This is a genomic window from Silvibacterium sp. (assembly GCF_047605705.1).
Taxonomy (GTDB): domain Bacteria; phylum Acidobacteriota; class Terriglobia; order Terriglobales; family Acidobacteriaceae; genus Silvibacterium.
This window is the reverse complement of record NZ_JASGFD010000040.1, coordinates 1-50,279: the sequence shown is the minus strand read 5'-3', so window position 1 is coordinate 50,279 and position 50,279 is coordinate 1. Positions and strand designations below refer to the sequence as shown.

Here is a 50,279-nt window from a genome sequence, read left to right as displayed (position 1 = left end):
CACCGCGCGCAGCTGCTCCTGCGTGGCCAGCGCGCGATGCGCGGCGATGCGCTCGCGCACATGCGCCAGCGTGGCGCCCAGCCGCTCGGCCTCTACCGGCTTCGTCAGGTAGTCGAGCGCCTGCACCTCGAAAGCCCGCAGCGCGAACTGCGGATGCGCCGTGACGAAGACCGTCACCGGCGTGCGTGCCGTATCCATCTGTTCGGCCATGCGTTCGAGCACCTCGAAGCCGCCGCGCCCCGGCATCTCGATATCGAGAAACAGCACATCCACCGGGCCGCCCTGCAAGGCCGCCGCCACCTCGCGGCCATTGCGGCACTCCCCGGCAATCTCCACCTCTTCATGCGCCGCCAGCAGGAAGCGAAGGCGCTCGCGCGCCAGCGGTTCGTCGTCGGCGATCAGTGCGCGCAGCTTCATGCGGTGGCACGCTCGCAGGGAATCGTAATCGCAACCTCAAAGCCGCCCGTGGCCAGTGTTTGCGCGGTCATCGCGTGGCCCTCCGGATAGAAGTGTGCCAGCCGCGCCCGCGTGTTTCGCAGGCCGATGCCGTGCCCTCCGCTGCTCTGCAGTGCTCCCTTGGCCTCGCGGTTCGATCCGGAGTCGCGCACGCACAGGTGCAGCATGCCGCCCTCACGCCGCGCCGAGGCCTCGATGCGGCCTTCGTCCTCGCAGTGCGCAATGCAATGCCGGATCGAGTTCTCGACAATCGGCTGCAACAGGAAGCAGGGAATCAGGCAATCGAGCGCGCTCGGGTCCACCGTGATCTCCAGGCGAAGGCGGTCGGCGAAGCGCACCTGCTCGATCGAGAGATAACTGTCCACCAGCGCCAGCTCCTGCGCCAGCGTCACCTTCTCCGGCGACTCGCGCTGCAGCGTGCTCTTCAGGATCGCATTCAGATGCGTCAACATCTCCGCCGCAGGTTTCGACCGCTCCAGCTCCACTAGCGTCGTGATCGCATTCAGCGTGTTGAAGAGGAAGTGCGGTTCGAGCTGCATCTGCAGCGCCTGCAGGTGCGCCGCGGAGAGCTGCCGCTCCAGCTCCAGCGCGCGGATTGCCTCCTGTTGCGCACGCAACTGGTACTGCAGGATGCCGGTCATTGCGAAGACGAAGGCATAGAGCAGGATCTCGATGCCGAAGCGGTTGATGTTCATCAGGTAGTGCCACATGAACCGCCCACCCGCGCCGTGCGCGTAGTTAGGCCAGAACAGCCCCAGGCTCCACAGCGCCAGCAGATGTACACCGGCCAGCACTGAGCCTATGCCCATGTGCGCCGCGATCACCGGCCTGCGAAAGCTGGTCACGATCGGCGCCCGCTGGCTCAGCTTCCACATGGCGCTCGCAATCCCCGCCCACCACAGCCACAGCACCCCGCCATACAGCACGGACGGCCAGTAGGTAATCCCGTGGCACTCGCCCGCCGTGGCCAGCGCCAGCGCCGTCGCTACGCCGTAGAGCAGCACGTGGCCGCCCCATCGCACGCGCTTCTCCTGCCGGCCGGTGGGCAGCAGGGCGGGGGAGGAGGTGAGATACGGAAATGCGGCAGCGGGGATGGCGTCCATGCGAATCTGCTCCATCTGCGATTCGAGCCGGGAAATGGCGCCCGGCACCGTCGCTATGAGTATCCTCCTGTTTGCACACACCGGGCATCCCTTTGCAGTGAATCCGTTGATTCATGCAGGGAATCCGTTGCGGACTCACTGTTTCTCTTCGCAAGAAAGCAGGAGCGGGTGCCCCATGTCTCTGAGACGTGGGAAGCTTTCACTCGTTACGTGCAGCAGCATCGGGTGGCCCATACAAGCCCGAAGTTGGCTTGTGTGGGGAAGCATAGCCCTTCGTCATAGCGCTTTTTCGCAACGGAACGAACATGGGTGCCCCGTCCAAGCTCTGCTTGGGCGGGAGGTACGACCCCCACTGTGCTCTCTGTGTCCTCTGTGCTGGAAAGAGGTTCGTATCTCCCCCACTCAAGCCAAGTGAAGGCTTGCATGGGCCGCCGTCGCAAGCCTGCGAATCCGGCATGGTCGCGACCAAAGGGAGCGAAGGTCGAAGGCGGCGCGCCGGGACGGACAGTCCCGCCCCGCGCAGCAGTTCGCTGCAAATCCGGCGTCCTCGGCTGCATTCCGATGGAGCCGCCGCCCGCCGCCGCGGATGCTGAAGGTGAGGTGCCACGTGAGCCACCGCATCCGAACCCTGCCGCTAATCGTTGCCGCATCGCTCTGCCTGCTGACCATCTCCGGCTGCACCCGCGTCTCCGCCAAGACGGACGACGCCTCCACCACGGCCGATGTCCCGGTGCGCGCCACCCGCGCGGTCGTCGAGGACGTGCCGCTCGAGATCGCTGCCGTTGGCCATGTCGAGGCCATTCACTCCGTGGATGTGAAGTCGCGCGTCGCCGGTCCCATCGCCCGCGTCGCCTTTACTGAAGGACAGAGCGTAAGCCAGGGACAGCTGCTCTTCACCATCGATCGCGATGTTCTCGATCGGGAAGCCGCCGAGCAGCAGGCGCTCATCGAACGCGATGCCGCGCTCGACGAGCAGGCGAAGGCCATCCTCGCGCGCGATGCCGCATCGGAAAAGCAGAGCCAGTCGGAGGCCGACGTTGCCCTCAAGCTCGGCGATCTCGGCGTCATCTCCGGGCAGCGCGTGAGCCAGTTCACCACCGCGCGGGATACCGCGGGCGCATCCTTCGCATCGGATCAGGCCTCGCTCGCTGCCGCCGAAGGCACACTGCGTGCGGATCGCGCACGCCTCGCCGAGCTGGCCCTGCAGCAGAAGCTCACCAGCATCGTCGCGCCCATCTCCGGCCGCGCCGGCGCCGTGCAGCTCAAGGCCGGCAACCTTGTGCGCGACAACGACACCACGCTCGTCACCCTGCTGCAGATGGCGCCCATCTACGTCACCTTTGGGCTGCCGGAGCAGTCGCTTGCGCAGGTGCGGCAGCTCAATGCGCAGGCTCCGCTTGCCGTGCAGGCCGGGCCCGCGGGCGACGCGCCGCAACAGGGCCGCATCGCCTTCATCGACAACACAGTGGATATGACCACCGGCGCCATCCGCATGAAGGCGGTCTTTCCCAACGCCGACAGCGCGCTCTGGCCTGGTGAGTTCGTGCAGGTGCGCGTGCGCCTGCGGACCGATGCGGCGCGCGTCGTCATCCCCGATGCCTGCGTGCAGAACGGGCAGGACGGCAGCTATGCATGGGTCATTCATGAAAACCGCGCCACCATGACGCCGGTCACCGTGCAGCGCGTGTATGCGCCGCAGAATGCGCCGGGCCTCGCCGTCATCGCATCGGGCATCCGCGCCGGAGACCTCGTTGTCACCGAGGGCCAGTTGCGCATCACCGCAGGCGCCCGCGTCTCGCTGCTCGATGCGCCGCGATCCTGAGTCGGTTCCAACTTCCCCGCGCGAAGAGAGGAAACACAAGAGCATGCGCTTCACCGGATTCTTCATTCATCGCGCCACCACCACCGCGCTCATTGTTGCGGCCATCGCCGGCTTCGGCCTGCTCTCGTACTTCTTTCTTCCGGTCAGCAATCTGCCCGAGGTCGAATACCCGAGCATCTCAGTCTCCGCGGTGCTGCCCGGCGCGAACCCTGACGTGATGGCCTCCACCGTCGCCACGCCGCTCGAAAGCACCTTTGCGATGATTCCCGGCATCGCCAGCATGACCTCTTCCAGTACCACAGGGCAGACGAACATCCACCTGCAGTTCGAGCTCAGCCGCAACATCGACGCCGCCGCGCAGGACGTGCAGGCGGCCATCGCCCGCGCCAGCGGTGACCTGCCGCAGAACATGCCCGCGCCGCCCGCCTACTCCAAGGTCAACCAGAACGACGAGCCCATTCTCTGGCTCGAGACCAACTCGAAGACACTCTCGCTCGACGACTTCGCGCAGTATGCAAACGACGTGCTCGCCCGCCGCCTCTCCATGATCAACGGCGTCTCGCAGGTGCCGGTCTGGGGACCGGAGCGCGCCGCCATCCGCGTGCAGGCCGATCCCGCGCGCCTCGCGGCCTATGGCGTCGACCTCGAGCAGGTGCGCACCGCCATCAGCGCCAACAGCGCGAACCTTCCTTCAGGCACGCTCTATGGCGACGCGCGCGACTACTCACTCCAGGCCAACAGCCAGCTCAATAACGCGCAGCAGTTCGCGAACCTTGTCGTCGCCTGGCGCAATGGCGTGCCGCTGCGCCTCAGTCAGGTGGCCGACGTCATCAACAGCTCCAACAATGACCGCAGCCGCTTCTGGATCAACGGCCAGCGCACCGTCATTCTCGCCGTGCGCAAGCAGCCCGGTGCGAACACCATCGAAGTTGCGGACCGCGTGAAGGCGGCCGTCGAATCGCTGCGCGGCTCGCTGCCGCCCGGCGTCACCTTCGGCAAGGTAGCCGACGAGGCCGATGAGGTGCGCAACGCCATCGCCGAGGTGAACCGCACGCTGCTTATCACCATCGCGCTCGTCGTCATCGTGATCTTCGCCTTTCTCGGGACGGTCTCTTCCACGCTGGTCGCCGCCGCGACCATCCCTGTCTCCATCCTCGGCTCGTTCATCGCCATGCGCCTGCTTGGCTATTCGGTGAACATGTTCAGCATGATGGGCATCACCCTCTCGGTTGGCTTTATCGTCGACGACGCCATCGTCATGATCGAGAACATCGTGCGCCATCGCGAAATGGGCAAGAGCCGCGTGCAGGCCGCGCTCGACGGTGCGTCGGAGGTCGGCTTTACCATCGTTTCGATGACCGTCTCGCTGGTCGCCGTCTTCCTGCCTATCCTCTTCCTCAACGGCGTACTCGGCCGCCTGCTGCGCGAGTTCGCCGTTACCATCTCGGTGTCCATTCTGATCTCCGGCTTTACCGCGCTCACGCTCACGCCCATGCTCTGCAGCCGCTTCCTCGGCGCGCGCGGCCAGAGGCAGAACACGTTACAGCAGGGCATCGAACGAAGTTACGCGTGGCTTGAAGGAGCTTATCGCCGCTCGCTCGACGTCGTGATTCGTCACGCGCGCGTCACTATCGCGGCCAGCATCGCCATGAGCGTCCTCACCGTTGTGCTCTTCGTCTTCATCCCCAAGAGCTTCATGCCGCAGGTCGATGTGGGCGCATTCAGCGGCTACATCCTCGCATCGGAAGACAACTCCACCGCGCGCATGGTCGCCGACATGGAGCAGATCAACGGCATGATGGCGAAGCTTCCATGGGTGCAGAGCCATCTCTCCGGCACCGCCGCCCAGAACAACGGCTGGCTGCACATCAACCTCGTCGACGACCCGCACCGCGCCAACGTCCGCGCCATCATGGATCAGCTGCAGAAGCAGGTCGATCGCATCCCCGGCATTAAGGTCTACCTGCGCCAGGGTGAGTTCCTCAGCCTCGGCCAGAACGAGACGCGCTCGCAGTATTCCGCCGCGCTCGAAGGCCCGGACTCCGAGGAGCTCTATCGCTGGGCCCCGCGCCTCAAGGCCGCCCTCGACGGCATTCCGCAGCTCTCGAATGTCTCCAGCGATCTCGAGATGAGTGCGCCACGCGTCAACGTCGATATCCGCCGCGACCTCGCCACCTCGCTCGGCATCGATCCCGATCAGGTCGCAAACACGCTCTATGACGCCTACGGCAACCGCATCGCCAGCACCATCACCGTGGCCTCGCGCAAGTACGATGTGATCCTCGAGGTGGCGCGCAGCTATCAACGCGATCCCGCGCTGCTCGAAAGCCTCTACCTGCGCTCGAATACAACATCGGCCTCAGGCACCGGATCAGGCGCAGGCCAGCTGGTGCCGCTTGCCGCCGTTACCACGCACACGCAGACGGTCGCGCCCATCACCGTGCATCACGTGGGCCAGTTTCCCGCCGTCACCTTTGAATTCGATCTCAACCGCGGCGTCTCGCTCGACCAGGCCACCGCGCTCATCCGCGCCGCTGCTGTGCGTATCGGCATGCCGGCAACGCTGAGCTTCACCTTTCAGGGCACGGCCGCGCAGTTCCAGAGCTCACTCAAGGGCCTCGGTCTGCTGCTGCTCATCGCTGTGATGGTCATCTACCTGGTGCTCGGCATTCTCTACGAGAGCTTCATCCATCCCATCACCATCCTCTCGGGATTGCCGCCCGCGGCCATCGGCGCGCTGCTGGCGTTGCTCGCCTGCGGACAGGATCTCAATCTCTACTCGTTCCTCGGGATCATCCTGCTCATCGGCATCGTGAAGAAGAACGCCATCATGATCGTCGACTTCGCTCTCGACGCGCAGCGCCGCGATTCACTCGAGCCTGCGCAGGCCGTCTACCAGGGATGCCTGCAGCGCTTCCGCCCCATCATGATGACCACCATGGCCGCGCTGCTCGGCGCCGTGCCCATCGCGCTCGCCGGAGGCGTAGGCGGTGAGGCCCGCCGTCCGCTCGGCATCGCCGTCATCGGCGGACTGCTGCTCTCGCAACTGCTCACCCTCTACGTCACGCCGGTGATCTATCTCGCCTTCGCCCGCCTCGCGCAAAAGCCCGCAACCGCACCCCTGCAAGCGCTCCCCGCCGAGCCTGTTCTTTAGAAAAACTCTGTCATTCCGACCGAAGCGGCCAAAGGCCGCGCAGTGGAGGAACCTGCGGTTTGCCAGCGCAGCGAGAATTCGGGTGCCCCACCTCTCGATTTTGAGAGGTGGGAAGGCACGAACCTTAGAGGTGGCCCACACAAGCCCGTTGTTGGCTTGTGTGGGGAGGCACAACTCTGCACGAATTTCCGAATCGCGACGAGCCTCCTCCAAATGTTGGACAATGCTCCCATAGGAGATCGCATGACGATGCAGGATGAAGGCCGCCGCGCCTTCCTGAAGTCCACCATGGCCGCGGCAGTCGCGGCAGCCGTACCGTCTACCAGCGCGAAGGCGCAGAACTCTGCTGCAGCACCGGCACAAAAGCCCAACATCGTCGTCTATCACTCCGACCAGTTCCGCTGGGACTTTGTCGGTGCGAATGGCCTTAACGGCTCCACGCGCACGCCGAACATCGATGCGCTCGCCGCGCGCGGCAAAAACTTCACCCACACGGTTACAAATCAGCCGGTATGCGCGCCCTCGCGCTCGGTGCTGCTCACCAGCCGCTACGCTACCGAGACGGGCGTGTGGCACAACGGTCTAGGCCTCGATCAGACTCTGCCCACGCTCGCTACCGAGCTACGCAAGGCCGGCTACACCGCGAACTACATCGGCAAGTGGCATCTCGCGCCTGGCAACAAGCAGCCCGGCGGATCGCTCGGTCCTGTCACCGCCGAGCATCGCGGCGGCTTCCTCGATCTGTGGGAGGGCGCGAACTCCATCGAGAGCGTCACGCATCCGTACGAAGGCACCATCTGGGATCGCGACAATCAGCCCATCGAGTACAAGGACGAGTACCGCGTCGACTTCCTCACCGATCGCGCCGAACGCTTCCTGCGCCAGAAGCAGGAGAAGCCGTTCTTCCTTTTCATTTCGCAGCTCGAGCCGCACCAGCAGAACGACCAGGGTCAGCCCATCGCCCCGAAGGGCGCAGCCCAGCGCTTTCTCAATTGCACCGCGCCTGAAGATCTCCGCGCCTTCCCCGGCACATGGCAGGCGCAGCTGCCCGATTACTACGGCTGCATCGAGTCCATCGATAACTCGCTCGGACGCCTGCGCAAGGTGCTCGAAGAAGAGCATCTCTCCGACAACACCATCTTCGTCTTCCTCAGCGATCACGGCTGCCACTTCATGACGCGCAACCAGGAGTACAAGCGCAGCACACACAACAGCTCGCTGCGCGTGCCGCTCATCATCGACGGCCCCGGCTTCCACGGCACGCAGCAGATCCCCGAGCTCGTCGGCCTCATCGACGTCGCGCCCACGCTGCTCGAAGCCGCTGGCGTACCCGTGCCATCGACGTGGAAGGGCCACAGCCTGGTGCCGCTGCTCAGCGATCCCGAGGCACGCCAGAGCTGGCCCAACCAGCAATACATCCAGATCAGCGAATCGATGACCGGCCGCGCCATCCGCACGAAAGACTGGACCTATTGCGTCGCTGACTTATCGGGCGACACCACGCAGCCCGCGGCGTCGAGCTATCACGAGTACCAGATGTACGATCAGCGCGCCGATCCGCACGAGCTCGTGAACCTTGCAGGACGCAAGGAGTACCGCGCCAAGGCCGACGAGCTGCGTGACCAGCTCAAGAAGCTGAGCGTAGCCGCCGGAGAGCCCGAACCCGAAATCGTCGACGCGAAGCTGTATCCGTAATTGGAGAACGGTGGAGGATACATCTCACACCGTCTGTCATCCCGACCGAAACGAAGTGGAGGGACCCGCGTTTTCAGTACGGCGAGGATGCGGGTGCCCCACGTCTCGATTTTGAGACGTGGGAAGGCACAAACTTCGCAGTGAAGGAGAAATCATCCTGGGTGCCCCGTCCAGGCTCCGCCTGAGAGGGAGGGAAAGCTCTACGTATCCTCTGTGAATCGCATGCGCCTGAGCCCGCGCACGGAATTGCACAGATACACCGCCTCCGCCCGCAGCAGATCCTCGCGCCGCAGCACGCCTTCCACCACGCGGCCTTCTTCCTGCAGTTTTCGCCGATACACACCCGGCAGCACACCGCACGCAAGCGGCGGCGTGATCCAGCGCCCATCCATCACCGCAATCACGTTGTGGATCGCGCCCTCCGTGATCTCACCACGTTCGTTCTCGAAGAGCGCATCCGCGCACCCCGCGGCCATCGCAGCCTTCAGTGCATCGTCATAAAGTGCGCGCCGCGTCGTCTTGTGCCGCAGGAAGCGATCCTGCGAATGCGTTCGCTCCGGCCAGAACATCCCATGCACGGGACCAGCATCGGGCGCAGGCATAGCCGTTGCGCTCCACGTCGCAGAACCCTTGCTATCGAGCAGCAGACGCACCCGCCGCCGCTCTCCGTTCGCCTCGCGCCGAGCCTCTTCGAGCGCAGCCCGCGCTCGCGCCTCATCGAACGGCATCCGGAAGTACTCCGCCGACTCGGCCATTCGCTCCATGTGTTCGCGGAGCAGCGTATACGAGCCGTCCTCCAGTAACAGCGTCTCGATCAGCGAAAAATCCTGCTCCGCCTCGCGTGTCAGGAAAGCCAGCTTTGTCTGACATTCGGCGTACTCCATATCTGCAATCGAGTCGGTGACAATTCCCGATCCCACGCCCATCCGCGCCTCGCCATTGCGCACGCTCACGGTCCGGATCGCCACGTTGAACTCCGCCTCGCCATTCGGCGCGATATACCCGATCGCGCCCGTATACACGCCGCGCGGTTTGCCTTCGATCTCGCGCAGCCGCCGCATCGTCTGCACCTTCGGCGCGCCCACGATCGAGCCAGAAGGAAACAACGACGCGAAGATCTCCGCATAGCCCACGCCCTCGCGCAGCCTGCCCTCGATCGTGGACGTCATCTGCAGCACCGTCGGATACCGCTCAACCTCGAAGAGCTTTGTCACATGCACGGAGCCAATGCGGCACACGCGCCCGAGATCGTTGCGCAGCAGGTCCACGATCATCACGTTTTCTGCGCGGTTCTTTTCGTCCGCCGCCAGCCACGCCGCCTGCGCGCGCATCTCCGTCATGTCGAGGCCGGGACTGGCCGTGCCTTTCATCGGCTTCGTCACAATGCGCTCTCCCTCGCGCCGGAAGAAAAGCTCCGGCGAGAAGGACAGAATCTCCCACCCTTCATGCGGCCTGAGCCGGGCGGCATACTCTACCGGCTGCGCCCGCAGCAGCCGCGCGTAGGCGGCATCCGCAGGCTCATCCATTCGCCAGCATGCCTCCATCGTGAGATTCGCCTGGTACGTCTCTCCTGCTGCGATCAGCGTCTGCACCGCATCCACGCGCCGCGCATACTCCTCGGCATCGAGCGACAACGCCACATCTGTTCTAGGGAGCCCCACGTCTCGCCCTTGAGACGTGGGATGCGATGCAGCATCAACCTCCACACCCGCATAGCATCCCAGCCACAGCAGAGGCTCACCCTCTGGCGGCATCCACGGCGGATCCGCCAGCCTCGGCTCGAGCGCCATGCCTGCTTCATAGCCGACGAATCCGGCCACGTGCAGACCTTCGGCCAGCGCAGCATCGACTGCGGCCAGCGCCGCACGCACCTCCTCCGGCCGCCACGCTTCGATTACGCGCACCGGCGTGCGAAACACCAGCCTTCGTCCTGCCATTCCTCGCGTGGAAGCCCGCTCCAGCACGACCGTCCCCACATCCAAACCACACCGCCTGTCAGTACAAGGCTAAGGCACAGGACGCGCGCGGTCATCTGCAGCGTAAAAGATGAGGAGCCTGCAGGTGTGCAGGCTCCTTGCTTTTGCAGCTCAGGGAAGGATCAGAAGTAGAGCTTGCCCGCCAGCTGTACTTCGCGCGGATCGTGCGTCGAGGTGATCTGCCCAAAGGTGCTGTCCGAGATATTCGAGTCGAAGCCCGAAGGGTTGTTGTGGTTGAAGGCGTTGAAAAACTCGCCGCGGATCTGCAGGTTGTAGCGCTCGGCGAACTTCACATTCTTCATCGCGCCGATGTCCCAGTTCTGCTGGCCCGGTCCCATCACCGCGCCCACATGCGAGTTGCCGAACTGACCGGAGGCCGCGGTGAACCCGGTGGTGTCGAGCCATTCATTCTGCCCGGCCGCCAGGTTCAGCTTCTTGGTCAGGCGAACCGGCGCAACCTGCTCGGCGAGGATCTGCACCGATCCATCGCCCGAAGTGCCCATGCCCAGGCCGCCGGGATACGTGTTCGCCGCGGAGCCCGCCACGCATGCGCCCGTCGTGTCGTCCGTGGTGCAGGCAAAGGGATCGTTCGACTGCGTGATGGACGTGGACATGCCCGAACGCACCGTCGTGATGCCCGAGACCTCCCAGCCGCCAAGCACGTGGCCGAGCAGGCCATGCTGCGACTGGAAGAAGGGCAGATCGTAGACGTAGTTCACGACGAAGGTCTGCGGCTGGTTATACGTCGTCGGGCCATAGCTTCCGCGGATGTCATACGTGTTGTTCGCCGCCGTGTCGCGATCGGAGACCGAGTTGGCCAGCGTCTTCGACCACGTATAGGCAGCGGCGATCGTCAGCCCGTTGGCTACGCGGTGATTGATGGAGAGCTGCAGCGAGTTGTAGTTGCTGGTGAAGCCGGTGAGGCGGTTCTTGATGTACGAATAGCCCTGGAAAGGCCGCACATCGTTCACGTTTACATCCGGATCGGCTTCGCGCGCGGAGAGTGTCGGCTGGTTGCGGTCGATCTCACCGAGCAGGTGACGGCCCTCCGATCCAACGTAGGCAATCTCGAAGTTGGTGGAGCGGTCGATGGTCTGCTGTACCGAGAGGTTGAAGCTGCTGTAGGAGGGCACCTTGAGCGTGGGCGTGCCCGTTACCTCAATCGCCTGCGGTCCGAGCGGCACCGTCTCCGCCGTGCCCAGCGGGTTATCGAAGGAGGTGTTCTGAATGTTCGCCGCCTGGATTAGCGGTGGATTCGTGAACGCGTTCTGCTCCCACATGCCGTTCAGCGTGCGGTCATAGAAGAGCCCGTAGCCGCCGCGCACCACCGTGCGTCCGGCGCTATCCACCGTGTAGGCAAAGCCGAAGCGCGGCGCGAAGTTCAGGTTCGAGTTCGGATTCACCACCGAGCCGTACGGTGAGCAGCCGGTAAGCGGCGCAATGGCCTGCGCCTGCTGGCACGCCGTGCCGGTGGGGAAGAAGAGACCGTTGGTGTAAGTGGACGGCACCACCGATTGTCCTGCGACGAAATCGCCAAAGGCATCGAGCGTTGGAGCCTTGGCCGCATCGAAGAGCGCGGGTGAAAAGTTGCTGAGCGTGTTCGCGTAATCGGTTGGGCTGGGGAAGTAGCTGTAGCGAAGGCCAAGGTTCAGCGTCAGCCGCGGCGTCACCTTCCAGTCGTCCTGCGCGTAGGCTTCGATATTCTCGTAGCGCAGGTCGGGGATGATATCGCGGTTGCTCTGCTGGTACTGTGCCGCATTGCCCAGCAGGAAGTCGCCGAAGCTGTTGAAGGTGAAGGAAGCATCGCCGCTCGACGCATTCTCCGACTTCAGCATCCACTGGATCGTGGCGCCGGCGCGCAGCGTGTGATTGTGCAGCGTCCAGGTGAAGTTATCGAAGATATTCCGGTCGAGGTTGGTCTCGTGATACGGAGATGAACCTTCCGAGACGCCGGTGTAACCCGTGATATTGATGCTAGGCAGGCGGTTGTAAGGATCGGTATACGCAAAGTTATTCGTGAGTTGGCTGATGATGCTCTCATCCACCGCAGGCCCGGAAAGCGAAGACAAAATGTTGCCTTCCGAGTAAGCGAACTCGAACTCGTTCACCATCGTGGGAGAAATCACGTAGCTCAGGTTGCCTACCGCGTTGGTGCCCGGAACGTTGAGCGCGACATTGGTTACGCCGGGGAAGTTATTGCCCGCCCACAGGCCCGTCGGCAGGTTCGATGGGATCGTGTCCTTCATGTAGCGTGCGTAAAACTTCAGCTTCGAGGTGATGTCGTAATCGAAGCGGACGATATCCTGGCGGAAGTTATCGAGAGCCGAGTAGCTCGAGATATAGTTGCCGCCGCTCGCGTCGGTCGAAGCGCTGTTGGCTGTGAATTTGCTGAGGATATTGTTGATATATACGTTGGCATTCGTGCTGAAGCACGAAGGGCTGATCTGCGTGGTGTCCGCGGTCGCGTTATAAGTCGTACAGCCCGCGGGAGCCTTGCTGACCGTGCCTGCCACGAGGCCGCCGAGCATCTCCGAAGACGCAGCCGGAACGTCGATCGTCGTCGGCGACGAGACCTTGCGCCACTCTTCTGACCAGAAGAAGTATGTCTTGTCCTTGTGCGTGTTGTAGAGCTTCGGAATGTAGAGTGGTCCGCCCAGCGTAAAGCCGAAGTCGTTATAGCGTTCCACCGCGCGTGGCTGGTCTGCGGCATTGCCAAGATACGTGTTGGCATTGAAGAAATCGTTGCGGGCGAACTCGTACATGTCGCCGTGGAATTCGTTCGTGCCCGCCTTGGTCGCGACCATCACCTGCGCGCCGGCGCTGCGGCCGAACGAGGCGTCATACTGGCTGCGCTCGAGCGTGAACTCCTGGATCGCATCCACGCTGGGAATATTCAGCAGCGTGCCGTTCGATCCGCTGTCGTTGATGTCCGCGCCGTCCACCGTCCAGTTGTTGCTGCCGCCGCGCACACCGTTCACGGAGAGATCGGTGGTGCTGTTCAGGCCGTAGCCGGGCTCGTCGCCCAGGCTGCTCACCACGCCGGGCTGCAGCGCCACCAGCTGCTGAAAGTTGCGATTGTTCAGCTCCAGCTCGCGTACCTGTGTGCCGGTAATCGTCGTCGACTGCGCCGCTGTCTCGGTCTGCAGCGCGATGGGATTCTCTTCCACCGTCACCGTCTCGGTCGCCGCGCCCGGCTCGAGCCTCGCGCTCACATTCAGCTTCTGCGCCACGTTGAGCGTCACGTCCTTCGCCGTGTAGGCCTTGAAGCCCGGCGCGGTCACTGTGACGAGATAGATCGAAGGAGGAAGATTCGTCGCGGTGTAGTTGCCGCTGCCGTCTGTCTTCACCGTGCGTTCGTCGGTGTTGGTATCCACGCGATGGATGACCACCTGCGCGCCGCCGACCACGGCTCCGGAGGAATCGGATACGGTGCCGCTGATGGTCGCCTGTACTTCCTGGGAAAATCCTGGTGCTGCAAACAGGACACTGGCCACGAGAATCGAACAAAGACTGCAGAACTTTTTAAGCATGAAAGCCTCAATGTCGAGCGAGTCGATGGATCTGTGTTGGGGGAATGTCGGACCGGATCGCACAGCGATCGTGGATCGGGGGCGAAGGCAAACGACGCCTCCGGGATCGACGCGTGGGTGAGGGTGTGTATGGGGTCTGTGGGTTTTTGTGTGAATATTCGCAAAAAATAATTCCGCCCATCATAGGTGCGGAGGGCAGCCTTTACAAGCTCTTCTGCCGATCTGGAATCTCAGTAAAAACCAACGCTTGTTGCTTGCATAAGCAGGCTTTATGCGAATCCGCCGGACGCACAGAGTATCCTGAAAATGAAATTGGGTGAGTTCGATGGATATCGACGATCTGAGGATCGTTACCGCGGTCGCAAAGCACGGCAGCATGAATCGCGCGGCCGCGCAGCTGAACATGGTCCAGTCCAGTGTCACGGCGCGCATTCGTCTTCTAGAAGAGGAGCTAGGCGTCCCGCTCTTCGTTCGGCACAGCCGCGGCGTACGGCTCAGTGATGCGGGCGAGCGTCTGCTCTCTTTCTCTGACCGCATTCACACGTTGTTCGACGAAGCCGTCGCAGCTGTAAAGGAAGACGGTGTGCCGAAGGGCGCACTGCGGATCGGCTCCACTGAGCCCACGGTGTCGTTGCGCTTGCCTCCGGTCCTCGCCGAGTATGCGCGAAAGTATCCCGCCGTCGCGCTGACGATCACCTTGGGAAACACCTCGGAGCTGATCGAGCAGGTCATCGATCAAACGCTGGATGGCGCGTTCGTCGCAGGCCCGGTGCAACGGCCCGGGCTGATCGAAGAGCCGGTGTACCGCGAGGACGTGGTTCTCGTGAGCCAGGCATCCACGCGCAGCATCGACGTCCTCAGAAACTCAGGCGACGTCAGGGCACTTGTCCTCGATCAGGGCTGCTCCTATCGCGATTTGCTCACCGAAATACTCGAGACATACGGCATTAAAAATCAGGTGTTGCCCTTAGCCTCCTTCGACGCGATCCGCAGTTGCGTGGAGTCAGGTGTGGGTGTAACGTTGCTGCCAAAAGAACTCCTTGCGGGAGCGTGGAAGAGTGCATCCGTGGCGATCCATGAGCTTGCGGGGCGGACGGGCCAGGTGGAGACAGTCTTTATCCGCAGAGCCGAGAGCACGCACTTCAGTGCCCTCAACGCGTTCGCAGTGCTGAGCCGCGCCTCCTCGAATTTCACCAGGTAAGGCGGAGCTATCGACGTTCCCGATAGCAGCTCTCGAAAAATGTCGTGACGCGCCTCCGGCTCCTTCGGACATCTACTGTCCAGCACGAACGCTGCATGGGATTCGGTGGATCGGAAGAACTCCAAACCACCCATGAATCGCAGCCCTGTTCGCGCTCTCGAAGAACTCACAGGAGTGGATCATGGCACACAAAGGAACCGTAATCGTAACTGGCGGATCGCAGGGCATCGGAGCTGCTGTCGTCAATGCTTTTCTCAAGCGCAACTATGCTGTCGTCGCGACGGCCCGCAAGGTAAGTCAGGCTTCCTTCGCGCCGTCTGAGAATCTCGTCCTGGTGGACGGAGATATCGGCAAGGCCGCGACCGCGAAGGCCGTGACCGAGGCAGCCATCACACGCTTCGGCTCCATCGATCACGTGGTGGCCAACGCCGGCATCTTCATCGCCAAGCCCTACGTGGACTTCACCGAGGAAGACTTCCACAGCCTCGTCTCCACCAACCTGGAAGGCTTTCTTCATGTCACCCAGCTCGCGGTGAAGCAGATGCTCGCCCAGGGCAAGGGAGGCAGCGTGACCAGCATCACCACCTCGCTCGTCGCCCATCCCATCTCCTCGGTGCCGGCCTCCGTGTCGATGATCACCAAGGGCGGACTCACTGCGGCCATCGTCAACCTCGCCAGCGAGTACGCGAAGGAGCACATCCGCTTCAACGCCGTGGCCCCCGGCATCGTGGACACGCCCCTGCACGAGAACAACCCCAAGGACTTCCTCAAGACGCTGTCGCCGATGGGCACCATCTCCTCCGCGGAAGAGATCGCCGAGGCGGTCGTCTTCCTGACCGAAGCCCGCAACATCACCGGTGAAGTCCTGCATGTCGATGGAGGCGCACACGTCGGAAAATGGTAATCCCAGAGCAGACGGGCATCGTCCCCGCAGAAAAACGAATTGCCGAACTCGGCATCCATCTGCCTCCAGCGCCGCAGCCGCTGGGGGCATACGTGGAGGCCGTCGAGAGCGGACGCTTGCTCTTCCTCACCGGAATGATGCCTGTCCTCGCCGGCAAGCCGCAGTATGTGGGCGTGCTGGGTAAAGGCCTCAGCGTTGACGATGGGCGTGACTCCGCGCGGATCGCGGTGTTGAATGCGCTTGCCGTGGCCCGGCAGCATCTGGGCTCGCTCGATCGCATTACGCGCGTGCTCAAGACCGAGGTTTACCTCGTCGCCACGGAGGACTTCGTTGCCCAGCTGCCGAAGATCGCCGATGGAGCGTCCGAGCTGCTGCGCGATGTCTTCGGTGCGCGAGGACTCTCCGTGCGGAAGGTCATCGGCGCCACCGTTCTGCCGCTCAACGTCCCGGTCCTGGTGGAGCTGCTCTACGAAATCAAACCGTGACGGACTCGGAGCCGCGAAGGAGAGACGCACGCAGCATCTCAGTGCGCCTCCACCTCGCCATACAGCAGATGCTCCACGCGGTCGCGGCCGCGCGCCTTCGCCAGATAGAGCGCGCGGTCCGCGGTTTCGATCAGCAGCTCGAAGGATTCCTCCATCGCGGCCACGCAGGTGGTGATGCCGATACTCACCGAGAGGCAGTCGCCGATCTGCGTTCCGTGCTCCAGATGCAGCTCCCGCACCGCCGTCTGCATGCGTGCCGCCACCGCCTCCGCGCCATGGCGATCGGTGTCCGCCAGGATTGCGGCAAACTCCTCGCCGCCATAGCGTGCCAGCAGGTCGCCCTCGCGCAGCATCGCGCATTGCAGCGCGGCGGCCACGCGCATCAGGCACTGGTCCCCGGCCTGGTGGCCCTGCCGGTCGTTGAGGGCCTTGAAGAAGTCGATGTCGATGAGTAACAGTGACAGTGGCGAATGCGATCGCCGCGCGCGGTTCCACTCCTCGTACAGCTTGCTGTCGAAACGCCTGCGGTTCGCTACGCCCGTGAGCGCATCGGTCAGCGCAATCTCCTCCAGGCGGTCATGCGCCTCACGCAGCGCCCGTTCCGAGCGCAGCAGCCTGCTCTGCAGCACCGTGGAGCGGATGACAAACACCGTCAGCGCCACGATCAGCGAGAGCGCGCCCCAGTAGAAATGCCCACGGATGACGAAGACCCCGAGCGTCGCCAGAGCGAACGTATACAGGACCGGGACAATGCCATCGACCAGCCGCGAGAGCGCCCGCGCCTCGATGGTGAAGTCACCCTCCTGCTCCGCCAGTGGAGCGCTGAGCACGCCGATCGCCAGCGCCACCAGTGGGAAGGCCACCAGCAGGTCATAAAGCCCGGTCTGCTCCTGCATCGCCAGCGTCGCGTGGTTGTACCATGCGGCGCAGATCGCATAGCACCAGAGGAACGCGGTCATCAGGCCATAGAAACGCCGCCGCTCGCCCGGCACCCGCTCGGCCAGCAGCCGGATCGTCGCCGCTGCGGCCAGCAGCAGGTTCTCCACGTTATAGGTCTGCACCAGCAGCGTCGCGGAGATCGGCCCATCCGCCCCCTGCATGAATGGCAGCGCGGAGAACAGCGCCACGTACACCGTGCATCCGGTAATCGCCGCCTGCAGGCCATCCATCCAGGCGAAGAGTCTCTCTTCGCGGCCGCTGGCCGGCAAGGAAAGCGCGAGCATCACCGGCACGCCGTAAAGGAAAAAGATGAGATCGGAGAGGCCTGCGAACTCCTGGGCTGCATGTCGGGTCAGGTCTTCCCATGCCGCCACCGAGAGCCCCGCCGCCCACAGCAGAATGCCGGCGCTCACCAGCGCCCAGCCCAGCCGCGTCGCCGAGCGGGTCTTCGCCGTGCGCCAGGCACACGCCGCCGCCGCCCCGTAGGCTGCCGCCAGCTGGAACGGGTAGGAGTAGGCCATGTTGTAGGGTTTTATCCAGACAAGGCAAAGCGCGAACAGCAGAAGGAATCCGCCACCGAGAATGGTGGCAATACGCCCTAGCCCGCGCTTCGGCTTCAACGCACTCTCCAGGCCCGCCTGGTCAGGTCCGCCGAACCCTCCGCGCACGTCGATCGAATCGGTGTAGATCGACCAGTGCCACGAGCATAGCAGTCCTGCCGGGCGTGTGTATCAAATCTGATATCACCCGCGGTGTCCAGTCTTTTCTGTCCTGCAATTGCTTCTGTTCCACGGTGCGGCGATAATCGCTTTTTGCTGCGCGGCTTATGGCCGGCCGGCGATACGGCACACGTACCTATGACCACGCTCCAGCCCATCTTCCGGACTATGCACGCCTATGCCTCTTCCTGCGCCTAAAACCGTGTCCGCCACCACGCCCGTAACCAGGCGCCGCCGCTCGGGCCGGGGAAGCGCGGAGCAAGATCGCGCCCGCCAGGTCGTCAATCACATCCGCGCCCTCATCGAGGACGGAACCCTCAAGCCCGGAGATCAGCTTCCGCCCGAGCGCGACTTCGCGCGCAAGCTGCGCATCTCCCGCGCCAGCCTCCGCGCCGGCATCGGCTACCTCGCCGCGCTCGGCGTCATGAAGATCCGCCACGGCGTCGGCACCTTCGTGGCCGATGGGCCACCGGAGTTCGGCCAGGGACAACTCTCGCTCATCGGCGCTCTCCACGGCTTCCAGACCTGGCAGCTCTTCGAGGCGCGCAGCCCGCTCGAAAGTGGGCTCGCTGCCCTCGCCGCCGAGCGTGGCAACGAGGGGCATCTCGCCGCCCTCGCCGAGCAGGTCGCCGAGATGTTCGCCGCCGTCGAGAAGCCCTCCGAATACCTCATCCACGACGTGCTCTTTCATCGCGTCATCGCCCAGGCCGCGGGTAACCCCATCCTCGCCGCCATCATGGAGTCGGTGAGTTCGTCCATGTATGACACGCGTCGCCACACCGTCGAGCACTCCGTCGATCTCCACGAATCCGCCGGGATGCACCGCGAGATCTATCTCGCCATCCGCGACCGCAGGCCCGAAGAGGCGCGCAACCTGATGAGCCGGCACCTCGAACGCGCCCGCGCAAGCCAGGACACCGAGCAGGCAAAAAATCGTAACCGCAAAAGCGACAAATAGAAACCCCGGCCGGAGAACGCACACCGGGTGCCCCACGTCTCGCCTCTGAGACGTGGGCGAGCGCAGCTGATCGGCCCCAGGTGGCCCATACAAGCCCGCAGTTGGCTTGTGTGGGGAGCGCACAAACTCCGCACACCGGCCACAAAAAAGCGGACCTCCCAAAAAGAGGTCCGCCAAACAAAGGAGGAAATTCCATCGGAGCAGGACATCCCGCCCCGCAGCCCTACTCGCGATTCTTCGAGCAGCTCAGCTTCGATCCATCGCCCGAGCACCACACCTCGTAGTCGGGCGCGTAGAACTTCGACCCCAACCACTCCAGCCGCTCGGAGGGAACCGGCTTTGCCGGTCCGGGCTCGAAGCTCGAAGCTTCGTCGATGCTGCCCGTCCCCTTGTAGCGGGCCGTCAGCGGATACGGATAGACCGGCCGCGTCCGGTCGACAACCGCCTTCGTTGCGGGCTCACCCATAGCTCCCGGCGGAGGCCCACCTGCACCCGGTCCCATGGCGCCTGCCGGAGGACCGCCATGCGGCATCCCCGCGGGAACGCCTGCAACGGGCCCGCGCATGCCGCCCTTCTCATGCGAAGCAATCAGCGCGAACGGAGCCTTGCCGCCTTCCACCCACGCCATGATCGCGTCCATCAGGTCGAAGCGGAACGGCCCCTCGCCGCCGCCGCAATGGTAGCCGCCGGGAAAGAGATACAGCCGCGCAAACTGCTTCACCGCGTCCTCGCCCATCGTCTGCTGCATCGCCGTGTAATACGCAACCGTGTTCAGCGGAGAAATATGCGGATCGGCATAGCCATGCCACAGGATCAGCTTGCCGCCCTTCGTCGCAAAGGGCTTCAGGTCCGGATCGGTCGCGTCATACAGCGCATGTAGCTGCGTCGTTGCTTCGAAGTTCTCCTTCGTGAACGCAAGATCCTTCAGCGTGTAACTGCTCGCATCGGGATTCGTCTCATACGCCAGATACTTCAGCACGCCCAGCGCGATCATCGGGCTCATCGTGTGGCTCGATCCCGGCGAGGGAATATACACGCCGCCCCACGCCAGCTCCGAACCCGGAAGAGGTCCGCTGATCACCAGCTTGTCGCCACCAGCATCGTGCGCACCTGCATAGATCTCCTTGGCAACCTCAACCTGTGCATGTGTTAAGCATTGCGGAGTGTCCTTGCTCTGCGTCTCGCCGGCCCTGCACTCCGTCACCGCGGGGTCGAAATGGCAGGCCGCCGGCTCGCTGATGAGCCCATCCTTCAGCCCGTCCGCCGCATCGCACGCTGCGAGCGCCGCCTTGTGCAGCACCGGCAGCTCCGTCGTTGTCAGGATCGGCTGCCCGTTCGCATCCGTGTTCGTCACCGCGTTCCACCCGTGGTAGAAGGTGTTCTGCGTGGTGAAGTTCATCGCCGGTGCGCCCGCTGCGATGCCGTCAAAATCCTCAGGGAAGCGCTGCGCCTCAATCAGAGCCTCGCGTCCGCCATCCGAGCAGCCTGAGAAGTATGAGTACTTCGGCGCCTGCCCGTAGAACTTCGCAATCAGCGCCTTGGCCGCCAGCGCCGTCACGTGCAGGCTGCGATAGGCAAAGTCCACGCGCAGCTGCGCATCCTTGCCGAACTCGCCATCCATGCCGCCCTCGTGGCCCATGTCCGTCGATGCCAGCACGAACTCGCCGTGCGTCGCCGGAAAGCAGTCCTGCGCATTCGGCACATCGATGCGAACGTTGCCACACAGCCCGCCGCAGCCCGTCTGCACATAGCGCTGCGTCCATGTTTTCAGCGGTAGCCGGACTTCAAACTTGTTCGCGGGCTCCACGTAGCCGGTCACCTCGCAATACGGAGCAGGCTTGCCGTCAGCAACCTCCTTCGCAGAGGTGATGTGCGTCTTCGCGCCGACAGACCCGTTGAGATCCGCATTCGCAAGCGCGCCGCACGCAACGACCGGAGCCACCACTGGCAGCGCTGCCAATCCTTCTGCATGGGCTGTCTCGCTCACCGCTGGAGTCGCCGCGCGCGCAGCCGCCCCCGAAAACAGCAGACACAGTGCGTACATCGCTGCAGAAATCTTTCTCATGATCGAACCCTTTCTATGTATCCGCAGAAACAGTACACGCATAGACGACACCCGCGCACTCCGCGACTACTTCGCCGCCTCAGCTTCCTGCGCGGCCTTTTCCTGAGCAATAATCTGCTCCTTCATCGTCTTCATGAATTCGAGAAACGCCGGCTTCATCGTCTGCAGCAGCGCGTTGTCCTTGTGCTTCAGGATCGGCTCCCCAAACAGCTTCAGTCCCACGCCGAAGGACTTCGTTTCCTCCTCGCTGAGCCCAAGCCTCCCGGCCATACGCCCCAGCACAACAAAGAGATCGTCATGATTCTCCGTCTCGAATACCGCCGTGCTGCCCTCGAGCGCACCCAACCCCTCCAAAGTGATCCGATACTGATACATATTCCTCTCCCTCTTCTTTCCGATTCCTCTACGCTGTCATTCCGACCGAAGCGGCCGCAGGCCGCGCAGTGGAGGAACCTGCGTTTCTCTTCAACAAGCGAAAATCCGGGTGCCCCACGTCTCGATTCTGAGACGTGGGAAAGCAAACGGCGGAGGACAAACAACCGATCCACAACAGAAGACACGCAGAACCCCAGCTCAGATCGCGACCAACGGGAGCGGAGGCCGAAGGCAAATCGCCCTCCGCGAAGCAGCCGGGTGCCCCACGTCTCGATTCTGAGACGTGGGAAAGCACGAACCCAAGTCTTACAATCTGTCTAAGCCCTAAGCCCTAAGCCCTAAGCCCTAAGCCCTAAGCCCTGAGCCCTGAGCCCTAAGCCCTAAAGGGCCAGTTCACCCCCGAAGCGTAACGCCACCATCCACCGCAATCTGTTGTCCGGTGATGAAGTCGTGCTTCATCAGGAACAGATACACTTGCGCCACCTCGCCGATCGTCGCCGTGCGGCCCAGCGGAATCGCACCTTCGAAATATCTCTTCGTCGCCTCCACCTGCTCGGCCGGCGTGTCGCGCCAGAACGGCGTCACCGTCCACGTCGGAGCCACCACGTTCACGCGCGTCTTCGGAGCAAGCTCGCTCGCCAGCCCCTCGGCCAGCGTCTTGATGCCGTCATTGCCCAGGATCGCGCCCGACGCCGTGTGCGGTCGTCCACCGGTACCCGCCGTGAATACCACGCTTGAGCCCGCGCGCAGATGCGGAATCGCCGCCTGCGCCACCCGCAGGGTATCGAAGACCTTGTGTTCCACCGTCGCCTGGATCTGCGCAAGCGAGCTCGTGGCAAAGCCGCCGCCCATCGCGCCGCCCACAGTGGATACAAGATGATCCACCTGGCCCGCTTCGGCGAAGAAGGACTTCAGGCTCGCCTCGCTGGTCGCATCCACAACCGAACCGCGCACCTCGCCCGTTGCCTCCGGATGGGCCGCGGCCTGCAATCCAAGCTGTGCCAGCGCCTCATCCAGCCGCTCCGCGTTCCGTCCGCCAATCACCACGGACGCGCCTTCCGCCAGTGCCAGTTCTGCGACTCGCAGTCCAAATCCGGACGTGCCGCCCACCACAACCACCTGCTTCCCGTGTAACTCTGCCATCGCACTCTCCCGGCAATCTCTCTGCCTGACCTACGGATGGCGCACCGCGCCTCGCGATGCATCCTCATCCGAAAATAGCGATGACAAAATGGAATCACCTCGATAGGCATTGCTTCTCTCGACAAGCGAAAATCCGGGTGCCCCACGTCTCGATTCTGAGACGTGGGAACGCAGGATGCCGAGCCTAAACGCCAAACCCAGCCTGCAAAGCCACCAGCACCGGAGCCCGCTCGCCGCGCCGCCACACGACGCGCGTCTCTACGGGCAACACCGGCCGCTGCAATCGCCGGAATTTCGCACCTTTCAACCGCATCGCCCTGGCCGATTCCGGCACAAGCGCGATGCCGAGCCCTGCAGCCGCGAGACACACCGCCGTCTGCACCCGCTCCACAGCCTGAAAGCGCGTCGGCGCTCCGCCGTGCCGTGCGAAGTTCGCCAGGATCACCTCGCGAATGCCGGGGCTTTCCTCCGGCTCCGGCAGAAACAGCATCTCGTCATGGAAGTCCTTGAGAGAGACAGTCGCGGCGCGCCCCAGCCTGTGGCGCGTCGAATGCACCAGCGCGAACCGTTCCCGCGCCACGACGGCGCTTGCGAATTCCGCAGGCGCTGTCCCCACCTGCACCAGCCCCACATCGATCGTCCGCTCACGCAGCGCCGCAAACTGCGCACGCGAGGACATCTCGCGATACTGCAACATCGCCTCCGGAGCTGCCCTGCGGCAGCGCTCCACCAGCGATGGCAGTGCCTCGAAGGCGGCCTGCGCCACAAAGCCGATCGTGACCGGATGCTGCAGCCCCTCCTGCACCTGCCGCGCTTCCAATACCGCTGCCGATGCGGCCCGCAGCAACTCGCGTGCCCGCTCCAGCAGCGCCGCGCCCGCCGGTGTCAGTCGCACCCGCGCATGTTCGCGCGTAAACAGCATCAGCTCGGTCTCGTCTTCCAGCTGCCGGATCTGCTTGCTCAGCGCGGGCTGCGAAAGATGCACCTTGCGCGCCGCCGCCCGAAAGTTCAGCGTCTCCGCCGCCGCCACAAAACTCCGCAGATTGCGCTCGTCCATCATCCCGGCATCATACTCCTGCCTTAAGAAGGTGATAACTGAATGGAATCACCGCAAAGCCCGCGCCATCCGGATGCTCAGTCCTCCAGCAGGCGCAGAACGTTGCCCACCAGCCGGGGCGTGCCCTCATCGCGCGTCACCGCGTAGATCGGCAGCTCCAGTCTCGCGCCCGCCATCGGCCGAAACGTGACGCCATGCGGCCGCAGCCGCTGGAAGGTCGCAGGCAGCAGTGCGCAGCCCGCGCCCGCTGCAATCAGCGGCAGAGCCGTCTGCAGCATGCTGACCTCCTGCGTGGCATGCGGACGAAACCCGGCGCGCTGGCACAACTCCAGCGCCATGTCATAAAAATCGCGATGCGGCATCGGCGCGGGCAGAATGAAGGTGTCTTCCGCGAGATACTTCAGCGCCACGCGTGTCGACTTCGCCTGCGGATGCTTCGCCGGCAGCGCCACTACCACCTCGCTCATCTCCGCCACGGTGTAGCGCAACCCCGCGTGCACGCCCGCCGCGTGGATGAAGCCGATATCGTAATCGCGCGCCAGCAGCCCCTGCACCTGGTGCGCTGTATCTGCCTCGCTCAGCTGCAGCCGGATGCGCGGATGCAGGCGCCGCAGCTTGCTCAGCAACTGCGGGATCAGGCTGACCGCGGCCGTGCTCACAAAGGCCACGCGCACTGTGCCCGCCGTGCCCGCGTCCACCGATGCGACCTCTTCCTTGCCCTCGGCCAGCGCCTGCATCGCCTGCCGCGCATGCGGAACGAAAGCGTGACCCGCCTCTGTCAACGCCACGCTGCGGCTCGTGCGGGCAAACAGATCCACTCCCAGTTCTTCTTCGAGCGAGCGGATATGCTGGCTCAGCGCCGGCTGCGCCACAAACAGTCGCCGCGCCGCTTTTCCAAAGTGCAGCTCTTCTGACAGCACCAGAAACGACCGTATCTGCCGCAGTTCCATCGAACACTCTCCCGCTCTGCTCGCCAAACGATAAGCAGTATGCATCGATTGTATCGGGATTGCATTGATGAGCCGAGCATCGTGCTCCATCAAAAGACGTGCTCCACGCGCAGAACCAGCTTGTTACCCTCCGACCGATCCACCGCGTCGAACTCGCGGTAGGCATTCGCATAGTAGTCCCAGCTGCCGCGGTGATACATCATGCCCGGCCCCAACGCACCGACCACTTCCGTGCCGGACTGCCCCACGCCATTCACCTGCGCGTCGGTCAGCTGGTGCAGGAAGTACCCGTTCGCGCCCACATACAGTCCCTTCGCCACTTCGTAGCCAAACGTCGCATTCAGGTGCAACGCTTGCCCCGCCTGCGTCGATCGCACGCCCGCGTCCGCGACTGGAGCATGGTTCACCGCGTTCCACAGGTAGGAGATGCGCCAGCTCGTCTCCCAGTGCGCCGCCGGCTGCAAGGTAAACGCGTAGTAAGGATGCACCGTCCATGCATTCGCGCCGATATTCAGCGCCGTGGGCGAGCGCGAATACACGCCCGTCGGCAGCTCGAAGTCCAGCACCACGCGCTGATCCAGCTTCATGCCCGCAATCTTTTTCTGCGGCCACTGCAGCATCGGCCCCACCGTCGTGTCGCCGAATCCTCCGCGCTGCCCGCTGGCCTGCGCATCCGCATAGACCACCGGCGACAGCACCTCGCCGCCGTACCACGCGCCCAGCACCTTCTTTGGCGAGATCCACACCACGTGCGTGATCAGCGACCCGCTGTTCACTGTAGGCGCCGCATGATTCTGCGTGCCGTTTGCTGCGATGGTGCGATCGTCGTGCACGCCCTGGCCGTACTCCTCCACCATCCAGCCCGGCCCGGCCTCGCCGTCAAGAAAGGAGGTGAGCCCCAGGTTCACCGTGGGCAGCGAAGGCGTGGCCGCGCTTTGCGCGTAGAGAGAGGCGGAAGCCCATCCGCAAACAGCAAGCAGGCACGCGGCAGGGAAGTGAGAACGAAACCGAATCGACATGATCCATATCTGACGGCTCCAAATGTCTCCCGGATTTATCGTATCTCCCGATTGGAACGATGCCTCGTTGTTCTCGGATCGGCGTGATAAAGGTCACAAAATTGATAAGCAGGCATGATGAATGCGATCCAAACAAGCGATAATCCGCAATCGGTGATCGGGTGTCTACTGGGGTAGAGGAGTTTGCAATGAGCCAAAACACCAAGTCGCCCGAAGCCACTCTCGATCATGGTTACGATCTTCGCGCTGCCCTCCGCCTGCTCTCTGAGCATCCCGGTCAGCTGCGCCGCACCGCCGAGCCGGTTGATCCCAATGCCGAGCTGGCCGGTATCTATCGTCACGTCGGCGCGGGCACACCCGTTCTGCCGCCTACTCAGATCGGCCCCGCCATGCTCTTCGAGAAAGTGAAGGGGTACGACAACTTCAAGGCCGTCGCCGGTGTCATGGCCAGCCGCGAGCGCGTCGCGCTGCTGCTGGGCACCGCGAAAGAAAAGCTCGGCCAGCGCTTTCGTGATGCGGTCGACGCTCCCATTCCGCCGAAGATCATCGACACCCCGGCGCTCTGTCAGCAGGTCGTCATCACCAAGGACATCGACGTCCTGAAGGCCATCCCCGCGCCCACCAACACGCCCGAGGATGCGGGTCCGTTCTTCACCATGGGCCTGGTGCGCGCCACCGATCCCGAGACCGGCGAGCATGACGTCACCATCCATCGTCTCTGCGTGCAGAGTAAGGACACCATCAGCATCTTCTTCTCTGCAGGGCGCCACATCGAGACCTTCCGCCAGAAGGCCGAGAAGGCGGGCAAGCCGCTGCCCATCTCCATCTCCATCGGTCTCGATCCGGCTGTCTACATCTCGGCCTGCTTCGAGGCTCCGACCACGCCGCTCGGCTTCGACGAGCTTTCGATCGCCGGCTCCATCCGTCAGCGTGCCGTTGAGCTGGTGAAGTGCGTCTCGCAGAACGAGTACGCGATCGCCAACGCCGAGGTCGTCATCGAAGGCGAGCTTCTGCCCAACGTGCGCGTGGTGGAAGACCAGAACACCAATACCGGCCACGCCATGCCCGAGTTCCCCGGCTACAACGGCCCTGCGAATCCATCACTGCCGCTTATCAAAGTTACGGCCATCACGCATCGCAACAACCCAATCCTGCAGACCATCGCGGGCCCTGGTGAAGAGCATGTGAACCTCGCGGGACTGCCCACCGAGGCCAGCATCTATCGCCTCATCGAGCAGGCCATGCCCGGCCGCGTCAAGAACGTCTACGCGCACTCGGCCGGCGGCGGCAAGCTGCTCGCCATCCTCCAGTTCTCGAAGAAGTCGGCGGGCGATGAAGGCCGCCAGCGCCAGGCCGCGCTCACCGCGTTCGCCGCGTACTACGAGCTCAAGCACGTGATCGTCGTCGATGACGACGTCGACATCTTCAATACCGATGACGTGCTGTGGGCGATGCAGACCCGCTACCAGGGCGACATCGACACCATCTTCATCCCCAACGTCAATTGCCATCCGCTCGACCCGTCGCAGGATCCGAAGTACAGCTACACCATCGCCAAGCGCGGCAACAGCTGCAAGACCATCTTCGACTGCACCGCGCCCTGGGCTCTGAAGGACGAGTTCAAGCGTGCGGACTTCGTCGACGTGGATCTCGAAAAGTTCCTCGTGGAGCCGAAAGAACCGCTCGTGCTGTAAGGCTCCCTTTGAGGAAGCGAGGCGTCGCAGCCCGTTGCGGCGCCCCGCCCCTTCCAATCGGTTGCACAAGAAACCTCCGGTGGCCCATACAAGCCTGCAGTTGGCTTGTGTGGGGAAGCACCGTCAACCACACCACAACGCGCCGAAGGCGCAGAAGACCTGGACGGCAAGTCCCATGAAACCCATCATCGTCGGCATCTCCGGAGCTACTGGCATCGCCTATGGCGTACGCGCCCTGGCGATGCTGCGCGAGCTCAAAATTGAAACCCACCTCGTGCTCTCGGTCGGCGCAAAGATGACCGTGAACGAGGTCGGCATGACTACGCAGCAGATCGAATCGCTCGCCACGCACGTGCACCATCAGGAGAACTTCGGCGCCAGCATCGCAAGCGGATCGTTCCGTACCGCGGGCATGATGGTGATGCCTTGCTCCATGCGCACGCTCGCCGCCGTCGCGCAGGCCAATCCGTACAACCTGCTCACCCGTGCCGCGGACGTCACCCTCAAGGAGCGCCGCCGCCTCGTGCTGCTCGCGCGTGAAACGCCGCTGAACCAGGCGCATATCCAGAACATGCTCTCGGCTACGCAGATGGGCGCTGTCATCTTCCCGCCCGTGCCCGCGCTCTACAGCCGCCCTTCGTCGATCGAGGAGATGATCGACTACACCGTCATGCGCGTCTTCGATCTCTTCGAGATCGAAGCGCCCGTCAGGCTGCCCCGCTGGTCCGGCATGGCCGATCTCACGCGCCCGCGCGCCGTAAATATGTAACGCACACTGTTGCAAAGGATGTATTTGTAGCCGTCGCTGGAATAAAAAGGAGCAAGCCGTGAACGTCGCCGTACCTGTGCCCGCCCATCATCACCTCGTCGGTCCGTGGATCGATAGCGCCTCTGTCCTCTTTGGCGGAGCCATCGGCGCGGCGCTCGCCACCCGTCTGCCGGAGCGCCTGCGCACCGCGCTGCCGCTTACCTTCGGCCTCTGCTCCATGGGGCTCGGCGTCGCGCTCATCGTGCAGGTGCATCATCTCGCGGCCATGGTGCTTTCGCTCATTCTCGGCGCCGGAGTCGGCGAACTCATCTTCCTTGAAAAAGGCATCGGCCTCGCAGGCGACAGGATCCGCGGCATTGCCGACCGCTTCCTGCCGCGCTCGGCCGACTCCGGCGAATCCGAAGCCGAGTACCTGCAGACCTTCGTCGCCGTGCTCGTGCTCTTCTGCGCCAGCGGCACCGGCATCTTCGGCTCCATGAAGGAAGGCATCACCGGCGACCCGACCATCCTCATCGCCAAGAGCTTCCTCGACTTCTTCACCGCGGCCATCTTCGCCACGCGCCTCGGCTGGGCCACCTCGGCCATCGCCATCCCGCAGTGCATCATTCAGATTTCGCTGGCTCTCGGCGCCACGGTCATCATGCCGCTCACCACGCCGGTGCTCATCGCCGATTTCTCCTCCGTCGGCGGCCTCATCATGCTCGCCACCGGCTTCCGCATCTGCGGCATCCTGCGCTTCCCGGTCGCGAACATGCTGCCCGCGCTCGCCTTCGCCATGCCTATCTCCGCGCTCTGGGCCCGCTTCTTCGGCTAGAACTTTCCTCGACGCCTCCTGTACTGCCTTTCGGCTCCGGCGATACTTGATCTGTGCATCAATGTGTCGCCGGACTTTTTCCTGCGCAGGAAAGTCGGACAAAAGCGATTTTTCCCTTGGCCGATCCGCTTCCCCTTCGGCATACTGGTCCTACACCCACACAACCTGTCGGAAGGAGTGGCGCCTGATGAAGGACCTGGCCCGCATTCCCCTGCTCCCTGCCGGACCGGACGCCGGCCTGCTCCTGCTGCGTCTCCTGGGCGTCGCACCCCTGCTCATCAAGCACGGATTCGAGAAGCTCTTCACCTTCTCGCAGATGGCCGCGCACTTCCCCGACCCCATCCACATCGGCCCGGTGCCCAGCCTCATCTGCGCCATGCTTGGGGACTCCATCGCGACCATCCTGCTCCTCGTCGGCCTCCTCAGCCGCTGGGCCGCGCTCGTCTCGCTGGTCAACCTCTTCGTCGCCTGGGCCTTCTTCCACCACTTCCTCTTCTTCGGGCACGACGCCGATCACGGCGAGCTCATCGTCCTCTACATCGCCATCATGGCCACGCTCGTCGTCGCAGGACCCGGCCGCTACAGCCTCGACGCCGTCCTCTTCGGCAGGGATCGCGTGTAGCTCCTCAGGCATTCGGAAACGTCCCCAGAAACGTCAACAGGAAATGCTGTCAAGCCCCTGAGTAGGGCTGCTCCGTCTTAAGTGACTGAAAGCAAAGGGAAGAAAAGCGGTTCCGAAGTGGCATGATTTTTCCCGCGAATTCCTATACTGGAAATAGAAGCAGATCCATTCAATCTGAGGCTTGAAAGGCGCGGGGAGTTCCTCCGCGCCTTTCTCTTTTTTGGCGCCCTCGCCGGGCCTTTCACCGTTCCGCCTTGTGTTCCTTCAGGAGGCATCATGTCTCAGCCCATCTCGTTGCATGTGGAAGCGCAACCCCAACTCTGCCGGCACCTCAAGGCCAGCGGCCGCCGCTGCGTGCGCCGCGCCCTCCCCGGCGATCCCTATTGCTACCCTCACAGCCGCGACCAGCGCCGGCGCGGCGTGCTGGAAATCCCTCTGCTCGAAGATCGCGCCGACCTTCTCCAGCTCTACACCGGCATCCTGCGCGGCATCGCCGACGGCACGCTCAATCTCAACGCCGCCAAGCTGCTGCTCGCCGCGGCAAGGAATGTTTCCCAGTTGCTCACGCCGCCGCGCCCGGCAGCTGCCGCAACCCGCCGCCGCGCCGCACGGGAAGAATCCGTCACGGAACCCACGCCCGGGCCAGATGCGGAAACAGATGCGGAGATGACTTCCGAGCCGCACGCTCCTCTCTCTCCCGCTCTCGCATTTCCCGCTTCTGTGGATCCCGCTCTTATGTATGTAGACGAGTTCACCATCGGCCCTGCAGGCGAGGACCTCGCTCCGCCCGCGCCATGGATGCCCCCCGCAAAGGCGCCTGCGGAGAAGAAGGCCGCGGCGCGCGAATGGAGCTTCGACCGCTTCCTCCGCGACAGCCTCTTTCCCGATCAGGCAGGCCGTCCACTGCCCGAATCCGGCTACAGCAAAAGCCCATCCAAGCCGCAGGCCAAGCCTGAAACGCCCAGCCCAAATTCCAGTCCCGATTCCAATCCTGATACCGGTCCCGACGAAGATCCCGATCCCACGCCATCCTCGGCCGCACGCCTGCCCGAGTCCTCAGCCGCCGAAGAGCCTGCAGCGGAACCTGTGACCATCCCGGCTCCAGACCCCGCTGCTGCCACCATCGCAGGCGAGCCCGAGCCGCCGCATCCCGGCGTAGTGCCCAACCTGTGGGCGGTGGGACAGCCAACCCGCCGCTGCCGGGCCTTCGCCGCATCCGGCACAGCTCGCTTTCCATGCTGTCATTCCGTTCGCTTCGGTCGGGATGACAAGGGCTTGTGGAGTGGGGATGACGGTGTCTCGGAAATGAGCATTGGGCGGAAGGCACAAATCCTTCAAGAGCCAGGCACACTCCGGGTGGCCCATTCAAGCCTGAAGTTGGCTTGAGTGGGGAAGCACAGCTCTCCATGCATGGATGAGCGAGAATCCGGGTGCCCCGCCTGTCGATTTTGAGAAGTGGGTTCGCAGAACACAGGGAGCGCAGCAGAGGAACCTGCAGTTCTCCCCCAACAGGCAAGAATCCCCCCCACGCGACCAACGGGAGCGAGTGCCGAAGGCGATTCGCCCTGCGCGAAGCAGCACGAACGTTATTCGTTCAGAGGCACCTGTCCGCGGATGTGGAAGTGGACGAGTATCGATGCACGGCCGGTGGGGCAGCCGACGATGAGCAGGCTCTTGCCCTGCCCTTTGAACGAGTAGGCGATGTGCGCGACACCAATTGGATCGGTCTTCGTCACCGTGGGCTGCGCATCGTCATGAACCTTATCCGTGTCGACGAACTCGGCGCTGGCCCAAAGCAACTGCTCGTGCAGCGTGGGGTCGAGCGCGACGGGCACCTGCAGATCGCTCGCGGTGTTCGTCTTGTTGCACTCGACCGTGAGGCCGGAAACCCTGTTATCGCGCGTCAACTCGACCGTATCGAGCACAGGATTGTTGTGATACACGCGGGCAAAGAAGGTGTACGCGTCAGCCGTGCGGCTGACGGGCTTCACAATGCCGATGTGGTCCGCATCGATCTTCTGCGGCGGTGTGTCCACGTCGCATCCATACGTAGCGCTATAGAAGCTGACGACGCGCGTGTGCGCGTGGAGATAGCGGCCGATGCCTTCGCCGGCGGCGGTGTCCTGCGTCTCAAAGGCGCAGTAGCGATGGATACGCACAGCGGACGGCGTGCCGCGCCATTTCTGTTCGAGATCGATGAGGAAGTTGTTGTCGTTGTTGTCGCTCAAGTCGGTGAGCAGCGGATCGCTGTCGTAGATTTTGGCAAGACTGGCGACGAAAGAACCCTCATGCGGCGTGGCGTAGGAGACGATGAAGCGCGTGCGCGCAGCCACGTCGGGATGGTTGAGCAGCATCTCCTCGGTGAGCAGGCCACCGAGGCTGTGCGCGAGGAAGACGATCTCGCGATGATCGAAGACATGCTGACTCTGCAGGCTGCGGTAGAGGATTTCAGAGAGCTGCTGCGTGGAGTACTGTCCGTGGCTCGAAGGCGTGGGGTATTGGGCGACGACGACATCCGAATTGCGGAAGTGCGGATCGGTCTGGATCATCTGTGGCCAGTAGGCGCCGTTGGCGGCGCGCCAGGTCTCGCGATCGCCATGCAGGCCGTGGACAAAGACGATGACGCGCGGCTTGAGCGCGTCGGCATGCGCGAGAGGAACAGCGGCGAGGCAGAGTAGGCAAAGCGTCCAGAGCAGGATGAAAGTGCGGCGCACCAGGAATGGTATCTCCGTGAAGAGTTTCTTTTAGCTTATCTTCTTCGCGTAGGAGGATTCGCTTTCTGAGAGCCGGTCCCATGCAGCTCGCCTTTTCCTTTGAGGATCATCCGGTGCGAGAAGGAACCGCAGGTCTCTCCACTGCGCGAGACGATGAAGCTGTCTCGCTTCGGTCGAGATGACAGAATCTCCCCCCACCCAGGGAACAGAAGCCTGAGCAGGCCACCGTTGAGGTTTCTGCAAACCCACATCTCGCACGGCACGAGATGTGGGGGCACCCGGTGTCGAGAATCCTTACACCAGGCTCGGCAGGTGATTCCAGCTCGGCGAGTACTTACTCGTATCCTCGAGCGCCGAGGCATACGTCGCGAGTGCGAGCACCGGGAAGTAGTTCCGGTAGAGGTCGTACTGGATGTAGAAGACCTGCGGAAAGCCGGTGCCGGTGGTGATGGCTTCGTCCCAGGTGCCGTCCGGGCGCTGTTTTTCGTTGAGCCAGCGGATGCCGTCGGCCACGGCGTTGCTGCGCAAGGCTCCGGCGGCGATCAGGCCGAGCACCGCCCATGCCGTCTGCGAAGGCGTGCTCACCGCGCGCTCGAAACGGTTCGTCTCGTAGCCGAGGCAGCTCTCGCCCCAGCCGCCATCCGGATTCTGCACCTCGCGCAACCAGTGTGCGCCGCGGGCGATGGCGTCGGCCGCGCCCGGCGCGCGCGTGGCGACAAGTCCACGCAGGGCCAGGAACGTCCCGTAGACGTAGTTCACGCCCCAGCGGCCGTACCAGCTTCCGTTTGTCTCCTGCTGCGTGAGCAGGTAACGGATGCCGCGCTCGATGGCCGGATGCGCGTAGGTGAATCCGCGCCGGGCCAGCGAATCGAGCACGCGCCCGGTGATGTCCGGGCAGGTGGGGTCGAGCATCGCATTGTGGTCGGCAAAGGGCACCTGGTTGAGGACCTGCCAGTTGTTGTCGACGTCGAAGGCCGCCCAGCCGCCATCGGAGCTTTGCATGCCGAGCAGCCAGTTCACGGCGCGCTTCTCGGCGCGGGCCTGCTTCTCCGGATCGCTGGCCTTCGCATGCAACAGGGTCAGCAGCACCATCGCCGTGTCGTCGATGTCGGGGTAGAACTCGTTCTCGAACTCGAAGACCCAGCCCGAAGGCGTGAGGTCGGGGCGCTTCGCGCTCCAGTCGCCCTTGCGGCGGATCTCCTTGCTGAGCAGCCAGTCGGCGGCCCTGGTCATGGAGGCAGCCGTCCTCTCGTCCCGGTCGGCCAGGCCCAGCTCGCCCAGCGCGAAGGCGGCAATGGCCGTGTCCCACACCGGCGACTTGGCCGGCTGAAAGATCAGCGTCTCTTCGCCTTCGAGCATGAGGCCATTGAAGTGGCGGATGGCCTGCTCGAGATCGGGATGGTCGCTCTCATAGCCCATCACCTCCATCGCCATGATGGAGTACATCATCGAGGGGTAGATGGCGCCGAGGCCTTCGCTGTGGTGCAGGCGGCTCATCATCCACGTCTCGGCCTCGCGGATGGCGCGGTCGCGAATCTTGCGGACATTCTGCCGCTCCCAGCGCTTGAAGATCTTGTCGGCGTGGACGAAGACGTTCGCGATGCGGTCCTTGCGATGGAGCGCGAGCCGGCGGCTGGGGTGAAAGAGTTCTTCGATGCGGCGATGGCCGGGCGTGCGGCGCGGCGCGGCCAGCGCCTGCACGATGGAGAGCGGCACGATGATGGTGCGCGTCCACGAGGACATCTCGTAGAGCACGTTGCCGGGGACGATCATGATCTCCGGCGGAATGGTGGGGCAATACTTGCGCGGGAAGAGCTCGAAGAGGCTGAGGTTGATGCGCGTGTAGCTGTTGCACTCCTGGATGCCGCCCATGCGGAGGATCAGCGCGCGGGCGCGGCGCATGCGCTCGTCCTCGGGATCGAAGCCGGTCATCTTGAGCATGGCGTAGGCGCGGACAGTGGCGTTGATCTCCGACTCGCCGGGCTCGTAGATGTTCCAGCCGCCGTCGGCGCGCTGCGTGTTGAGCAGCGACTGCGCGGCCTTGCGAACCTGCGGCAGGGTCGGCGGGTTCCAGCTGCCGTCGGCCTCGGCCGGGTAGAGCCACATCTGCATCAGGATGTAGTCCGATTGCAGCGTCGAGTCTGCCGTCAGGTCGCCGACCCAGTAGCCGTCCGTATGTTGCAGGGAGAAGAGCCGGGAAGCAGCCCGCTCCGCGGTGGCGCGGGCCTCAGCTGCTGCCGCCCGCAGTGACGACTGCGCCTGGGCCGCCATGCCATTCCCTTGTATTTCAGCGCTTTGCGAACGAACGATCGAATATTCGGACTCCCGCATGGGGTCATCCTCCGCGGCATCGGCAGTCGACATTAAAAAGCTCCCTCACCAAAACCGTCCTCTTGCGACAGGTTTTGACAGACCAAGTTAGCAGAGGAGAGGCACTACGCGCCACAAAGCCGTCATTTTCTGACAGGTTTTGGTGGAAGGAGAGGATTCGGGTGCCCACCTCTCGCTCCCCAAAAACCTGTCATTTCGACCGAAGCGAACGAAGTGAGCGCAGTGGGGGAACCTGCGGTTCTCCCCCAACAGGCGAAGATCTCCCACGCGACCAGCGGGAGCGCGACCCGCCCTGCACGAAGCAGCGGTGGCCTATGCAAGCCTGGTTTTGGCTTGAGTGGTGTACACAGAGGAGCAGCTCTCAGCGAGCGAAGTTGGCAGGCTCAAGGCTGATGTTGCCCTTGTACGGCTCGACCGGATATCCCGCAGCCTTCCACGCAGCCAGGCCCCCGCGCAGCAGGCGGATGTGCCGGAACCCCATGGAAAGCGCCCGCTCGACGATCTTGCGGCTGGTCTCCTCGCCTGGGCAGGTGCAGTAGACGACCGAGTCCTGGTCGGCCGGAATCAGCGTGGGATCGGTGAGGATCTCGTGCGGCGCAATGCGGCGCGCGCCGGGGATGGTCTCGGCATCGATGAAGAGATCGAGCGGCTGGCGCAGGTCATAGAGCTGCACCGGCTTGCCGGCCTGCAGCAGCTGGTTCAGCTCGTCCGGCTCGATACAGTGCAGCGCCAGCTCGCGCCGCGCGCGCTGGATGGAAAGCAGGCGCACCACCGTGAAGACCACCGCGGCCACCGCCACACCGAGCAACGCAAGCTGAAAGCCGTTCATACCGGGACAGATTCGCAGACCGCCCGAATCGATGCAAATTCGATTCCCCGAACTCCCTGCCATCCCGACCGAAGCGGACCTGCGGTTCTCTCAAACAAGCAGATCGGTGTGGTTCATGGCTTCCCCACTCAAGCCAACTTCGGGCTTGAATGGGCCACCCGAATCAATGCAAATTCGACTCCCCCTGTCATCCCGACCGAAGCGCAGCGAAGTGGAGGGACCTGCGGTTTGTACGGCATGGGCGAAGAACTACAGGTTCCTCCACTCCGCTCACTTTGTTCGTTCCGGTCGGAATGACAGAGAGGGATGGAGAGCAAAGCAGCGGGTGCCCCACGTCTCGCGTCTGAGACGTGGGAAAGCACAACCTCCGCTTCCCACCCTACGTCGTAAGGAAAGCACTTAGAGCTGTCGTCTCACCCAAAGCATGGTGGATCGCCGCCATCAGCGCGTGATTCTCCGGCGGCTTCTGGAAGAAGGCGACCGCGCCAGCCTCCATCGACCGCTGTTTGTTCGGCACCGGGTCGCGCGCGCTCAGCACGATCACCGGGATCATGGCCAGGTCGGGCAGCTCCTTCAGCCGTTCGAGCACCAGGTAGCCGTCTCCGGCCGGCAGTCCCAGGTCCAGGATGATCAGGTCCGGCGCGCTTCGTTTGGCCACCGCAATGGCAGAGACCGCGTCCATCGAGGTCACCACGCTATAGCCGTGATGCTTCAGGCGCGCTGTCAGTCCGATCAGCAGATGCTGGTCGTCGTCCACAATCAGAATCTTCTTCGGAGTCAAAGTTCAGCTCCCCTTCCTCGATAAATGCGCATCGATCAGCTTCTCGATCTGGGCGGTCACCTCGGCCGTCTGCTCCTCGCGGCTCGCTCCCTGGGTTATATCGACCGAGGAGGCCGTAATCCCCAGTTGGATCCCTTCCAGCTTCAGCGACGACGAGAACTCCCGCGTGATGCGGCTCTCGATAATCGCCACTCCCTGCGTGCCCGCGCGCGCAGCAATGAAAATCGTCGGCATCGTCTCCTGCTCGCGTCCCGCAATCGGCAGCAGCACATCCTGTCCCGGATGAATGCACCGCTCCACCGTCCGCTTGCAGTCGTGCAGCATCTCGCCGCTCATGCCCTCGCCGTGCGTGCCCAGGTCCACGGCAATCAGCGTGATCTGGTTGGGTTCGCGCTCGCTCTGGCTCAGCACCCGCTCGCACCACTGCTGCAGGCTGAAGGCCGGCAGCGTGAAGAAAAAGGTGCTGCCCACCCCCGGATCGCTCTCCACCCAGATCCGTCCGCCATGCCGCATCACCAGCTCGCGCGAGATGAACAGCCCGAGCCCCAGCCCCTTGCGGCTGGCCTCGTTCGCCCCCTGCGCCTGCGCCAGCCGGTCGAAGATCCGCTCCTTGTCCGCCGGCTTGATGCCGCAGCCCGTGTCGCTCACCTTCAGGCACAGCCGCTCGTCGCCTTCCTGGAACGGCTCGTTGCCGACCGTAACCGTGCCGCCCGGCGGCGTGAACTTGACCGCGTTCTCGATGAGGTTTGTCAGCACCTGCCGCACCCGCGAAGGATCGGCCCACACAAACGGCAGCCTGCCGGAAAGCTCGCTGCTCAGCTTCACCTCGGCCTCGTTCGCGTTCTTGCGGCAGGTGCTGATCACCTCCAGCACCAGCCGCGCCGGGTTCGAGGGCTGCGATGAGATGGTCAGCTTGTGCGAGTCGATCCGCGTGATGTCCAGCAGGTCGCTCACCATCTCCTTCAGCTGCTTGGTGTTCTCGAGCGTCAGCTGCAGCTGGTCCCGCTGGTCCGTGGTCAGGTCGCCGAAGATGCCGTCCAGCACGTTGCTCACGAAGAAGTAGATCGCCGTCAGCGGCGTGCGCAGCTCATGCGAGACGTGCGAGAGAAAGCGTTCCTGCGTTCGCACCCGGTTCTGCAGGCTCTCGCGCAGATCCTGCTCCAGCTTCTTCTTCTCCGTCAGGTCGCGCACAATGCCCGAGTAGTGCCATGTTCCGTCCAGCAGGAAGGCGCCCACGGCCAGGTCCATCGGGAACTCGGTGCCGTCCTTGCGCAGCCCGCGCACCTCGCGGCCGGAGGTGCCGATGATGCCGCCCTTGCCCGTCTCCGCATAGCGGCTCAGATAACGGTCATGCTGGCTCTGGAAGGGCTCCGGCATCAGCATCTTGACGTTCCTGCCGATCACCTCGTCCGCCGGGTAGCCGAAGAGCCGCTCGCAGGCCGGGTTGAAGCCGTCGATCACCCCCATATGGTCGATCGTCACCACGCCGTCGGCCGTCGTCTCCACCAGCGCCTTCAGCCGCACTCCCTGCTCCAGCGCCTGCCGCTCCGCGTTCCGCGTCAGCGTCATGTCGTGCACGATCACCACAAAGCCGCGCAGCTGCCCGCAGTCGTCCAGCAGCGCCGTCTTCACCACCCGCGCCCAGAAGCGCGTGCCGTCCGCATGCACCCGCCAGCCTTCGTCCTCGGTATAGCGGCACTCCCGCGCCCTCGCGATCAGCTGCTCCGGAACTCCCGCGGCATTCTCCTCTGCCGTGAGCAGGCGCGAGAAATGCGCTCCCAGGATCTCCTGCTCCTTGTAGCCCAGCAGCCGCTCCGCCCCGCGGTTCCACGTGGTGATCACGCCCGCCGGGTCCACCGTGTACACGGCGTAATCGCGGATGCCCTCCACCAGCAGCCGGAAGCGCGTGTCGGACTCCGCCAGCGCCTCGGCAATCTGCTCCGTCTCCTGGATCGCCGCGTTCATCCGCCGCTCTGCCTGGTCGCCGGTCGGGTGCGCAATTCGGCGCAGCAGCCCGGCCAGCCGCGGCGCGGCCATCACGAAGTACACCGCCGCGGCCGTGGCCACCATCGTCGCCGCCACCCGCAGCGTCACCTCGAGATAGCCCAGGGGCACCCACTGCGAGGCCGCCTGCGTCAGCCGCAGCGCGCCTTCCGAGAGCAGCAGCGCCGCCACCCATGAGGCCGTCCAGCGATAGCGCGCCATCGCCGGCGACTGCCCCAGGCGCAGCATCATCCACACCAGCGCCCCGAACATCGCCGCGTAGCAGAGCACCAGCACGCACTCCACGATGCGCGTCGTCAGGCTCTGCGACAGCGGGGCGATCAGCAGCCATGCAGCGGTCAGTGCGCTCAGACTCTTCAAGACGCGACGCTTCTCTCTCCTGCGTCGCGCCTCGGGTCGAGCTTAGGGAAGGGCTGTCCGTTCCGGCTGTCCTCTCCTGCCGGAAGCAGCCTCCGGCAAACGCCGGAGCAGCCTTAAGCCGACCCTCCGGTCGTGCGCCGGGTCGGGGTCTCACCCGTTCCCCGCGTCGCGGCGGCCGTGGGAGACGCCCGCACGCCCGGGGGAGGGCTGCTCCCCATATCGGCGCACTCCCCCCTCACTCTTCTCCGATATCTTCGTTCCACACCTGAGGATGGTTACGGACGTACTCTGAGAGCATCGCCACGCATTCCGCCGAGTCCAGGTCGATCACCCGTATCCCCAGCTCCGCCAGCCATTTGGCGCCGCCTTCGAAGTTGCGGCTCTCGCCCAGGACCACCGTCCCGAATCCGAACTGGCGGATCAGCCCCGAGCAGTACCAGCACGGAGCCAGCGTCGTCACCAGGATGAGGTCCCGGTAGGAGCGCTGCCGCCCCGCCCGCCGGAAAGCGTCGGTTTCCCCATGCGCCGAGGGATCGCCCTCCTGCACGCGCCGGTTGTGCCCCGAGCTCACCAGCGAGCCATCCGCCCGGAAGATCGCCGCCCCAATCGGAATCCCGCCCTCGGCCAACCCCGCCCGAGCCTCACCTACCGCCACCGCCAGCATCGCCTCGTAATCCATTAACAGCTCCTAGCTTTTAGCCTCTAGCTTCTAGCGAAAGCCAATCCAGCCGCAATCCCCGGGTGCCCCACGTCTCGGTTTTGAGACGTGGGAAGGCACAAACTCCAGCGGTCCTCCAACCACCCTGTCATCCCGACCGCAGTGGAGGGACCTGCGGTTTGTCCGCACCGGCACGAAAGAGGGTGCCCCGTCCAAGCTTCGCTTGGGCGGGAAGGCACAAACCCCAACAGTGGCCCATTCCAGCGAGGTTGGCTTGAGTGGGGGGACAAGCACCCCCATAACCCTGTCATCCCGACCGCAGTGGAGGGACCTGTGGTTTGTCCGCACCGGCACGAAAGAGGGTGCCCCGTCCAAGCTTCGCTTGGGCGGGAAGGCACGAACCCCGACGGTGGCCCATTCAAGCCTGGTGTCGGCTTGAGTGGGGGGACAAGCACCCCCATAACCCTGTCATCCTGACCAAAGTAGAGGAACCTGCGGTTTGTCCTGCTGTGAGCCCCCAGGCGGCAACCGAACCCCAACTCGCGACCACCGGGAGCGCGTGCCCAAGGCGATCCGCCCGGCGCGAAGCAGCAGGAATCTCTTGCCTCTCAGGGCATTCGGCTGGAAGCTAGAAGCTAAAAACTAAGACTCAGGAGCGCCCACCCCTTTTGCCCGAACTACTCGACGAAACCCGCCCCGGCTACGGCCTGCGCCGCCATGTCCTCGGCCCCTGGGAGACGCTCGCGCAATCCGTCTCGGCCATCGCCCCCACCGCGACCCCGGCCATGACCATCCCGCTGGTCTTCGCGCTGGCCGGCAACGCCACCTGGCTCGTCTACCTCACGGCCACCACGGCGCTGGTGCTCGTCGGCCTGGTCATCGGTTGCTTCGGACGCCGCTCCGCCTCACCCGGCTCGCTCTTCTCCTATGTCTCGCAGTCGCTGCCGCCCTGGGTGGCGGGCATCGCGGGATGGGCGCTGCTGCTGGCCTACATCGCCACGGCCTCCTCGGTCGCGGCCGGATTCTTTAACTTCGCAAATGTTCTGCTCCACGCCGCGCTCGGCCTCTCCGCGCCGCCTGTCCTGCTGATGACCGTGGCCGTCGTGCTCGCCGGCTTCATGGCCTGGCGCGACATCAAGCTTTCCGCCGAGATGATGCTCTGGATGGAGGGTGCCTCCGTCACCTGCATCGTTCTCATCCTCGCCGTGGTCGCGTATCGCCACGGGCTGCATCTGGACTGGCCGCAGCTTCATCTCGCCGGCGCCACCGGCTCGGGCTTCCGCCTCGGACTGGTGCTTGCCTTGTTCAGCTTTGTCGGTTTCGAGTCGGCCACCGCGCTTGGCGAAGAGGCCCGCGAGCCGCTCCGGACCATCCCCCGCGCGGTGCTGCAGTGCGCCATCGGCTGCGGCGCCTTCTTCATCCTCTGCATCTACGCCGAAGTCCTTGGCTATCGCGATATGGGGCAGCCGCTCGACCAGGCCGCCGCGCCGCTGCACGTTCTCGCGGTCCACGCCAAGGTCGGCCTGCTCGGCACGCTGGTCGATATCGGCGCCATGATCAGCATGTTCGCCTGCGTGCTGGCCTGCATCACCGCCGCCTCGCGCGTGCTCATGCTCATGAGCCATCACGGCCTCGCGCACCGCGCGCTCTCCCGCACGCACGCCAAAAACGAGACGCCGCACTGGGCCGTGCTCGTCACCGCGCTGGCCACGCTCGTGCCCGCCGTCGTGCTCGCCCTGCGCGGCGTCTCCGCCGATAACATCTACGGCTGGATGGGCTCGCTCGCGACCTATGGCTTCATCACCGTCTACGCGCTGGTCTGCATCGCGCTGCCCGTACATCTCGGGCGGCAGCAGAAGCGCGGGAAAGACAAGCTCACGCCCGGCATCGTCGTGCTCTCGGCGGCAGGCGTCCTCGCCATGCTGCTCGCGCTCGCAGGCACGCTCTACCCCGTCCCCGCCGCGCCGTACAACTGGCTACCGTATCTCTACCTCGGATACCTGCTACTCGGCCTCGGCTGGCAGACGCTAAAGGGCTCAGGGCTCAGAGCGCAGAGCTCAGGGGGCTAACCAGGGTGCCCCACCTCTCGCTTCTGAGAGGTGGGAAGGCAAGAACGAACGTCACCGGGTGGCCCATGCAAGCCGCAGTTGGCTTGAGTGGGGAAGCAACGAACGCCCCACCTTCGCTTTGTGAGGAGAACCGCAGGTGCCTCCACCGCGCGGCCTGCGGCCGCTCCGGCCGGAAGGACAGATGCTTCTATCTGAGCCCTGAGCCGATACAATAGGACCATGAGTGACGGACGCGAAGAACGCGAACAAAAAGAGATTGAGCGCCAGCAGCGCGAACGCGAAGACCGCCGGGACTGGGTGGATCGCAGCTTCGACGACCAGTGGCAGCCCGAGCGCCGCGAGTCGTAAAGACGGCAGGCCGCAGCGGTAGAATCGTTGCTGCGGCGCATCCGCAGAGTGCATGGCTATCACCGATCGCAAACAGCTCCTGGGCCCTCTGCTGAAGGGCGTCTCCCGCTCGTTCTATCTCACGCTGAGCATCCTCCCCGCCGGCATGCGCGACCCCGTAGGGCTCGCCTATCTGCTGGCTCGGGCGGCGGACACCATCGCCGACACCTCGCTCATCGCGCCGGAGAAGCGCCTTGAGCTGCTGCTCTCGCTGCGCGCGCAGGTAAACGGCTCACCCGATGCCGCGGCGCTGCATGAGGTCGTCAGCGAAGTCGCCAGGCAGCAGAAGGATTCCGACGAGCGCACGCTGCTCGAATCGCTGGGGCCCGCGCTCTCTCTGCTCGCGCAGTTCTCCGAAGCCGACAAAGCCGCGATCCGCGGCATCGTCTCCACGCTCACCGAAGGCATGGAGTTCGACCTGAAGCACTTTCCCGATGAGTCCTCCGGGCGTGTCGTCGCGCTGCAGCAGCCCGTCGAGCTCGATCGCTATACCTACATGGTCGCCGGCTGCGTTGGCGAGTTCTGGACGCGGATGACCTATGCGCACGTGACCACGCGCCTCGGCGCGGATGAAGCCACGATGATCGAGCGCGGCGTCCGCCTCGGAAAGGCGCTGCAGATGACGAACATCCTGCGCGACTGCCCGAAGGATCTCCGCATCGGCCGCTGCTATCTGCCGCAGACGCTGCTCGACGAGGCGGGCATCTCCGCCGAAGAGCTGCTGGACCCCGCGAACTCCTTGCGCGCGCGGCCCATCCTGCTCAAGCTGCTGCGCGTCGCGCTCGATCACTATCGTGCCGGCATCGAGTACACCGCCGCGCTGCCGACCTTTGCGCTTCGCCTTCGGCTGGCCTGCGTATGGCCCATCCTGATCGGTCTCGAGACCCTGCTCCTGCTGGTCCAGAACGAGCGGTGGCTCGATCCCCAGCACCCCTCGAAGATCCGCCGCAACGATGTCTATCGCATCCTCGCCGGATCGCTGCCGCGCGCAAACTCCAACGCGCTGCTCCGCAAGTGGACCGGCAAGCGCATCGCCGCCATCGAGGCGCACATCGAATCCCAGACTAAAGCCTAGATTGAAACCCAGGCGCATTCGCTCACCCAAGCCTTACACCGTGTCATCCCGACCGCAGCGAACGCAGTGAGCGCAGTGGAGGGACCTGCGGTTTCGCTAGCCCACCTCTCAAAGTCGAGAGGTGGGGCACCCGGAGATTTCGCAGATCGCGACCACCGGGAGCGGATGCCGAAGGCGATTCGCTCTGCGCGCAGCAGCCGAAGGCGAAAGGCCTGGACGGCCAGTTCCGCCTTGTGCGCAGCAGTCCCCTTGACATTCGACCGGAGCCGGGACTAGTCTCAGGTCGAATGTCGACTCAAGAGAAAGACAGCCCGCTCGATCTTCTGCAGGGCACGCTCGATCTGCTCATCCTGCAGACGCTCGTCTTCGGCAAGGCGCATGGCCATGCCATCGCGCGCTCCATCGAGCTCCGCTCGGACGAGGTCCTGCGCGTGGGCCACGGCTCGCTCTATCCCGCGCTGCAGCGGCTGATGAAGCTGAAGCTTATCGCCGCCGAAGACGGCACATCGGAAAACAATCGCAAGGCGCGCTTCTATCGCCTCACGGAAAAGGGACGCAAGGCGCTGCACGAGGAGACCTCGCGCTGGGAGCGGTTCTCAAGCGCGATGGCCCGCATCCTCAGCCCGGCAGCTTCGAAGACACGCTAGCCAAACACAGCCACGGGGGATTTCAGCATGCAATTCTGGAACGGACGCAGAACGCGGTTGCAGGACGAAATCCAAAACCATATCGAGCTGGAGATCGAAGAGAATATCCAGTCCGGCATGTCGCCCGAGGCGGCGCGTGAGGCTGCGCAGAAGAAGTTCGGCAACACGCTGCTCACCGTCGAGCGTTCGCGTGAGATGTGGGGCGGTCTGTGGTTCGAGTATCTGCTGCATGATCTGCGCTATGGCATGCGAAGCCTGCTGCGCTCGCCCGGGTACATGGCCGCCGTGGTGCTCACACTGGCGCTCGGGTTGGGCTCGGTGACGACCATCCTTGCGGTCATCGACTCGGTGCTGCTGCGGCCTGTATCGCTGCCGCATCCGGAAGAACTGGTCGTGATGTACGGGCGCAGCGAGCAGCCGGGCTCCTTCGTGGACCTGAGCAACAAGCAGATTGACGCGCTGCGCCACGATGGCCGTTCGCTCGCCGCGGTCGCCAGCTACAACACCACCATCGCGCCGGTCAGTGTGGCCGATGGTTCGCGCACCGCGCTGCTGAACCTCGTCTCCCCCGAGTATTTTCAGGTGCTGGGCGCGCCCGCGCAGATGGGCCGCGTGCTCACCCGCAGCGACGCCACGCAGCCGGTCGTCGTCCTGAGCCATGAATTCTGGCTCGAAGAGCTGCATGGCGACCCACACGCCGTTGGCTCAACCATCCGTGTCTCCAGCGAGTTGCGGACCGTCGTCGGCGTGCTGCCGCAAGGGATCGATTTCCCCACGCGCGGTCCGGTCGTCTACATGCCGGTCGCCGAACAGCAGAAGGGCAGTACTTTCCTGTCCATCGACGCGTCGATGGCGCTGGCGCGGCTCAAGCCGGGTGTCACCGCGTCGCAGGCGCTTGCCGAGGTGCGTGGATTTCTTGAACATATTCATGATTCAAGCGGCGTCGCGGGCAGTCAGCTGATGATCGTGCCGGTCACGCGCTTCCTCACCAGCAGCCTGCAGACGCCGCTGCTGGCGCTGCTCGGCGGCGTCGGCATCCTGCTTCTCATCGCCTGCGCCAATGCCGCGAGCCTGCAGATCGCGCGCGCCATTGAGCGGCTGCCGGAGATGCAGGTGCGCTCGGCGCTGGGTGCGAGCTTCCCGCGCCTCTTGCAGCAACTGGTTGTTGAAAGCCTGATCGTGAGCCTCGGCAGCGCGGTAGTCGGCGGCGGCCTTGCCTTCGCCGCAATTGCCGCGATCCGCCACGCCTATGGCGATCAGTTTCCCCGCTTTCAGGAGCTCGCCGTGCATCCCTCGGTGCTCGCGGCCGTGGTCCTGCTGGCGATGGTGGCCGGTTTGCTGGCCTCGCTCGCGCCCGCCTTCAGCACGCGCCGGCGCACTGTCGCTGCCGCGGCGGCGCGGCGTACTACGACATCCCGCAACCGCGCTTCGGCGGTGCTTGTCACCACGCAGATCACGCTCACCTGCGTGCTGCTGGTGACCTGCGGTCTCTTTGTGCGAACGTTCTTCGCGTTGCGGCAGGTGCCGCTGGGCTTTGACCCGCATCACGTCACCACGCTGGTGGTGATGCCGCAGCACCCGCAGGTTTCGGGCTCGCTGCTCCAGAGCAACACGCTGCTGCTGCATCGTCTGGAAAGCCTGCCCGGCGTGGAGGCTGCGGCCATGCAGACGTCCATTCCGTTCTCGAGCTTCGCCTTCAATCTCAACGGCACAACGGACATCAGCGGACGTCCGTTTCAGAAGAGCGATACGGCCAACTACAGCATCGTCAGCTCCGGCTTTGTGCGCGCCAGCGGCATCCGCGTGCTTCAGGGACGCGGCTTTCTGCCGCAGGATGACGGCAGCGCCAACATCGTTGTGCTGGTCAACCAGGCCTTCGTCGACAAGTATCTGGCTGGCCGCAACCCGCTCGGTGTGGGGCTGAAGATGCATCGCGATCCAACGGACAAGGACTCGGACATGCCGATCCTGCAGGGCTTCACCATCGTGGGCGTGGTGCAGAACGAGGTGCAGGGAGGCGATCTCGCGTCGGAGTTCCAGCCGATGATCTATCTCGACGACCTGCAGATTCCGAAGGAGTCGATGTTCCTCCAGATCTACGGCATGATGAGCCAGTTCGCGATCCGCTCGCCGCTGCCGCAGGACGCGCTCAATAAAGAGATTCGCGGAGCGCTGAAGCAGACCGCACCGGATATGGCCGAGATGCAGCTGCAGCCGATGGAGGAGGCCATCGCCAACTCGCTCGAAGAGCGGCGGATGGCGCTGCGCCTGGTCTCGGGCTTCGGCGCGATGGCGCTCGTCCTCGCGGCTGTCGGCATCTACGGCATGCTTGCGTACACGGTGAACGCGCGGCGCAGGGAGATCGGCGTGCGCATGGCGCTGGGTTCGTCGCGTACCGGCGTCTCGCGGCTGGTGCTGCAGCAGGCGGCCCGCATGGTGGCATGGGGGCTGGTGCCGGGCATCGCCGGCGCATGGGCGGCCGAGCACGCGGTCCGTTCGTTCCTCTTCGGGGTAAAGCCGCTCGACCCGCTGGCGCTCGCAGGCACAGCGGCGGTGCTGGCGATGACCGCGGCGGTCGCGGCCGCGCTACCTGCGTGGCGCGCAGCCCGCGTGGATCCGATGGAGGTTCTGCGCGTCGAGTAGCTTGTTCGTCCCGACTCAAGCCAACATCAGGCTGGCATGGGCCACCGTGAGGATACTGCGAACCCACCTCTCAGACGCGAGAGGTGGGACACCCGACACTTCCCTCTGTACTGTCATCCCGACCGAAGCAAACGCAGTGAGCGCAGTGGAGGGACCTGCGGTTCTCTCCTCTGGCAAAGAATGAGGGTGCCCCGTCCAAGCTCAGCTTCGGCGGGAAGGCACGAAGCCGTCTGTGCCCTCTGTGCTGAGTAAGTTTGTTCGTCCCCACTCAGGCCAACATCGGGCTGGCATGGGCCACCAGCCAGCATCGGCTTGTATAGGCCACCGGCCTACGCTTTTGCTTTGCGGGCAGGTGCGGCGTGGCGCGCCAGCAGCGTCTGCAGCGCTTCGTCCACGGCCAGCTTTGCATCACGGTCGGAGACCTTGAACCCGGCGGTGAGCAGCGCGGGCCAGAAGAGCTGGTCCGCGATCATGGCGAGGAACTGGCGCGCGGCGCGCTTCGGGTCTTCGACCTTGAGGCGGCCCGCGGCGCGCTCCTGCTTGAGATAGTCGGCCACGCGCAGGATGTATGGGATCTTGCCGGTCTCGAGCATCACCTGCGTCAGCTCGGGGAAGCGCGGGGCCTCCGCGATGAGCAGCCGCGTGAAGGCGACCATGCGCGGCAGGCGCACAAGTGTGGCGAAGTCCATGCCGATGCGGCGCAGCCCGGCCTTTGGATCGCCGACAGGCGGAATCCTGCCGATCTCGGCATCCTCGCTCCAGAAGTCATGCACGATGGCCTCGAAGAGCGCGGCCTTGGTAGGGAACCGCTTGAAGAGCGTGGCGGTGGAGACGCTGGCGCGGCCTGCGATCTGCTGCAGCGAGGCGCGCTCGTAGCCCTGCTCGAGAAAGACTTCCATCGCGGCGTCGATGGCGGCGCGGCGCTTCTCGCCCTTCACGCGCTCGTGGTACGAGGGCTCGCGGACTGCGGCTGTGGCGGGCTTCGGCTCGGATTGCGGCTTCTTCTTCACTCTTTCCGCATTGTACGAGGTGAGTTGGTGCACTTGACTTGCGATTCGGCCCGGTTCTAGCATTGCAATAGTAAGTTGAGTCACTCACTATAGGATGAAATGGAGCCAAGCCATGCCCGGGACGACAAAATCCATCGATGAAGCGCTGCAGTTCTTTCTCGACAACCTGACCTCCGTCCACTGGGACGCCCTGCTGCTGGAGCTGGTGGCGGACGATGCGGTGATGGAGTTTCCCTTCGCGCCGGAGGGCCGTCCGCAGAGGCTGAACGGCAAGCGGGAGATTGCGCCCTATCTCGATGAGCTCAAGAAGGTGATCCGGCTCGACGAGGTCCGCCTGGTGGCCATGCATAAGACTGTCGATCCGGAGACGGTGATCCTGCAGGCCGAGGGCAAAGGGCAGGCGATTCAGACGGGGCGGCCTTTCCATCCGAGGTACATCGTCGTGCTGACCTTCCGCGATGGCCGCATTATCCGCTGGCAGGACTACTGGAATCCGCTGGCGTTTCTTACTTCCATGGGCGCGACGATTACGTTTCCGTCGGTGTAGGTTCGCCCCACTCAAGCCAACAGCGGGCTTGAATGGGCCACCGTGGAGATTCTGCGAACCCACGTCTCAAAGTCGAGACGTGGGGCACCCGATGTGTTTCCTATTACAGGATCCCGCGGCTTAGGAGCCGAAGTGCAGCACCACTCCGCTGCCGAGCACGAGCGTGTTCTGGAGGTTGTCCGTGCCGTTCGGCAGGTAGGTGCGCAGCCAGCTGGCATGCAGCACGCGGATGCCGAAGCGGTGTCCGAGGTCGTAGTCGATGCCGCCGCCGAGCTGCAGCGCCATGCCGTCGGCCGAGGTCTGCGCAGCGCGGGGCGCGGGAAAGACGCTGTCGAAGCCGTTGGCAATGCCGAGCAGCGCCTCTCCGTAGGGCGAGAAGGCTGTCCGGCGGTGCTGGGAACGCCAGCGATAGCGCGGCCCGAAGGTCGCGGTCACGAGCGAGAGCGGGATGCCGCTGGCGCCGATGGACGAGGCGTGGAAGCCGCTGACGTTCGCTGCCGCGCCCAGTCCGTGCCACGTGTTAGACCCGAGCTCGATCGAGCCGCCCTGCATCCAGAAGTTGGTCTGGCTCGTGGCTTCGAGCGAATGCCCGGCGCTGTAGGTGACGGCCAGGTCCGCTGGCTGCGGAGCCTGCTGCCCGAAGAGAGCACGCGCGGAGCCGAGGAGTAGGAGCGATCCCATCAGGAAAGAACCGCTGCGCGAGAGAAAAGAACCCCTTCGTGACAAGATCACTCCTTTACTGCACCGTGAGGGTGACGGTTGTGACGTGCTGCAGGGTCGAGCCGCTGGCGGTGGTTGCGGAGCCGGTGATCTCGATGGTGTAGCTCTTCGAGGGTTGCGCGAAGAAGCCGGAGCTCGAACCGCAGCCTGCCAGCGAGCCAAGCGTGAGCAGGCCGCCGAGGCTCAGGCACACGAGCAGCAGTTGGGCGCGCAGGCGGCGATTCGCTTTGAGGCCGAAGGGCGCGAGCAGGAAGAGCATGCCCATGCCAACGAGCATCGGGCTGCCTGCCCGGCGCAGCAGCGCGGTCGTGGCTGGCGTCTGGATGGTCACGGTGACCTGGCCGGGCGAGGAGCCGAGCGTGAGCGAGGCGGGACTGAAGGTCGCCGTCGCGCCGTCGGGTAGTCCGCTGGCGGAGAAGCTGATGGGCGTGTTGAATGCGCCGTTCAGCGGGGTCGCGGTAAAGCTGAAGCTGGCCGAAGCGCCCGGCTGCACGGATGCGCTGCTCGCGGAGCCGGAGGCCGAGGCGAGGCTGAAGTCGGTGACGTTCTCCGCCACGGTGGCGGTCGAGCCTGCGTAGTTCGCGTCGCCGGAGTAGCTCGCGGATACGGTGTAGCTGCCCGCCGAGGTGAAGGTGTAGGCGAGGCTGGCCGCGGAGTTGGCGACGGTCGCGCTTCCCACCGCGGCGCCGTTCACCGAGAAGGCTACCGTTCCCGTGGGAGCTGTGCCGCTGCCGTTGGCGGCGACGGTCGCGGTGAGCGTGACGCTCTCATTCACGTCGGGCGTCGCGTCGGTGGTCGCGAGCGCGAGGCTGCTGGTGCCCTGCGTCGCGGTGCCGGTCAGCAGTACGGACTGTGAGACGACGCCGCTTCCGCTGACGGTGACTTCACCGGAGGCTGCGCCCAGCACGGTGGGGAGGAAGGCGATGTTCTGCGTGCAGGAAGCGCCCGCGGCCAGCGTGATCGGCGCGGCGGAGCAGCTGCCGCCGGAGGCCAGCGCGAAGGTGCCTGCAAAGGAGAGGCTCGCGACCGTGATCGAGGCCGAGCCGGTGTTCGCGAGCGTGATGGTCTGTGCCGCGGAGGCTTCGCCGACCTGGGAGCTGGCGAAGGTGAGCGTGGGCAGCGCAAGGCCCAGGATGGTCTGGTTGAGTGTGTCGGCGAGCGCGAGGTTGCCGGTTGCATCGGACACAACGCTGCGCGGGGCGTTGAGCGTGGTGGGGTCCTGGGTGCCGTCTCCGAAGAGAGTGGCAATGGTGGCTCCGCTGATTTGGCGCAGGCGCTGGTTGTTCGTATCGGCGACGAAGACATTCCCGCTGCCGTCGACCGAAACGCCAGTAGGGCTGGCGAGCGATGCGGAGGCCGCGGCTGCGCCGTCGCCAGCGAAGCCGCCGCTGAAGGTGGGCGTGCCCGTGCCTGCGAGCGTGGTGATGGTGCCCGAGGCCAGCACCTCACGCACGCGCTGGTTATGGCGGTCGGCGATGTAGAGGTTGTTGCTCGCATCGACGGCGATCGCGATGGGCGTATCGAGGAGCGCCGATGTGGCTGCGCCGCCATCGCCCGCGTAACCCTGCAGGCCGGTTCCGGCGATGGTAGTGATGATGCCTGCCGAGATCTTGCGGATGCTGTGGTTGTTGGTGTCGGCGATGTAGACGCTGCCGTCCGTGCCGACGGCGACGGCGGCCGGTGTGCTCAGCTCGGCCGCGGTCGCGGCTGCGCCGTCTCCGCTGTATCCCGCGGTGCCGTTGCCGGCGATGGTGGTGATGGTGCCACCTGAGACTTCGCGGATGCGCTGGTTGTGCGTGTCGGCGATGTAGAGGTTGCCGCTGCTGTCCACGGCTACGCCGGTGGGCGTGTCGAGCTGCGCGGAGGTCGCCGCGCCGCCATCGCCGGAAAAGCCTTCCGTGCCGTCTCCGGCGACGGTGGTGATGACGCCGGTGGACTTCGCGATCTCGCGGACGACGTGGTTGTTGGTGTCGGCGAGGTAGAGGTTTCCGGAGGCGTCGTAGGCGACAGCGCCGGGATGGGCGAGGGTCGCGTCGGTGGCAGCGCCGCTGTCG

General features: G+C 64.4%; 38 protein-coding genes. 18 read left to right on the top strand and 20 right to left on the bottom strand.

Features of this window, described 5'->3' with window-relative positions; translation table 11 throughout:
- A partial coding sequence (locus tag QM649_RS14470; protein ID WP_415199761.1) for a LytR/AlgR family response regulator transcription factor occupies nt 1-417 on the bottom strand: 417 nt, incomplete at its 3' end.
- Complete coding sequence (locus tag QM649_RS14465) at nt 414-1,607, bottom strand: sensor histidine kinase (protein WP_415199760.1); 1,194 nt, start codon at nt 1,605-1,607, stop codon at nt 414-416. The genes QM649_RS14465 and QM649_RS14470, both read right to left, overlap by 4 nt.
- A 559-nt stretch (nt 1,608-2,166) precedes the next feature.
- On the opposite strand from QM649_RS14465, the gene QM649_RS14460 reads away from it, so the two are divergent.
- The 3 genes from QM649_RS14460 to QM649_RS14450 all read left to right on the top strand — a co-directional run bounded on the left by QM649_RS14460 (nt 2,167) and on the right by QM649_RS14450 (nt 8,230).
- Nucleotides 2,167-3,381 (top strand): efflux RND transporter periplasmic adaptor subunit, encoded by a 1,215-nt coding sequence (locus tag QM649_RS14460; RefSeq protein WP_415199759.1) that lies wholly within the window; start codon nt 2,167-2,169, stop codon nt 3,379-3,381.
- A 43-nt stretch (nt 3,382-3,424) separates the two neighbouring features.
- On the top strand, nt 3,425-6,535 hold the full coding sequence (locus QM649_RS14455) for an efflux RND transporter permease subunit (RefSeq protein WP_415199758.1): 3,111 nt from the start codon (nt 3,425-3,427) through the stop codon (nt 6,533-6,535).
- A gap of 243 nt (nt 6,536-6,778) precedes the next feature.
- A complete protein-coding gene (locus tag QM649_RS14450; RefSeq protein ID WP_415199757.1) occupies nt 6,779-8,230 on the top strand; it encodes a sulfatase-like hydrolase/transferase in 1,452 nt (483 codons plus the stop codon).
- A 200-nt stretch (nt 8,231-8,430) separates the two neighbouring features.
- Here QM649_RS14450 and pabB read toward each other — a convergent pair whose 3' ends face one another.
- Nucleotides 8,431-10,149 carry an aminodeoxychorismate synthase component I gene (gene pabB / locus QM649_RS14445; protein ID WP_415199756.1) on the bottom strand — a complete coding sequence of 573 codons (1,719 nt, stop codon included), beginning with the start codon at nt 10,147-10,149 and terminating at the stop codon, nt 8,431-8,433.
- A gap of 179 nt (nt 10,150-10,328) precedes the next feature.
- Nucleotides 10,329-13,736 carry a carboxypeptidase regulatory-like domain-containing protein gene (locus tag QM649_RS14440; protein ID WP_415199755.1) on the bottom strand — a complete coding sequence of 1,136 codons (3,408 nt, stop codon included), beginning with the start codon at nt 13,734-13,736 and terminating at the stop codon, nt 10,329-10,331.
- Between the two features lie 325 nt (nt 13,737-14,061).
- On the opposite strand from QM649_RS14440, the gene QM649_RS14435 reads away from it, so the two are divergent.
- The 3 genes from QM649_RS14435 to QM649_RS14425 all read left to right on the top strand — a co-directional run bounded on the left by QM649_RS14435 (nt 14,062) and on the right by QM649_RS14425 (nt 16,326).
- Nucleotides 14,062-14,937 carry a LysR family transcriptional regulator gene (locus tag QM649_RS14435; protein WP_415199762.1) on the top strand — a complete coding sequence of 292 codons (876 nt, stop codon included), beginning with the start codon at nt 14,062-14,064 and terminating at the stop codon, nt 14,935-14,937.
- A gap of 181 nt (nt 14,938-15,118) precedes the next feature.
- A complete protein-coding gene (locus QM649_RS14430; RefSeq protein WP_415199754.1) occupies nt 15,119-15,841 on the top strand; it encodes an SDR family NAD(P)-dependent oxidoreductase in 723 nt (240 codons plus the stop codon).
- Complete coding sequence (locus tag QM649_RS14425) at nt 15,835-16,326, top strand: RidA family protein (RefSeq protein ID WP_415199753.1); 492 nt, start codon at nt 15,835-15,837, stop codon at nt 16,324-16,326. Before QM649_RS14430 ends, QM649_RS14425 begins: the two co-directional genes overlap by 7 nt.
- Nucleotides 16,327-16,364: 38 nt before the next feature.
- Here QM649_RS14425 and QM649_RS14420 read toward each other — a convergent pair whose 3' ends face one another.
- Complete coding sequence (locus QM649_RS14420) at nt 16,365-17,885, bottom strand: diguanylate cyclase (RefSeq protein WP_415199752.1); 1,521 nt, start codon at nt 17,883-17,885, stop codon at nt 16,365-16,367.
- A 277-nt stretch (nt 17,886-18,162) separates the two neighbouring features.
- Between QM649_RS14420 and QM649_RS14415 the strand changes: the two genes are divergently transcribed.
- Nucleotides 18,163-18,942, top strand: a complete 780-nt coding sequence (locus QM649_RS14415; protein WP_415199751.1) for a FadR/GntR family transcriptional regulator — start codon at nt 18,163-18,165, stop codon at nt 18,940-18,942.
- A gap of 223 nt (nt 18,943-19,165) precedes the next feature.
- On the opposite strand, the gene QM649_RS14410 is transcribed toward QM649_RS14415, so the two are convergent.
- The 6 genes from QM649_RS14410 to QM649_RS14385 form a co-directional block, all read right to left on the bottom strand.
- On the bottom strand, nt 19,166-20,986 hold the full coding sequence (locus QM649_RS14410) for a tannase/feruloyl esterase family alpha/beta hydrolase (protein WP_415199750.1): 1,821 nt from the start codon (nt 20,984-20,986) through the stop codon (nt 19,166-19,168).
- 87 nt (nt 20,987-21,073) lie between these two features.
- Complete coding sequence (locus tag QM649_RS14405; RefSeq protein ID WP_415199749.1) at nt 21,074-21,382, bottom strand: DUF3861 domain-containing protein; 309 nt, start codon at nt 21,380-21,382, stop codon at nt 21,074-21,076.
- A 393-nt stretch (nt 21,383-21,775) separates the two neighbouring features.
- On the bottom strand, nt 21,776-22,525 hold the full coding sequence (locus tag QM649_RS14400) for an SDR family NAD(P)-dependent oxidoreductase (protein ID WP_415199748.1): 750 nt from the start codon (nt 22,523-22,525) through the stop codon (nt 21,776-21,778).
- 184 nt (nt 22,526-22,709) lie between these two features.
- A complete protein-coding gene (locus QM649_RS14395) occupies nt 22,710-23,585 on the bottom strand; it encodes a LysR family transcriptional regulator (protein WP_415199747.1) in 876 nt (291 codons plus the stop codon).
- Nucleotides 23,586-23,659: 74 nt separating this feature from the next.
- Complete coding sequence (locus QM649_RS14390) at nt 23,660-24,532, bottom strand: LysR substrate-binding domain-containing protein (RefSeq protein ID WP_415199746.1); 873 nt, start codon at nt 24,530-24,532, stop codon at nt 23,660-23,662.
- An 89-nt stretch (nt 24,533-24,621) separates the two neighbouring features.
- On the bottom strand, nt 24,622-25,551 hold the full coding sequence (locus QM649_RS14385; RefSeq protein ID WP_415199745.1) for a transporter: 930 nt from the start codon (nt 25,549-25,551) through the stop codon (nt 24,622-24,624).
- 188 nt (nt 25,552-25,739) lie between these two features.
- Between QM649_RS14385 and QM649_RS14380 the strand changes: the two genes are divergently transcribed.
- From QM649_RS14380 to QM649_RS14360, 5 genes are all read left to right on the top strand, one after another.
- Nucleotides 25,740-27,245, top strand: coding sequence for a UbiD family decarboxylase (locus QM649_RS14380; protein ID WP_415199744.1), 1,506 nt, complete (start codon nt 25,740-25,742; stop codon nt 27,243-27,245).
- A gap of 175 nt (nt 27,246-27,420) precedes the next feature.
- Nucleotides 27,421-28,014, top strand: a complete 594-nt coding sequence (locus QM649_RS14375) for a UbiX family flavin prenyltransferase (RefSeq protein WP_415199743.1) — start codon at nt 27,421-27,423, stop codon at nt 28,012-28,014.
- A 58-nt stretch (nt 28,015-28,072) separates the two neighbouring features.
- Nucleotides 28,073-28,828, top strand: coding sequence for a DUF554 domain-containing protein (locus QM649_RS14370; protein WP_415199742.1), 756 nt, complete (start codon nt 28,073-28,075; stop codon nt 28,826-28,828).
- 187 nt (nt 28,829-29,015) lie between these two features.
- Nucleotides 29,016-29,450: a DoxX family protein gene (locus tag QM649_RS14365; RefSeq protein ID WP_415199741.1), complete on the top strand. Its 435-nt coding sequence runs from the start codon at nt 29,016-29,018 to the stop codon at nt 29,448-29,450.
- A 276-nt stretch (nt 29,451-29,726) separates the two neighbouring features.
- The gene (locus QM649_RS14360) at nt 29,727-30,836 is read left to right on the top strand and encodes a hypothetical protein (RefSeq protein ID WP_415199740.1); all 1,110 of its coding nucleotides are present in this window, start codon (nt 29,727-29,729) and stop codon (nt 30,834-30,836) included.
- A 200-nt stretch (nt 30,837-31,036) separates the two neighbouring features.
- On the opposite strand, the gene QM649_RS14355 is transcribed toward QM649_RS14360, so the two are convergent.
- From QM649_RS14355 to QM649_RS14330, 6 genes are all read right to left on the bottom strand, one after another.
- Complete coding sequence (locus QM649_RS14355; protein ID WP_415199739.1) at nt 31,037-32,164, bottom strand: esterase/lipase family protein; 1,128 nt, start codon at nt 32,162-32,164, stop codon at nt 31,037-31,039.
- Between the two features lie 294 nt (nt 32,165-32,458).
- Entirely contained in the window at nt 32,459-34,528 is a 2,070-nt protein-coding gene (shc, locus tag QM649_RS14350; RefSeq protein WP_415199738.1) for a squalene--hopene cyclase, read from the bottom strand.
- Nucleotides 34,529-34,856: 328 nt separating this feature from the next.
- Nucleotides 34,857-35,324 (bottom strand): rhodanese-like domain-containing protein, encoded by a 468-nt coding sequence (locus QM649_RS14345; protein WP_415199737.1) that lies wholly within the window; start codon nt 35,322-35,324, stop codon nt 34,857-34,859.
- A gap of 379 nt (nt 35,325-35,703) precedes the next feature.
- Nucleotides 35,704-36,105, bottom strand: a complete 402-nt coding sequence (locus QM649_RS14340) for a response regulator (protein WP_415199736.1) — start codon at nt 36,103-36,105, stop codon at nt 35,704-35,706.
- A gap of 3 nt (nt 36,106-36,108) precedes the next feature.
- Entirely contained in the window at nt 36,109-38,469 is a 2,361-nt protein-coding gene (locus QM649_RS14335; protein ID WP_415199735.1) for a PAS domain S-box protein, read from the bottom strand.
- A gap of 235 nt (nt 38,470-38,704) precedes the next feature.
- Nucleotides 38,705-39,148, bottom strand: a complete 444-nt coding sequence (locus QM649_RS14330; RefSeq protein ID WP_415199734.1) for a nucleoside deaminase — start codon at nt 39,146-39,148, stop codon at nt 38,705-38,707.
- A gap of 647 nt (nt 39,149-39,795) precedes the next feature.
- Here QM649_RS14330 and QM649_RS14325 point away from each other — a divergent pair.
- The 5 genes from QM649_RS14325 (at nt 39,796) to QM649_RS14305 (ending at nt 45,948) form a co-directional block, all read left to right on the top strand.
- Nucleotides 39,796-41,196, top strand: a complete 1,401-nt coding sequence (locus QM649_RS14325; protein ID WP_415199733.1) for an APC family permease — start codon at nt 39,796-39,798, stop codon at nt 41,194-41,196.
- Between the two features lie 219 nt (nt 41,197-41,415).
- Nucleotides 41,416-41,544 (top strand): hypothetical protein, encoded by a 129-nt coding sequence (locus QM649_RS14320; RefSeq protein ID WP_415199732.1) that lies wholly within the window; start codon nt 41,416-41,418, stop codon nt 41,542-41,544.
- A gap of 52 nt (nt 41,545-41,596) precedes the next feature.
- Nucleotides 41,597-42,658, top strand: coding sequence for a phytoene/squalene synthase family protein (locus QM649_RS14315; protein WP_415199731.1), 1,062 nt, complete (start codon nt 41,597-41,599; stop codon nt 42,656-42,658).
- 287 nt (nt 42,659-42,945) lie between these two features.
- On the top strand, nt 42,946-43,305 hold the full coding sequence (locus tag QM649_RS14310; RefSeq protein WP_415199730.1) for a PadR family transcriptional regulator: 360 nt from the start codon (nt 42,946-42,948) through the stop codon (nt 43,303-43,305).
- 27 nt (nt 43,306-43,332) lie between these two features.
- Nucleotides 43,333-45,948 carry an ADOP family duplicated permease gene (locus QM649_RS14305; protein WP_415199729.1) on the top strand — a complete coding sequence of 872 codons (2,616 nt, stop codon included), beginning with the start codon at nt 43,333-43,335 and terminating at the stop codon, nt 45,946-45,948.
- Between the two features lie 329 nt (nt 45,949-46,277).
- Here QM649_RS14305 and QM649_RS14300 read toward each other — a convergent pair whose 3' ends face one another.
- Nucleotides 46,278-46,958: a TetR/AcrR family transcriptional regulator gene (locus tag QM649_RS14300; protein ID WP_415199728.1), complete on the bottom strand. Its 681-nt coding sequence runs from the start codon at nt 46,956-46,958 to the stop codon at nt 46,278-46,280.
- 112 nt (nt 46,959-47,070) lie between these two features.
- On the opposite strand from QM649_RS14300, the gene QM649_RS14295 reads away from it, so the two are divergent.
- The gene (locus tag QM649_RS14295; protein WP_415199727.1) at nt 47,071-47,505 is read left to right on the top strand and encodes a nuclear transport factor 2 family protein; all 435 of its coding nucleotides are present in this window, start codon (nt 47,071-47,073) and stop codon (nt 47,503-47,505) included.
- 120 nt (nt 47,506-47,625) lie between these two features.
- Here the strand turns inward: QM649_RS14295 and QM649_RS14290 are convergent, their stop codons facing one another.
- Both QM649_RS14290 and QM649_RS14285 read right to left on the bottom strand, forming a co-directional pair.
- Nucleotides 47,626-48,186 (bottom strand): hypothetical protein, encoded by a 561-nt coding sequence (locus tag QM649_RS14290; RefSeq protein WP_415199726.1) that lies wholly within the window; start codon nt 48,184-48,186, stop codon nt 47,626-47,628.
- A gap of 55 nt (nt 48,187-48,241) precedes the next feature.
- Nucleotides 48,242-50,279, bottom strand: a 2,038-nt coding sequence (locus QM649_RS14285) for an Ig-like domain repeat protein (protein ID WP_415199725.1), incomplete at its 5' end; no start/stop codon positions are given.

Coding starts and splice junctions, on each gene's coding strand:
- QM649_RS14430 (WP_415199754.1), top strand. CDS start 15,119: ATGGCACACAAAGGAACCGTAATCGTAACTGGCGGATCGCAGGGCATC.
- QM649_RS14295 (WP_415199727.1), top strand. CDS start 47,071: ATGCCCGGGACGACAAAATCCATCGATGAAGCGCTGCAGTTCTTTCTC.
- QM649_RS14425 (WP_415199753.1), top strand. CDS start 15,835: ATGGTAATCCCAGAGCAGACGGGCATCGTCCCCGCAGAAAAACGAATT.
- QM649_RS14440 (WP_415199755.1), bottom strand. CDS start 13,736: ATGCTTAAAAAGTTCTGCAGTCTTTGTTCGATTCTCGTGGCCAGTGTC.
- QM649_RS14410 (WP_415199750.1), bottom strand. CDS start 20,986: ATGTACGCACTGTGTCTGCTGTTTTCGGGGGCGGCTGCGCGCGCGGCG.
- QM649_RS14395 (WP_415199747.1), bottom strand. CDS start 23,585: ATGATGGACGAGCGCAATCTGCGGAGTTTTGTGGCGGCGGCGGAGACG.
- QM649_RS14315 (WP_415199731.1), top strand. CDS start 41,597: ATGGCTATCACCGATCGCAAACAGCTCCTGGGCCCTCTGCTGAAGGGC.
- QM649_RS14290 (WP_415199726.1), bottom strand. CDS start 48,186: ATGGGATCGCTCCTACTCCTCGGCTCCGCGCGTGCTCTCTTCGGGCAG.
- QM649_RS14360 (WP_415199740.1), top strand. CDS start 29,727: ATGTCTCAGCCCATCTCGTTGCATGTGGAAGCGCAACCCCAACTCTGC.
- QM649_RS14305 (WP_415199729.1), top strand. CDS start 43,333: ATGCAATTCTGGAACGGACGCAGAACGCGGTTGCAGGACGAAATCCAA.
- QM649_RS14365 (WP_415199741.1), top strand. CDS start 29,016: ATGAAGGACCTGGCCCGCATTCCCCTGCTCCCTGCCGGACCGGACGCC.
- QM649_RS14415 (WP_415199751.1), top strand. CDS start 18,163: ATGCCTCTTCCTGCGCCTAAAACCGTGTCCGCCACCACGCCCGTAACC.
- QM649_RS14385 (WP_415199745.1), bottom strand. CDS start 25,551: ATGTCGATTCGGTTTCGTTCTCACTTCCCTGCCGCGTGCCTGCTTGCT.
- QM649_RS14310 (WP_415199730.1), top strand. CDS start 42,946: ATGTCGACTCAAGAGAAAGACAGCCCGCTCGATCTTCTGCAGGGCACG.
- QM649_RS14455 (WP_415199758.1), top strand. CDS start 3,425: ATGCGCTTCACCGGATTCTTCATTCATCGCGCCACCACCACCGCGCTC.
- QM649_RS14345 (WP_415199737.1), bottom strand. CDS start 35,324: ATGAACGGCTTTCAGCTTGCGTTGCTCGGTGTGGCGGTGGCCGCGGTG.
- QM649_RS14380 (WP_415199744.1), top strand. CDS start 25,740: ATGAGCCAAAACACCAAGTCGCCCGAAGCCACTCTCGATCATGGTTAC.
- QM649_RS14375 (WP_415199743.1), top strand. CDS start 27,421: ATGAAACCCATCATCGTCGGCATCTCCGGAGCTACTGGCATCGCCTAT.
- QM649_RS14405 (WP_415199749.1), bottom strand. CDS start 21,382: ATGTATCAGTATCGGATCACTTTGGAGGGGTTGGGTGCGCTCGAGGGC.
- shc (WP_415199738.1), bottom strand. CDS start 34,528: ATGTCGACTGCCGATGCCGCGGAGGATGACCCCATGCGGGAGTCCGAA.
- QM649_RS14320 (WP_415199732.1), top strand. CDS start 41,416: ATGAGTGACGGACGCGAAGAACGCGAACAAAAAGAGATTGAGCGCCAG.
- QM649_RS14450 (WP_415199757.1), top strand. CDS start 6,779: ATGACGATGCAGGATGAAGGCCGCCGCGCCTTCCTGAAGTCCACCATG.
- QM649_RS14400 (WP_415199748.1), bottom strand. CDS start 22,525: ATGGCAGAGTTACACGGGAAGCAGGTGGTTGTGGTGGGCGGCACGTCC.
- QM649_RS14330 (WP_415199734.1), bottom strand. CDS start 39,148: ATGGATTACGAGGCGATGCTGGCGGTGGCGGTAGGTGAGGCTCGGGCG.
- QM649_RS14390 (WP_415199746.1), bottom strand. CDS start 24,532: ATGGAACTGCGGCAGATACGGTCGTTTCTGGTGCTGTCAGAAGAGCTG.
- QM649_RS14435 (WP_415199762.1), top strand. CDS start 14,062: ATGGATATCGACGATCTGAGGATCGTTACCGCGGTCGCAAAGCACGGC.